The following is a 57671-nucleotide window of genomic DNA, read 5'->3' on the forward strand; positions in this document are numbered from 1 at the left end:
ATATATTTTACATTGCTTTCAATTTTTGTGCGTATTCTTTCTAAAGTCCACATCATAATAATAGCAATAATAAATGTCCACAACACATTTTGCTTAGAAATTTCAAGTACAGTTCCTGTATTCGCAAGGTCATACGGGATTTCAGATATAATTGCAAATAGAAATAATCTACATAGATATTTCCTCAAATTATGTGTATGGAGAAATCCTTCTACAATCATAAATGAAAAAATCGGAAAAGCCAGTCGCCCAATAATGCGGCAGACCATATAAATTAGATATATTATTCTTGCCTTATTCGGGACTAACTCACCCATCATTTCAACGCCATTCACTATACATGCGTTTACATACATTGGATAAATTATAAATGCACCTATATGATCCAATAACATTGACAGTAATGCAATTATTTTTATTTTATCTCTACTTAGTAATTGCCCATTAAAATTTGATTGTATTTGTTCCATTTTTCTCCCTCGAAAATTCTTATTTGTTAAAATGATTTTATCATATCATCAATCCAAACTCAACGGTCAAGCCGGAACTTGAACAGGCTTTCAATCAGCTTTGTTCTGATGTAGTCCTCCATATCAGAGTTATAATAGCCGTTCATTTTGGAGAAGTAGCGGATATATCCAGCGTAACGGTCAAGGACAGCTTGTATCGCTATGGGGTCGCCCTCATGTGCCTTTACAATCGTGTCATAGGGGAGAAGTCGGTTACTCATGGGACAACACCTCCATTTCCTCTTTCAGTTGCTTCAAGGCAAGCTGGATATGCCGTCCGATTGTACTGCGTGCCCTGCCGCTTTGCTCCCCGATTTTTTTCTGCGTCATGTGCTGGAAATAATACAAAAAGATTTCCTCCTGCGTCTGTTTCGGCAATCGGGCAAAAGCCGTAGCAAGGGTGCAGTTATCCAGTAATACCGTCTGCCCCCGGACAGAAAACAAGTAGGGTTCTCCATAATCCGGCACTGAAAAATATTCGTCTGTGGTACTGAACGGGACAAATTTTTCTTCGGTCAAGTATTCAAAGGAGAGTTCCCGCTTCCACCTCGTCGCCAGCATACGGGCAGCACTAAAGGACGCATGGCGAATGACAATCCGGCAATACGCATTATGGGCGTGGCGGATATGTTCTTGATAGGTTTCATATTCAGTCATGGAAAATCCCCCTTTCTTCGATTATGGGAAAGGGCGGCAGCACTTTTTGCTGTCGCCCCTTGATTACCCACCAGCAAGGACAGACGGGGCTGTCAACGGTGGGCGAAGCCCATTTACTTGCCGTTGACTGGCTCGGCTGGTTTTGCTATATAGTATTCTTATATGTTACTTTACCGTACATGAGCATTACCTTGCTATTTGATATAAATTTTAGAAATTGTATCCTCAACCCCCTCAATCAGTAAACGAACATGAATTTTACCATTTTCAAATTCATCTAACGAATACTCTAATGTTTCGGAAAGATTTGTAACATCAACGGATTTTACTATATCACCCTGCACCAAATATAATGTGATACTTGCATTACTCGGAACAGTACCGCAGGAAATGTCTGCATATAAAATATCCGTTTCAGCATTGTTGATAATCATGTCCTCTTGCGCAATAAATCCGTCACTGGCACTCTTAAAATCTAATGTCCATACACCGTCTTTCACGACTTCATAATTCATACTGATACCCCCGATATTCCATACTTTGTCATTAGAAGTAATATCAGAATTGATTCCTTTTCCGGAAGCAGCACTAACGATAAAACCGGTAAGACAGGTAATCATAAGTATCATGCTGACTGTTCCCATAATGATGTAACCTATATGATGTGTTCGCTTCATTTCCATATCGTTTATTTCCTCCTTATGTTCTATCTTTGAACCACATTCTTCACAATATTTCGCTTTCAAAGAAACTAAATGTCCACAAGCAACGCAACTTTGCTTTACTTCTGAACGCCGCAAAAAATAAACAAGCAACCCAATAAACGGAGTAGTGAAAAAAGTAATGATTGCCCAAAGAATACCGTCATCATTTCTTTTCCTGCAATCCTGATATACCCATGCTGCAAAGAAACCGGACATAAACAAGGCAAATATAAAAACACCCATAATTAGTAACGGAAACATCAAAGACATTCCATTAAAACCATCACTTTTGAAATAGTACAACACAAAGCGTAAGGCAATCATCAACAGCACAATAGGAATCCCTATATAAACAAGTATTTTTCCAATGTTTTTATTCATACTAAAGCACCTCTTTTCTGAATATGAACAGTAATATTCTCTTTCAAATTCGCTCTTTTTACCCCCAACAATGTTATCAGAATACCTACTGTACCCATATACAAACAAATACCTGCAATCAGTTTGGCGATATATGGGCTTGAGATAACTAAAAGGGCAAATATCGCAAATAATGTAAATGATATGAAATTCAAAATCATAGGAACAAACCAAAGGGAAATGGAATGAGTTTGCTTTCTCGCCATAACGGCTTCTTTTTGATAAATCTCAGCTTTTAAGCGGGAATTTAATTCAAAAGAAGGCTTATCCTCTATTTCCATTGATGTACGGATTAGTTCATTCAAATCATTTTCAAAATTTTTATTTTCCATATCCTAATTCCTCCAATCTTTTTTTAATCAAGCTTCTTCCCTTAAATAATCTGCTTTTTACTGTGCCCGGTGGTTTTTTTATCTCTTTGGCTATTTCGCCAATCGGCTGCTCAAATAAGTAATAGAGTATTAAGGGGACTCGGAATTTTTCGGGTAAGTTTTCAATTATTTTGTTTATTTCAACAATCAATTCCTGCCTGAATATGTTTTCTTCGATATTTTCCTCTGAATGCAATTCGTTTTCATTTGCTTCATCAAAGTTGGCACAAGGGACAAGAGTAGAGCGACGGGCATTTTTTCGCTGCTCACTTTTCCAGAGATTATAGGCAAACGAGAAAAATAATGCTTTTGGGTTTTGCTCCCAGTCAAGTTCCATATCGCTTTCCAATGCTTTCAGAAACGTCTGCTGGTACAAATCTTCCGCATTTTCCTTGTCCATACATAGCTTCATGCAAAAACGATAAATTTCTGTGCCAAATTCATCTATACACTTTTCCAATTCCCACGCTTTCAAGTTCTCACCTCCTGTATCTTTTCACTCTATATCCGTCATGGTATTTCCTACGGTTCATTTTTTTCAAAAATTATATCATATTTTTCTTGATAATCTCTTACGGAATAGCAAGGTGCTATCTGTTATGTTTAGTGTTACTTTACCGCACATGAGCATTTGCACCCGGGTTATCATTACCATAACCTTCAAGCAGATTTACAACGCCAAGAACTGCAAGACCACCGCCTACTGCAATGATAACGACCTTGAGTGCTGATACACCGCTTGTAAGGAACGATGTATAGTCAAGCAGGATAAGCAGGTTTGCAAGCAGCTTGTGTGAAGCAAAAAATGACGCAACACTTGAAAGTAAGTTAGAGCCTGACATGGCAGTCATGGCATAATTCATAAGTAAATTCATAATAAATAATCTCCTTTTAATCTCTTATTTTTCGACCCTCCGTGATATAATAAGAGCGGTCTATTGTGGTGATAGATCAGGAGCAGCGGCAAATACACACATGAAGGATTCTCCCCTCATTTATTCTTTTTACTGTAAAGCCGCTGCTTCGTTTTGCTCTGCTTTCTTCATCATCCCGGCTTCCTCTATGGCAAAGTTCACCAGATCATCCGGATACTTCACTCCGGTAAGGTCAAGTTCTATGAACTTATCCTTCTTGGAAAACTTCGGTCTGCCATATTCGGAAACATATTTCTCAATATCAAATTGATTTTTCTTGTCAAAATCCGAAAGCTCTTTGTACATCTCGTGTGCGGTTATATCAACCTTATCTGAAAAGAACGGTCTTACTCCACGCACCTGCAATATACATTTGCCGCCATCCATAAGAGCCAGGCGGTCTTGGCTCATAAGCTCTCGTCCAAGTTTCTGATAGTTCAGACCATAGGACTGAGATGTTCCTCTGGTATCAGATGTGTTGTATGTGTCAATAGTTTCCTTACCCAGCACTTCCGACAGATCTTTTAATGTTGACTTTTCCTTGCCACCTAAAAACAGAAATGTATCGCAGTTACCCTCGATCGTCTCTGCGTTATCCTTATAAATTGACTTTAACTGTGCCTTAGACTGTAGGATAATGGAAGCCGATATCTCTCTGCTTCGTATGGTTGCAATCAGCTTGTCAAACTTCGGAATCTGTCCGATGTTTGTGAACTCGTCTAAGATACACCTAACATGTACCGGGAGCTTTCCATGGTATTCATCGTCTGCAATCGTACAGAGCAGATTGAAAAGCTGTGTGTACATGATTGATACCAAAAAATTAAGGGAATCATCTGTATCCGAAATAATGACAAACAATGCTGTCTTTCTTCTACCGATGTCCCCTAAGTCGAGTTCATCATATGCTGTTATCTCCCTGACTTCCTTGATGTCAAATGGTGCAAGTCTCGCACCACAGGAAACCAGAATACTCTTGGCTGTCTTACCTGAAACAAAATGTCAAAGACTTTTTAGTACCCATACATTTCATTGCATGAAAAAAGCCACTGTAGATTTCTCCACAATGGCTATAAAGTCATTTTTATTCACTTTTGATTTTCGGCAACCTCATGCCCAAACTGGAATAGGTTTGACACTTTATTCGGGACTGAACTCCTTATCGGTAATGACATAATGAAATTCATCTGCACCAAAGGTATCTTTGTCCAGATCTGTAATAGTAAATGTAGTTCCATCAAATTTCATATAGCCGCTGGTGCCGTCAACAACAACGCCATCTTTTACAATGTCCAGATAAACAATTCTATCGATGCTATTCAACTCATAGGCCTGCCAACCGTCCACACCCTGAAAATAGGCTGTAACATTGGCAAACGGTTCATCGTTTTCCTTCTTGCAGACAAGATAACTGGCACTGTCCTCCGATACCCAGGTGGCAGTCATTCCCCAAGGACCTTCCGTTGATACATATCTCCCAAATTTATGGTCGTTGGTACGGTTAATTATGAGTCCTACAAAAGAACCAACAACGAGTACAAGAATAAGCACAACGACACCAACAATGATTTTTACATTCTTCCTCATGATAAATTCCCCCTTCCATAAATTCATCTGTTAAGAATATTCTTATTTTTCGCTCTTATTGAACATACTAATTATACCACAATATATGCAAGTTTTCCATATGCTTTTCTACCTATGCCGTATGCTGATTTGCCCTAACATCATTCTCAATCAGCCTCTTTATCTTGTCCTTCATGCTTTCTTCGGCATCCTCATTGAAATGCACTCTCACAACATACATTGTGCCACCTATCTGCTTTCTGAGTGCTACCGGTGTGTGTGATTTTCTATTCTCCATTTGTGTTCTCCTTTATGTCTGCCTGGTAAGGAAGAGCCTCTTTCAGCTGACAACCGGAAGCTGACAACCGACCTCTAAAAACTCTCAATTCCTTTTATTTATAGTTACTTTTCCTAAATTTACTTTTTCTCAAATATTCCGTTGCTTTCGTTGTCAGAACTATATATATCCCTTAAAAACATAGTAAATATAAGGTTTTATAGAACATAGAACCGACAACGGGGTTGGCAACGGGATAGACAACCAGCCGACAACCTATCAGGCATTTATCTCTCCATCCACTCCGGTGGCAATGATAACTGCTCCATCTGCTCCTTGGTTATCGGTTGAAAATCCTGACCTCTGTTGTCAGGCTTCTCCCATCCTTTCTGCCTGCGGTATGGTTCAGGAAAATGTCTTGGATTACTAAAGGCAATCCAATCACTGCAGTTATTCATAATGTCATTAATCTCACGAATTTCCCATTGTGCCGGATTTCCGTCATTTCCCAATGCCTCAGAATATAACTGCCTTGAACATACCATGCTTCCCTCGTAATGCTCCAAATAGTCAAGAATCAGCTCTTTCTTGGTATCTTCCTGCATAAACTGCTTCTGATACTCACAAAGCTCTTTTTCCATCTCTTTCGGAAGCCTCAGCTGGCATTTGCCACTCCTGTAGATTTCCATAGCCTCTGCCCACATCTGGTCGATATATTCCCTTGATGTCTTTTCATCATCGAGTATATGAGTTTCCGCCTCTTCCATATTGCAAAGAATAGGCAGAAATCTTCGGTTTCCCGACCTGTCCATAGGCAGGAAATCCAGCGAATTTGATGAACCGGCAAACACGCACTGCCTCTTGTGGTCTTTGGGATGCCTGTCGTATGGGGTCTTGTAAGTGTCTTTCTGTCTGCTCATAAAGGACTTGGTATCTTCCACATTCTTGGCATTGAGAATTGCCACCATTTCAGGGAACTCTATAATCAGATGCCCCTGTATTTTTCGGTATACATTATCATCATCCATTTTCTTCAAGTCATCCGTAAACCAGTCATCTTCCATGGCAAGGAAACGCAGAAAAGTGGATTTACCGGCTCCCTGACCACCTACCAGGCAGAGCATTACTTCAAACTTGATGCCCGGGCATGAAATTCTTGCTATCGTCCCTATCATAAAAAGCTTCATTACCTCATAGGTGTACTCACTGACCTCTGCCCCTAAGAAATGATGCAGTGCATAGCGTATCCTCTCCCTGCCATCCCATGTTATGGAATTGATGCGGTCAAGAACCGGATGGTATCTGTTTTCATTTGCCACGACCTTTATCACATCCTCAATCCGCTTTTCGTTGGATAATCCATAATGCTTTTCAAGGTAGACAACAAGGAATTTCAAATCAACATCCGTCAGGCTGTCGCTTTCACGATACCATCCCAAATCCCTTGTAATGTCGATTTTATCCGTAAACATGTTCAGACGGAATGCACCCTGCAGATTAGGGTCATTCATCAAAATCAGACGATAGTTACCGACTGTTTTCCTGACTTCTCCCTTTTCTGTGCTCTCCAGCATCGCCCTGACTTCTCCGATACTCTTCAATTCTTCCTGCAATCGACTTCACCCCCTTTCCAATGTCAGAAACAACAGAAGCTCTGTCAGGGATATCCTTTTCAAGGAGAGTATCAAGCTGATATTCCACTTTACTGATATTCTGCAGAGCTTCTACAAAGCAGGGATGCCATTCCTCATCCATGCTCTTCAGTGCATATTCTGTTTTCCATTTCCTTAACAGATGATAATAGTCTGACAGAACACAAAAACACTGCTTCTGCTCTTCATCCAGTATCTGCTCCGGTGTTTTCTTTGGTGCCATCTTTTTCGGTGGTGCCCGGTTGGTTGCGTCATAATTCAGTCCAAAGTCAGATGCAATCTTCATTGCAGCTTCCTTTGGTGCAAGCCCGAAATATTTTGCCACAAAATCTATCGCATCTCCGGTATCTCCACAGCCGAAACAATAGTATCTCTTATCAATCTTCATGCTGGGAGTCTTGTCTTTATGAAACGGACAACAAGCCAGCCCACTCCGGTTGATTTTGATGCCATACTGCATAGCCACCTGCCTTGCAGTGACATTTTCTTTCACTACTGCAAATACATTCATGCTTATCCCAATTCCTCTCCCCTTGCTTTTTTGTGCTTTCTGTCATGTGTGGGTGGTCTTACCCACGGAATACCATTTTTGCTATACATCAGGTGTCCTCCTTCATTTTTATTTGAACTTCTGGACAACTTGTCCAAAAGCTGCTTTCCTGTTCTTTATCCATAAATGCACAAAAAAGAGCATTCATGCTTTTTACACATAAATGCTCTGACGCTGTTTTATTATAAAATTGTCTTATCTGTTGTTCCCTACAAACTGGAATTTGACTAATTATTGTGTTTTAATGATTCTATAAACTACCCCCAATTGAGCAGGGTATGTTTCTTGAATCATTCCATTAAACCATATTGTAACGATATCTCCCACCTGAACATCTTCCGCTAAATTTTCTGCCGATACATAATACTCTCCATCATTCATCTGACAAAAGCCTTCAGCTGTACTCACATGCGTTACAAGAAGTTCTCCATCATCGGTAATTTTTTTTACTTTTGCATTAAAATTGATAACCTCTATTGGAATAGACGTATCATCTTTTTCAATATCTCTAAATATGATTCGTTCGTCATCAATGACTACTATGAGCTGACCTTCAGAACTCCTTTGATAATGATATCCGCTTCCGAAATTTGATTGATTATTTTCAGATGGTAACTCTGTCCCTGCCACTGTTGACACAATTTCTCCATCCATTGTTCCACAACCAGGCATTGACGCTACATATCCTGTGTCTTTATATATAACACCATCAACCATAACACATGGAGGATATGAGCCAGTATCTGCTATTTGCTCATTTTGTACTACATCATCATTTTCTTTATTTTCTGTTTCTACGGACACATTTCCAGACACAGGTTCTTTATTTTCTTGATTCGTTCCACATCCAGCCATTCCCAGCACCATACATAATACAAGCAGATAGATTACTTTTTTCATAATACATGCCTCCTTAACTTATATTTTTTAACTCTATAAACTGGAATTGTATATTAATTTTTCTTATTTAGTCTAATATGGAAATCGTTGGCTTTAGAACATTCTTCATATGTAAGATTAGTTTCATTCATTAAAAAACCAACGGCTTCCTCCTTTGTATTGTAATTAGATTTTTCTTTCATATATCTTAACAAATTGGTCATATATATTTTTCCGTACTTCTTCTGACAAACCGGCGTATTTTGTATCCAACACCTTTTTTACGGCTTCGTACTTCCTATTTTTATCTTCTATATCCGGACCACGGTCATAATTAAACCTCACATCATAAAAAATGTGTTTCATATCGTTACTTAAAGCTTGTAACACTCGAAATCCTTTCATAGAAAACTTTCCTTCTTTTATACCATTCTCCACACAGGGCTGTATCGCCCAATCCATCATAAACCAATTCTCCATTGGCATATTTACACCATATCCGGAATCTGACAAAAAGTCATTTATCTCATTCCAATTTATCTGTAACGGCAAATCGTTTTCTTTCGCAAATAAATAGTCATCACGCTGTAATTCCTGTTTTTTTCGCTTTCTTGTATTTCTTTCATAAACAATCCAGTATATTACCATTGCTGCTATAATACACACGCTAAATATCTTTGTAATCATGGTATTTCCTTTATAAATAATCAAGTATACTACGGTTACTACCGCAATACTTATGCTGAGTACCTTTATAATCAAACCATTCATTGTGTATCTCCCTATCACTAAAAATTGGAAATTAACAAGTCGACAAATTCAAATAAACGCGTGCTTTTATAGCTCGCCTCTCAAACGTGCTTCTATATCAGATGCCGTGTATAACACATCCGTTACAATTACCCTTTCGTCACGGATTGTGTAAAATACTGAATAATTATCGACGAGCATTCTACGCAACTCCATTCTCTTTTCCGGCTCAGAATCCATAATCCTAAATCGTTCCGGGAAAGTGTCTAATGTAAGTATTTCATCAGCAATGCGATTATATTGTCCCATTGCATTATCCGGAGCAAGCAAATCTATAGCAATATAATTGTATATATCTTCCATATCCTGCAAAGCTTCTTTTGTAATCTCTACCTTATAGTGCTTCATTAATGCCTCTCTCTAAATGCCACAAACGCACTAGTTGCATCCTCAACATTTCCTTTCTCTATATCGGCATATCCTTTTTCTAACTTTTGATGAATCTGTGTAACAGACATCATATCTGCATTCACTGAATTAGCCGCTTTTGGTAATACAACAGAAAAAGGAATTCCTCCTACTAATGATATTTGTTTTAAATACATATCTATAGCAGTAGCCATTGGTATCCCTAATTGTGCCAATACACTTTCTGCATTTTCTTTTACATCTGGATTTACTCTTATATTTAATGTTGCTGTTTTTCCCATAGAATACACCTCCATCTTTCTTTTATTGTAACGTCTTTTGCGTTACAAATCAATCTATGAAATATATTTTCGATGCGATAGCTTCACATTGTTTTGATTAACCATTGCATATCTGAGCGTTGTATCTATTTGCTCATGTCCCAGAATTTTCTGTACCTGTTCAATCGGCATACCTTTCTCAATTGCTCTGGTGGCCATAGTCCTTCTGAACTTATGTGGGTGTACCTTTTCTACACCTAACTTCTTCCCCATTTCTCGTAATCGTAACTCCACACCGCTTTCAGTAAGTCTACTGTATGGTTTGTTTAACGACACAAATAACGCTATATTATTATCTGTCCTTGATTCAATATAATTCAACAAATGAATTTTGGTCTTAGCATCAAAATATGCTTTCCTCTCTTTGTCTCCTTTGCCATCTGCGATGCATTTAATACTTCCGCCATGTCATTGATGATGTCATAAATTTCTCTACCCATAAGAGCACACTCCTTTTTGAAGGAGTATATCGTAGAAAAATCAGCGTATCAACAGAGCGTATTACTGGAATTTACCTTCCGCTCATATAAAATATATCAATAGCTTTACTTGCAAACTCTGCTGTGCCAACTCCTCCAACATCATCAATATTTTCCGTAAGTTCTCCTCCACCGGCATACATTCTTCCAAGACCGCATAAAATCTTATCAGAACATGTATAAAAATGATCTGTAATGTAATCCTGAAGTTTCCTTACCTGCAACTGCACCTGTTCATCTTCTGGGTCCATTTCTTTCATTTGTCCGAATTCAACAAATAATTGCATAAACTCATTTGCAACAGTAGCTTCATCATCTTTCGTCCAGTTCTTTGTTTTCTCTTCAAACTCCTTATACTCAGAGGTTTGTCCCCATTGTTCTTTTGCTCGTTTAGAATACTCATCAATCTTTGTTGTATCAAATACTTTAAAATCCATATATTTCACTCCTATTCCTTTTATTCCTCGAGCGAAACTAATAAGATTTTCAAGATGCTCTTTTTTCATAGTAAGCAATTCAATCTGCTGCTCTAATGCTTTATTCCTGTCAAAGTTAGGGGCATCAATTATCTTTTTAATCTCCTTAAGCGGAAATTCCAATTCTTTAAACAGTAAAATTTGTTGCAGCCTTTCCAAGGATGTATCGTCATACAGCCTATAACCTGACTCTGTATATTCAATAGGTTTTAAGAGACCAATGGTATCATAATACTGCAGAGTGCGTATACTCATTCCTGTTAATTTACTTACCTCATTCACTGTCATCATTGTCATTTCCTCCTCTCGATAAACATATCGTAAACTATTACGTTGCGTAGGAGTCAATAGATTTTCAAAGAAATTTTCAAAATTAACAGCTTGATAAATTCCGATTTTCTTGATTCTACAAACTGAAATTTGTTAGTGCGATTGAATATCCATTTAATACTCAATCCCTCTTCTTCTTTACACAAATAATGACCGCCATAACAATCATCGGAATCATACTGATAATACCGATATATGCCGGTCCCAGTATTGCCATATTGGAATAATCAGGTTTTACCAGATATGCAAAAATAGTAAATGCATTGGTAGCACCATGCATAAGAGATGGCAACCAGATGGTCTCTGTCTTTTCATATACATAATCAAATAATATCCCCATCATAATAGTAGCGACACAGAACACAATCGGACCAAGTACCGGTGCGCCAATATATTCTTTACCATACTCATATCCAGCCAAAATCATAATCGGCCAATGCCAAGCCCCCCAAATAGTACCACCTACAATTCGACCCTTAGTAACACCCAGCTTCTTCTTCAAATATGGATACAGCGCACCTCTCCAACCAACCTCTTCGCCTAATGCGACAAACATATTCAGAAATGGTGCAATTGTCACAGCTTGAACAGACGTAATCAGCAGATACATTGGTATCGTGATACCCTGTGCCTCGAACTGTTCCAACGCTCCCGCTTCCTCTAAAAGACCTCTTAACGTCATAAATTCAGAGTCAAATGTATCCGGGAAAATCACAAAAAACAAGACCCCTCCAAGGATACTTAATAACGCCGGCATCCAAAGGGCAAAGAATACATAACGAAGTTTCCCTTTTAAATGTGGTACCCATCCCATACCTTTTAGCGGGATTCTGGCTACCAGTACACCAAGGAACGGCATAAACATGGTAATCATCACTATAACAGTAAACACTATCTGATTTCCATTATTACTAAAAACACTTGCTATCATTTCTAAAATCCAAGCTAGTCCAAATGCGACTGCCATGTATATCACAAATTGTTTCTTACTCAAATTAATTGTTTCCATTATGCATCCACCTCTTTTCTATATACTTCCAAACTCCAGATTCTCCTCCTGCAGGTAGGGCAAGTTAGCTTTCGTGTCTTTGGCGTATGATTTCCAAAGAATGCTTCTAATTTCTTTGGCTGAAATCTGGTATGGCATTCCGGACAGAGATACTCTACCCGCTTGTACCAATAGCCAAACATAATTGCTACACAAATAGGAATCACTGCCATGGCCACAAAAAATGGCAACCAGATTCCTTTTAATATACCAATCACAAAAGTAACAATTTCGACAATTTCTAACGGAATTGCTATGATCAGCATTTTTTTGTACATTTTCTTTCGCTTTTCTTTTTCCTCCATAATCGATGATATGTCATGAATTGTTTTTTGCGACCCATCCTTGAAAGAAGCCAAAGAACTTCTTATGCCTTTAATATTTTCTAATTGTTTCGTTTTTTTCTTGACATCCGCCTGAATATTTTTTTCTTGCTCATCAAGCAAAAGTTCGATTACCTTTTTTGACTCTTCGGATTCCAATATTTCAGCAATATCTTTTATAGAGATATCCAAATCTCTTAAAAAGCAAATCGTTTCCAATGTGGCAACATCCTCTTCGGAGAACAGTCTTCGTCCCCCTTCCGTCAAATCTGTTGGCACCAAAATACCTCTTTCATCATAGTATTGAATCGTTCTTACTGAAACGTTGCACTTCTTTGCAAGCTCTCCTGTTGTGTATAATGACATATCCTGCCTCCTTTCAAGGTCCATATTAGTACATAACGTAGCGTGACAAGCAATATATCACGCTACGTTATTTTTTGATTTTTTCAAATAATCAAATTTTTATATCAAACCAGACAGCGAGAGAAATTCAAATTTGCTTATTTTAACCAAATCGGACCGACAATAAATATTCCCCAAAAGAGAACTGTAATAATGACTAAGGCTTCAGATACAGACCAGTAAATGATTTTATATTTTTTTACCGTAAGAGGATATATAAAATATATCAGTACAACTAATAGCTGTAAAATGATAAATAGTATTGTTTCCTCAACCGTTGCAGATATGAAAAAGTCAGCAGCGCCCTTTGCTACACCCTTACCTATAAGCCAGATATTGACTGCCAAAAAAGAAACGATTGAAAGAATTAGCTTTACACCAAATCTATTCATGTTATTCCCCTCCAAATTCCGATTTGTAAAACTGTAGCATTGATTATATCAAAGAATCATACTTGCAGCAATCCCCTTAAAACGAGAGGCAGGTGTGCCCTCCTGCCCCTCAAAAGGAAGGGAAGGTGAAAAATATATAGTCAACTGCTGTTTCCAGCAGCTATGAATCGTTACTTACCATAGAAGTCATGGTTTACTTCTGCTTTATAGTAATTACTACATGTTACAGGAGCATTATACAGTGTCGTGAGCATATAGCTTCGTATGTTGCGTACCTTTGTAGTATTATTCCGCAGGCATTCCAGCACATACTCCATCGTATGAAAATCTATCTTCTCCAATCTGCTCCGAACAACATCATATGGGAAATCATATTTATTGATACGGATTACTGGCTGTTTAACCGCTATGGTCTCAACCATCAGCTCCACCAATTCGTTTATGTCCATCTTCTCTGTAGGATGGCATTGAAGCAATCCGTCATAATCAATATTATCTTTGATAAATGAGCGCACTTCATCCATCCTATCCATCGTATCAGTTTTCACGCCTGTGCCTGATGGAATGATAGGATAGGTAATCTCCTCCGTATTCTCTGTAGTATTCTCTGTATTTGTCTTACAAAACTTTGTATGAGGTGGTACATCGTTTTGTGGTAGGGTGTTACAAAATTTTGCAGGAGGGTCATACGAAATTTTGTAGAGGGTGGTACAAAATTTTGTAGGAGGGTCATACAAAGTTTTGTATGAGGAGGTACAAAATTTTGTAACAGACTTATTTGCTTGGTTTTCAGCCTGTTTTTGTATTTCTTCCCCTGTGTTTTCTACATCTTCGTCATCTCCTGGTATGTTCAGATATGTACATGTGTAAAGTCTATCAACGCATAGATCAATATACATGACATTATTTAAAACCATTCCGCTATTTGTTTCTATGTTACGGAATTCACGACGGATCACACCGATTTCCTCTAGTCTGTCAAACGCTGCCTTCACACTTCTCCGTGATTCTCCAAACTGCTCGGCAAAATCATTGTAGGTTTTCTGTAGCAAATCCTCTCGAAACTTTTTTCTGTAACCAATTGTCATGCCGCTATGCTCGTCCCGTACTTCCACAGGACGATACCAATACACGATTTCCGACAACACACAGATAGCGAGAAGGTATGGCTTGCCATTTTCACGCAAAATTGTTTTATACCAATTTACCGGTGTAACATTGCCACTAATGCTCATCTCTGCCAGCGCATCCACCGACGCATTACCGGTATTTACAATATTAGTCATGCCCTCTCACCTCTTTTCTTCCATTCATCTAAGAGGTTTATTATAACCTCTGTAATCTTTTCTTCCGTATATCCTTCATCAAAGTAGTCATCCAATCTGTCTGCCTTGAACGTTACCTTTCTCGGCTTTGCTAACACCTGTTCCGGAAGCATGATGTTCCTCACTTCTTCCTGTGTAAGCATATTTTCCCGGCAGGATGCCTTTAGTCTTGCCGACTGCTCTATATTAGGGAATATATTCCTGTCGAGTATTATATCGAGTACCCACTGCTGCTGCTCCTCGTTCAGATACGAAAGATCAACACCCTGAATAAAACCAATCTTTTTCCTGTCAACAAAGTCAAGCAGTTCATCAGAGAGCTTTGCAAGTCTGATATATCGCTGAATCTTCTTTGCGTTCTCGCCGGTTTCCTCACTCATGATATCAAGGCTACTACCCTTATCTCCCTTAATGCCCTGATGTTTCATGGCATAGTAACGCATACTATACGCCCTTGCCTTTTCGCTTGGAAAGATATCTTCTCTCTGAATGTTACTGTCCACCATGACAATGGTAGCTTCTTCATCATTCAGATTGCGAATGAACATCGGCATGGTATCAAGACCGGCAAGTTCACAGGCAGCTTTTCTTGTGTGTCCGGCAATGATTTCATAACCACCCTGCGGTCGCATTCTCGCAATCCCTGGAACAAGCACGCCATACTGTCTGACACTCTCTACTATTTCCTCCAGCTTATCTTCATGAATCTGAAACGGATGATTTCTGAATGTATGCAGACTTGCTAAAGGTATTTCTCGAATTTCACCACCATTTGCATTTGCCTGTTCCAGATTTTCGTTTGTACCAAACAGATCGTCAAATGATTTCATCTTTATCTTGGAAGCACTATTGGATTTATTCATCTGCAAGCACCTCCTTTGCGAGCTTCTTATACGCCGCCGCAACTTTTCCTCTTGGGTCATGCTTGAATATACTCACACCCTCTGCGGAAGTCTCTGCCGCTCTCACAGAATGTGGGATAACCGCACCAAACACACGGACATTTTTGCCATAAATTTCTTCCACCATGGACTTGATTTCCTTTGCGTAATTGGTACGTCCAACCATCTTTGTAAAAACGATTCCCTCTATTCCAAGGTTAGGGTTCAAATATTTCTTAGTCCTGCCAAGAGTGGTAATAAGCTGCTGTAAACCCTTTACGGAAAGGTACGCTGCTTCTATCGGTATGATGACTGAATCAGCCGCAGTAAGGGCATTCATTGTCACCATGCCAAGACTGGAATTGCAGTCAATCAATATATAATCATAAAGATTTCTTACACTTGTTATGTACTCTTTCAATATGTACTCTCTCCGCATGGTATTTACCAATGTGACTTCCAGTCCGGAAAGTTCGATATTGCATGGAAGAAAAGATACTCCCTCCTCATGTACAATAACCCCTTCCCGCTTTCCATAATCTTCATCATTGATCACTTTACCCATGATTGTCGAGAGTGTCACGTCAAGCTCATCCGGCTCTGCCACGCCGAGGCTTGATGAAAGGGATCCCTGACTATCCGCATCTATAAGCAGTACTTTCTTACCTTCTCTTACCAAACCTATACCTAAGTTTACTGTTGTCGTAGTCTTTGCCACGCCACCTTTTTGATTCACGATTGCTATCACCTTACACATACCGTTGTACCTCCATTTCTATCGAATCACCATGCCACTTCCTACATAGTGGCATTGTTCATTCAACTGTTTTGCATTGATGGATTTCTTATCAGAATCCGTTTTCTTTCTCGACACTTCTGCATATACACGCTTGTATTTATCTGTCCCCACATTGTCAAAAAAAGTCGAGACATTATTCAATTCAAATCTTTTATCTCTCTGAAGCAGACGGACAAACCAGCGTATATCATTCTTTGTTCCCTGAAGTCTAATCTTTAACATCTGATCACTCCTCTTAGTTTTATCTCATGACACAAAAAGGACACCTTCCAAAAATTTCTTAATGGAAAGTGTCCTTAAAATTTTGCAAATATTTAATTTCTATGCACTAAGCGGAATATTATTGTATTTTGTTTTTGAATTTTGTCGTACTAAGTGTCGTACCATCTCCTGTAATATCTCTGCAAACCCGCATAAATCCTAGTTCTCGCTATTCAACGACTTCATTGTTGGGACCCTTTTTGTGGTTCTTTCATACTCGACCAAGCTGGTGTTAATACTATTAAATTCTCCATATTCCAATTATCCCCCCTACTTCATATTTTTGCTCTACTTTGAGTCACTTTGCGGGCAAATGATGTAAAATATGATGTAAATGATGTAGGGCGATAGTAGTATATGCAAGAGCATATTCATATACAAGAAATTATAACTTCTCTTATTTACAATGTCAATCCACATCAAAGTAACGTTGCCTTATCTTTTCCTGCTTCAGAACAAGAAAAAAGAACACACAACACTCTGTATGTTCTCTTTCTGTATGTGAAGTCCAATATTATACTTTGAAATAGCTATCCAATCCTTTGAACTCTGCCGCTTTCATTTCTTTTGTAACATCAGCATAGATGTTCAGTGTAGTTGAAATATCTGAATGTCCAAGTGCATCTTGAATGACCTTTATATTTACTCCAGCTTCACACATTCTTGTTGTAAATGTATGTCTAAGCGAGTGACAGCTAAAATGAGGAAGTAACACATCAGGTTCATCACTGTGCAAAAACTGCTCATCATTGCAATCACGGATAATTCTTCGGATTGCTTTGTTGAGTGTGGCTTGGTGCTGTACCTGACCAAAACGATTGATGAAAATAAAATCTGTATATCCGTCAATCGTGACCTCGCAATGAAGTCCTAAATCTTCCTGCTTCTGTTTCTCATGTTCAAATGCTTCTTTCACAAAACCGAGCATTGGAACCTGCCTCATACTCGCCGGAGTCTTCGTTGTATTTACATTGAAATAACAGCCACTTTTACTTTCAATGTATAAGCCTGTGCAATGCTGTTTGCTGCTGCTTCATTCTGTGACCTCCAAGATGTCGAGATTGTCCCACGGTAGCCATACTGTAAAATACGACCAACGAAAAGACGGATTTCATCTCCGGAAATAACCCCGTTGGATGCAAGGTTATTAAAATAATTTTCGTCATACTTATTCATTGTCTGACCGACCTTGAGCGAAATTCCCGGCTCAATACAATAAGCAACATTGCCTGAGTATGAGCCAATAGCCTTAAGATTGGTAAAATTAGAACGTCCGGTATGCCAACCATTTTTCAAGGTCAAATTACTGTGTCCCCATACCCCATCGTAATTAGCATCGCCATCACGAGGGAAATCGACCATATAAACATCGGCTTTTTCTCCCGAAGCAGCATATGCTGTTGTCGAGCCAATGCCTGCAAAAGTGGTCACACACATAAGGGTCGCCAAGAAAAGCGACGTGACTCTTTTGAATTTTGACTTTATCATTGCGTTTCCTCCTGTAAAAATTGAAAAACACACCGTATCTCTACGATGTGCCTTTGTGGATTTTCTCTTACGACAAGATTTACCTGCCGAAAAACAAATGCGAATTTTTCGTTAATTTTTCATTTTACCATACACCTCCTGTCCGTTCATACTGTGCGATTGCCCCTTAGAGATAGACATATACTTTGAGATAGTTATATTCAAGTGAGATAGTATATATCATTTTCGGTAGGTAAAAGTATAACTAAGGGGTTAGAGTGTGAGAAAGGGGAACTGTAAAACAGGCTATCTGCTGTCACGCTCTGCACGATTACGCAAGAACTTGTTGTAATGCTCCAATGCCTTGCAGACAAAATCCTCCGTCTGACTGACGGGAATATTTTTCGGGATAAGCTGTCTTACTCTGTCGCCCCTCAACACGATTTTTTCCTTTTGGTTCGGCTTTTCCTCAGACATAACAGCGTGGATTGCTTCTGTTGTAAGGTTGCCCTCGTTGAATAACTTTCGCATACGGATTGTCTGGTCGTGTGACGGGGTAGCGTCATTCAGGTCGATTTCATCAACCACATCACGCTGGCAATCTTCATCAAGATAGGAAAGTTCTACGGCAGGACGCATTTTAATACGCCCCTCGTCAACAAATTCAAGCAGTTCGGGGACAAGATTTGTCAGACGAATATAACGCTGTATTTGCGTCTTGCTGTCATTTGAATTATCAGCGATTTTCTCAACAGAGAACTTCTGCCCCACTGGGTCAGAAGTCAAATCAGAACGAAACCCCTGCCTTTTCATTGCTTCCAAACGCATTTTATAGGCAAATGCTTTTTCACTCGGCAATATCTCTGACCTCTGGAAATTACTTTCAACCATTAAAATGGTCGCTTCATCTCTGTTCAGGTCTACAATCTCACTTCTCAAGGTTTCAAATCCTGCCAGTTCACACGCTCGCTTTCGTCTGTGTCCTGAAACAAGTTCGTATCTGCCGTCCACTTTCTGCCTTACCGTTGCCGGAGTAATCACTCCTCTTTCCTTGACACTCTCCACAAGCTGCATCATATCTTCATCGTCCCTGACCTTAAACGGGTGGTCGGGAAAATCATCAATCAGCTCCAATGGAATATCTCGGATTTTTGAAAGCTGTTCTTCATCTCTCTGTGCCTGCGTGGTAAATAAATCATCGAGCTTCGTGAGAGTGAAGTCGCTCTTTCTTCCTGCCATCGGCTAACACCTCCTTTGTAAATTCAGCGTATGCCTTAGACACTGTGCTGTTTGGCTCATAAGCATAAATACTTTTGCCTTTGGAAGAAGTTTCAGCAGCTTTCACGGCAATCGGGATTTGTGTTCGATACATTCTTATCTGATTACCGAAGTTTGCCCTGAGTGCTTCCACCGTACTCTTTGCAAGGTTTGTTCGGCTATCCACCAAAGTAAGTAGCATACCATCTATCTTAATATCTGGATTGATATACTTCTTTACTTTAGAAATGGTCTGCACAAGCTGTGTCATCCCCTTTGCAGGCAAATACTGAGCCTGAACCGGAATGATAACACTGTCTGCCGCCGATAAAGCATTGAGAGTAACCATACCAAGTGAAGGCATACAGTCTATAATTACATAATCATATCTGTTCTTCACTTGACTCAGATAATTCTTGAGTGTAGTTTCTCTGCTCATTGCGTTTACAAGGTTAAATTCCATTGCTGAAAGCTCAAGGTTTGCCGGAACAAGGTCAACACCTTCTTCGTGGTGCAGGATACCAACCATAGGGTCTGTCATCGTTTCATTGATTACATCTGTGAGTTTCGTTGCAAGCGTGATACCCAAGCCGTCTGTATCCTGCCAACCAAGACAAGTCGTTAAATCGCCCTGCGGGTCTGCGTCTATGAGCAATACTTTCTTGCCCTGCATTGCAAGCCCGACTCCAAGATTAACTGTTGTGGTGGTCTTTCCGACTCCGCCTTTCTGATTACATACGGAAATCGTTTTGCAGTTTGACACTTCTTTTTGCCCTCCTTTCTGAAAATTCATAGCCACCGCATTATGGCTATGTACCTGACCGACTCATTTCCTAATCGGTCATAGCAATACTTGTTCTCAACACCCCTTGCCAAGCAAAATGCTTATGGGAAGTCACTAAGGAACAGACTGCTTATCTGTATCATAGGATTCTAACCTCTGCCGGGTACTCCGCCAGCTCCGTAGAGAAGTATCATTATCATTCTGACTGTCATCGCCATATCAGGAGCAACCTGATACTCATAACCGGAGTTCTCGCTATTCTGAAATACAGAAATCACGGCGTACCTGCTAAAGTGGCTATCATCAGAAATAAAGTCTTAGTGAATGACTTATTCAATTTTCAAGCGAAAAGGCTTCCGTTTTTGCTATCCGGAATGAACCCCTTCACTCATTTGGACAAAGGGGTATGAAATGCACACCCAAAATCTCCGCTTTTCCAAAAATATTTCAAAAAAATTTTTGAAATAAAAAAGCCGCCTGCTCCGGTTAGGAAACAGACGGCAAATCAACGTTCTAAATGTATTCAATTTTCAATTTCTTTTTCTTTGCTCCAAGCACTTTGCAGAGGACATCATCTACTGCGTCTGTGTATCGTCCCTGGGCTGCTAAATTGTTCTTCAGTTCAATGAGCGATTGTATCACTCGGCTTCGTTCTTCTTCATTTAAGTATAGATGATAGGTTTTCTCTCTCATTGGCTGTCCCTCCATCTTTCAAATGTATTTTTGATTATCTCTACATCTTCCTCGGTATCGGAAGAAATAAATATATGTACGTTCTGAAAAGCTCTTTTTAAGCTGTCGGCATAATCCAGTTCAGTGCCTTTCATCGGCAGTTTAATCAGTCTTATTCCTCGTTGCTCACACATATATGCTTTCATTATTTCTATATTCTCGTCAGCACTTCCTGACTCAATAGCCAACTTTTCTGAAGGTATGTATGTTTCAAGCGGAACTCCAAGCAATCGGTCAGAACCAAGTTCTGCTTTCAAGCCTTTCTTATTAGAATAATAGCTGACAGCCAAAGCAGGAAATAGAGATAAATATTCTTGCTCACAAATTCGGCAGCCTTTATTCAATATCGTCCTTTCATTTATCTTCATACTCCATGAATGACCGTGCCTGCATTTCCACCACGCTCTCTTTGCTGAAGTTCGTGATACCTCTGTCGGCTTCAATTTATTCTGTTCATAATCCCATTCACTGAGAAGCTGACTGTCCGTTGTCGCCAAATCATTATATCCGGCAAGGACTTCTCTCTCTGCACAAACGGGGCATACCGTGCCTTTCACACGGGCATTGACAACGGATTTCCACTCATTACCGCATTTTCTGCACTTCCACCAGACGTTTTTCCTCGACTTTGCATTTACTTCATCAGGTTTCAAAGGCAAGTTCTTCTCCGACCACTCCGAAGCAATTTCAGGGTGTGTTGTCTGCAAATCGTTAAACCCTTTCGAGAATATGTACCCACTGCAATACGGGCATTTACTCCCACCGGAACGGGTAGAAATAAGGGTGTTCCACTCTCTGCCGCAATCCTTACACTTCCACCACGCCTTACGATTGGCAAAGACCGTAACCTGAGTTGGAAGTAACGGATAATTTCTGTCCGACCACTCGGCAGCTATATCCGGCAGAAGCGTTGCAAGGTCATTAAATCCTGCCAACACTTTATTATGAGAGCAATACGGGCAACCCGTTTTATTTATTGTCCTGCTCTTAACGACAGCTTCCCACTCGTGACCTTTTTTACATCTCCATATCACTTTCTTATGAGAACCAATAGAAACCTCTATCGGTTTTATCTTATTCTTTTTCGACCACTGCTTTACCAATAGTGGCTCTAATGTCGCCAAATCGTTAATACCTGCAATCACTCTCGCACCGGAACATATCGGACATTTCTCTCCATTAGAACGAGCCTTAACGCTTGTCTGCCATACATGACCGCAAGCACCTCTCCACCATACTTTTCTATTTGAACCGAAAGTAATGTCATCAGGCGTAAGCGTTAAATTCTTTTCCGACCACTCCGAAACAAGCTCTGGGTGTACTTCTGCTAAACTGTTATTCATAGCCAAACCTCAACCTCCTTGTGCTTAGAGTATATGAAGTTTTGGCTTTATCTTGTAGTTTGCGAATATCCGTATAAATAGAAAAAGCCCTTTGAGAAAGGGATTTCTCCTCTCTCAAAGGGCAAGTTGGCAAACTTGAATTTCTATTTGTGTTGCCATGTCATTACATAATCTTTTTCTCCGGTAGCCTCATCTAAGCCACTATGCTGAATCTCAAATCCTTCTCTCTTATAAAAAGATATTGCCCGTGCGTTCTTTTGGTATACGTTCAAGTGCAACTTATTCCTTTTATCCTTTGCATAATTCAGCAGAATTTTACCTATACCCTGCGATTGCATTTCACCAGAAACAAAAATGCCCTCAACATATTCATCATTTAACCCTATAAAACCCTGTATTTCTGTATCATACTCATACACATAAACCTCTGCTAGTAACAACGCTTCTTTTACTGATTTGAAATTGCTTTTCCAGTATTCGGCGGGGATAAAATTATGTGCCTTTATATTTGTATCCAACCATATATCTGCAACTTTATTTATATCATCCATTTGAAATTCTCTAATCATAACGGTGACTCTCCATAAACTTGAATTTAAATTATAACGGTCTTTGCAAATACACCATATCTACCAACTGTATTCCACTCTCATAGATTGGGTGGTCATAATTATCTATAAAGAAATTTGATATGATATGCGAACGGACAAAACCACACTTTTCATAAAATGGTATTGTCAGTGGGCTATCGCCTGTTCCCACTTGTAGAATGGCATATTGCTCTCTGTAATTATTAACAATAAACTCAATTAAGGCTCTTGCATAACCTTTCCCTTGATATTCTGGAACTGTCGCAATGTTCTTGATTTCAAGTATGTCATTTTCTTTATCGGTTATGACACACTCACACTTGACCCCATTATCATCAAGTACATACATCTTGCCGTTATCAAGATAACGGTCAACCATATCTTCCTGCTCATCTGCTAATAGGAGCAAATCAAGATATTGTTTTTTATTTTCTTTAACTTCAATAATTTTCATCAATCGCACCTACAAGTTCCGATTTCTCAGTTTCAAAAATTAGAATTTGTATGGCTCAACTCCTTATCGACCGTCCATAGCTCGTTTATAAAGTAGACCTTCTTTTATAAGTAACAACAGAAAAGCCACTGTTACTGCATATGGTTCTCTCGCAATCGCCAGATACAAAACAGTAATAATACTAAGCCCTACAGACAAAAAAGTAATCACCTTTTTTCCCTTTTCAAATTTGAAATTGACCATTAAAATATTCACAATTCCAATAATCGTTAATGCGATAAAAAGACCCCAGTATGTCATACGAATCCAAATTTCATTATCTACATACTCAATAAGACTTACTGAATAGATATATCCATCAACCGGTTTGGAATACAATGGAAGAAAAATAAGCATCAAAGAGAGCAAATCGGTAAATCCAAATAACAAGTCACATAGACCATTGAGATTTGACTTGTTTTCTTTTTCAGCAATCAAAACCAACTGATCTCCGGATAACAGCTCATCAATGGACACAGAGAAATATCTGGATATTTCCTTTAATGAATCTATGCTCGGATATCCTCTTCCGGATTCCCATTTTGAAATTGCAGTTCTTGAAACAAATAATGCCTCGGCTAGTTCTTCTTGTGTCAAACCTCGGCTCTTTCTTAATTCCTGAAGCTTTTCATGGAATTCCACCTCCTTCACCTCCTTTTTTATTTCACTTTTTTATTGTTAGCATAACTACTGCCTTATAAACAGTAAATAATCCGGCACTTAACAATACACCACCCACAATATCCGTAAACCAATGTACTCCGGAAATCAATCTGCCGATAACCATGAATACAGAAAAAGCGATTGCTAGAATCGTTATGATTCTTTTCAATGTAGAACATGACATTCTTCGCTGGATCTGTTCAACCAAAGTCGGCATCACGCACAATACCAGTAGAGTCGTTGAAGAAGGATAAGAAGCCTCCATAATTCCATTGATTAAAATTGGTCTGTAATTGATTGGGATGATCTCAAAAATGAAGTATGCCAGTATCACTATAACATAATAAACTCCCAGGATAATGATATCGGGATCCACTTTGAAGAGACTTCTTCTCTTTATTAACTGAACCAGTCCAATACCTGCAAAAATCAGGCATACAACTAAAGGAATCAGACCCATCCAATCGGTAATCGTATAAATTGTCATATTAACATTTGTTAAACGATGAAACCAGCAATTGAATGTTGCAAATCCAATATTCGTTGCATTCTGCCCCAGTGGCTGCACGTCTACCATCTGAATCAAAGCTGTCCATATTGCAAACGCTATAATAAATATACCTCCTAAAAATAAAACTTGTTTTCCATTCTTTTTCATCATTATACGTCCTTTCTATATTGGTTTGTCTTTTCGACGATTTCACCTTATCAAAAAGCGTAAAATGACGCAAGAATCGCTCTTTCACATGTATGACACGATTCGTATCATCCCCACAAATGCGTGATTTTCTGTATATTTTCCTGAATACCTATTCCTACAAATTTCGATTTGTATTTCTGTTTGTTTTAAAAATGGGCAACTCCGATTGGAATTGCCCACTCATTGCACTAATTATGCGATTTTTTCTTGCTTGCACCGATTTCTGCATCAAATGATGTAAGTTTGATGTAAATCGCTGTTTTTTCAGTTTTTTATCAAATGAAGTACGTCCCGTCTATTTGGTAAAACGGTACATCTTTACATCATCTTAATAGAGCTTTGCACCTGCCGGAATGTGGTCATCAACCATCAGAAGATGAAGCTTTTCTTCGCCTTCTTCTTCATGAATAGCACTGAGGAGCATACCGCAAGAGTCAATGCCCATCATAGCTCTCGGTGGAAGATTTGTGATAGCAATAAGAGTCTTTCCAACCAGTTCTTCCGGCTCATAAAAGCTATGAATACCGCTTAAAATGGTTCTGTCTGTGCCTGTTCCGTCATCAAGAGTAAACTGTAACAGTTTCTTTGACTTCGGTACTGCAACACACTCTTTAACCTTTACTGCACGGAAATCTGACTTGCTGAATGTATCAAAATCAACAAATTCCTCAAATAAAGGCTCTACCTTTACCTTAGAAAAATCAATCTTTTCAGACTCAGTTTTTACATTTTTTTCAGGTGCTTCAGAAGCTGTATTATTTACATCATTTTTCTTATTTACACCATCTAAGGACTTCATTGTTGGGAAGAGGAGCACATCACGGATTGCCTGCGAATCAGTTAACAGCATAACCAGACGGTCGATACCATAACCGATACCACCTGTAGGAGGCATACCAATCTCCAATGCATTTAAGAAATCCTCGTCTGTGTGTTCTGCTTCATCATCACCGGCTGCTGCATTTGCATCCTGTGCTGCAAAACGTTCACGCTGATCGATCGGATCGTTCAGCTCGGAATATGCATTACACATCTCCCATGTGTTAATGAACAGCTCGAAACGCTCAACCTTACTTGGATCAGAAGGTTTCTTCTTGGTCAGTGGTGAGATCTCGATTGGATGATCCATGATAAATGTAGGCTGAATCAGCTTTTCTTCACAAAACTCCTCAAAGAACAGGTTAATGATATCACCCTTCTTATGACGTTCTTCATATGCAATATTGTGTTCATCAGCCAGCTTCTTAGCTGCTGCATCATCTTCTACCTGATCGAAGTCGATTCCGGTATATTTCTTGATTGCATCATTCATGGTCAGGCGCTCAAATGGCTTACCAAAATCAATCTCGATTCCATTATAGGAAATCTTTGTGCCTCCACAAACTTTCTCAGCAAGATAACGGAACATGGACTCTGTCAGTTCCATCATACCCTCATAGTCTGTGTATGCCTGATATAATTCCATCAGCGTAAATTCCGGATTGTGTCTTGTATCAACACCCTCGTTACGGAATACTCGTCCAATCTCGTAAACTCTTTCCAGTCCACCTACAATCAGACGCTTCAGATATAATTCCAGAGAGATACGAAGCTTTACATCCTCATTTAATGCATTGTAATGTGTCTCAAATGGTCTTGCTGCCGCACCGCCTGCATTTGCAACAAGCATAGGAGTCTCAACCTCCATGAAATCACGACCTGCAAGGAAGTTACGAATCTCCTTTAATATCTGTGAACGCTTGATAAATACTGCCTTGCTCTCCTGATTCATGATAAGGTCTACATATCTCTGACGATATCTGACATCTGTATCTGTTAAGCCATGGAACTTCTCCGGAAGGATCTGTAATGACTTGCTTAAAAGTGTCATTTCTTCTGCATGGATAGAAAGCTCTCCTGTCTTTGTACGGAAGGCCCATCCCTTTACACCATAGATATCACCGATATCGGATTTCTTGAAATCTGCATAAGCTTCTTCACCGATCTGATCTCTTGCAACATACACCTGAATGTTACCCTTCAGATCCTGAATATTACAGAAGGATGCCTTACCCATAACACGCTTGAACATCATACGTCCTGCAATGCTAACATGGATCGGTGATGCATCCATGATTGCTCTTCTCTCGTTATAATCGTTGTTCAGCACTTCCTTCTTCTGTGCATCATCCAGCCCTTCTACATCCGGTTCCTGTCTGCCTGCGAGAAGCTCTGCTTCATGTGCTGTATATGCTTCCTTTACATCTGTGCTGTGATAAGTCACATCATACTTTGTAATCTCAAATGGATCCTTGCCAGCCGCCTGTAAATCTGCCAGCTTCTCACGACGAACCTGTAACAGCTTATTTACATCCTGTGGCTTAGCCTGATTGTTCTGCTTATTCTCTGCCATCTTTGTTTAATCTCTTTCTATACTATACTATATTGATCATTCTGTTTATTAGATTGCTCTCTTGATATCTAATATTCTGTATTTGAATTCTCCGTCCGGTGCTTCTACCGTTACTTCTTCGCCAACGCGCGCACCCTTTAATGCCATACCAACCGGTGATTCATCAGAGATCTTGTTCTTCATGATATCTGCTTCTGTTGAACCAACGATGTGGAACACAACTTCCTCGTCAAATTCATAATCATATACTGTTACGGTACGACCGATACCGACAACCTCTGTATCAACCTCGTCCTCGTCAACGACTTCTACATTTTTCAGGATAGCCTCTAACTGTTCGATTCTTGCCTCGATATCACGCTGCTCGTCCTTTGCTGCATCATACTCAGCATTCTCAGATAAGTCTCCCTGCTCTCTTGCTTCCTTGATCTTGGCAGCAATCTCTCTACGTTTATTTACCTTCAGATCCTGAAGTTCTTCTTCAATTTTTTTAAGTCCTGTATAGGTAACTACCTGTTTCTTTTCAGCCATCGCCGACTACCTCCTAAACAATATCTGTGTTTTCCGTTAAGTTCTCACAAGTATCCTACATTATATTCCAGTTTCCCTGTAATGTCAAACCTGTATATAGAAAAAAGAAGCCTTAAAACTAAGACTTCTTTTCCTTAATATCAATGCAGTTGATGGGACTTGAACCCACACCCACGTAAGTGGACATGAACCTGAATCATGCGCGTATGCCAATTCCGCCACAACTGCATGAAAACGTGCTTTATCTCACGCACTCGTTTAATATAGCACGTCATCTGCTTCTTGTCAAAACAAATTTTGTAAAAACGTCAATTTTTTTATTCTGCCTCTGAAGCTGCCTCTGTTGTTGACTCTGTGCTCTCTGCTTCAGTGGAACCATCTTCCGATGCATCTTCTGAACTTGCTTCTGTTGAATCTACCTGAACAGCTGTACCCATCAGATAATCAAGAACCTTTTCCTCTGTTGCATAGAATTTCAGATCGCTCGCTGAATATTTGGAGTTGATCGTATCCTCGTCTACTTCATTATCATCCATCAGCTTCTGCTTATATGCATCAGTCTCTTTATCATTTGCGACCAGATTTTTTTCTAACGCGATCGAGCTTACAACGATCTTCTCCTGCATTACAGATTCAACTGTGCTCTGAAGATAGGAAACAAATGCAGATTCATCTGTATATCCATAGAAATACTGTAAGAATGTTGGTACGCCGATTCCATACTGGGAGGCACTGGACTCGATATTATCCATAACACTCTTGACATAGGAATCAATTTCGCCTTCCGGATACTGATTAAATGTTGTTTTCTCTTTGATTGCCTTTAATACATTTGCACGATCAGTACTGTCTGCAGTTTTGTCTGTATCCTTCTGAAGCTCATCTGTCAGATACTTGGTATAATCCTCCGTCGTTGTATATTTACCATCTGTAGCCGACTTCACAAGGTCATCTGTATATTCCGGTGTCGTCGTTATCTTGATATAATTGATCTTTATATCAAATACAGCTTCCATTCCTGCTACTGTTGTATCAGAATAATCATCCGGATATGTGATCGTGATCTTCTTCTCTGTACCAGGCTTTAATCCGATCATCTGATCATCAAGTCCCGGTGCTAATGCATCCTTGCCTATAACAACACTGGTTCCGGCTTCATCATCATTCTTATTCTTTTCCTGACCATTGATCGTTTCTACATAATTGATGTTGACATCATCACCATCTTTAATGGCACTGTCATAATCCTTTGTCTCTATATTATTATCTGTACAGAATGAATCAATCTTCTCATCGATCTTATCCTGTGTTACCTCTCTGGATGCCGGAACATATTCAACGCCATCATAATCACTTACCTCTGCACATTTTGCATACTGCTTGAATTCACTCTTTGTGCTTCCACATCCGCTAAGCACTCCCATGCCGACAACGGTTGCCAGGCAAAGGGTCATTACCTTCTTCATTTTCATAATATAATCTTTCTCCTCAAGGCTTCATCTTATTATTTTATCATCCTCATTTTAAGGATCCTGTTTCAACATCCGCTTTAGTTTGTCTCTGTTGTTACTTCTGTGGTTTCTTCAGAAGCCGTTGTTGCTTCTGTTGCAGCTTCTGTACTCTCTACCTTCTTGCCATTATCAAGCAGGAAAGTCATAACCTTATCTGCAAGTGTATAATACATCAGATCTTCAGAAGAATACTGCTCTCTGATCTGATCCTCTGTTGTAGAATTATTGTCTGCCAGCTTCTTAATATATGCTGTTTCTTCATCTGCATCGATCGTAATATTCTCTGCTTTTGCAATCGCACAGACAGCCTTCTTTTCCTTTACGGACTCTTCACAGATCTGCTTTACATATTCTGCAAATGACTCCTCATCACTGTATCCATAGTAGTAATTGATAAATGTTGCATAATCGAAATTATAGGAGCTTGCCTGAGCTTTCAGGTTGTCAATAATTTCGCTTGCAAGACTTTCAACTTCATCTTCCGGTACATTCTCGATCTGTGCTTTATTAATAACACTTGTCATAACCACATTCTGTGCAGAAGTAAGTGCTGCAGTCTCATTGCTTGCTTCCAGTTCTGCTTTGATTGATGCTTCATATTCATCTACTGTTTTATAGGAAGTATTATTGGCAACAAGTTCATCGTTGTACTCTGGTTCAACCGGAATCTTAATGTAGTTTACAGTCGTCTTAAATACTGCATCCTTTCCATTCAGTTCTGTGTTTGTTGTACTGTAATCCTCCGGGAATGTTACATTTACATCAAATGTATCTCCGGCTTTATGACCTACGATCTGATCTTCAAAATCATCAATAAAAGATTTGCTTCCCAATGTCAGATCATAACCATTTCCATCAGAATTACCACCTTCAAATTCCTTACCATCTACAGTTCCGACAAAGTCGATATTTACAATATCACCCATCTTTGCTGCACTTGTCTTATCTTCATTATAAGTAGTGCAGGATGAAATAAAAGAATCTACCTTGCTCTGAATATCATCTGCAGTTACCGCTTCCGGTGCATATTCATATTCAATTCCTTTGTACTCTCCAAGCGTAACGCCATCTGCATATTTCTCGATATACTCATCGATCGTCAAATCTTCTGCTGCCTCTGTGCTGCTGTCTGATGAAGTCGCATCCGTTTGCGTTGCATTGTCAAGCTTACCGGTTGTATTCTTTTTATCGCCGCATCCCACAGCCATAGATAATGTCATTGCCATTGCAAGAGCAACCGCAAGTCCCTTTTTCAATTTCCTCATTGTACTTACCTCTATATATTATAAAATTAGGTATCACCTATCATAGCTTTATATCACATTTCCAATTAAAAATAAAGCTATTTTAAGTAATTCATAGAAATGTCACAAACTATGCAACGTTATTGTTAAATGCCTGATTGTTTGCAATACTTCGACAGTATCCATACTTTCAGATACAATTTCCGACAATTTCACATAATGTCAATCGCCACTCGAACAGTAAATCACATTTTCCCATGCAACACAATATCTAGTATTATTTCTTTGATTTTTTCTCAATATTTTGTACTGATTGATATAGACAAACCAAAATGGTGATGCTATAATGTGTAACTGTCGGGGACATAGAGTTACAAAATATTCCAAACGATTTTTTAGTCTCACAGATTTTAAATCGTTCATTTTTTTGTCTTTTTTTCACACGCGACGCAATATGTTGGGGTTTGAGAAAACATTGCACTCAATATCTAGATAATCAATTTTGAAGGAGAATGTAAAAATGCAGGTAATCAAAAGAGACGGTCGAGCCGTATCCTATGATCGCAGCAAGATTATCGTTGCCATCCAGAAGGCAAATGCCGAAGTCGAAGACTGCGAAAAAATTTCTGAAGAAAAAATCGAAGAGATCATAGACGGTATCGAAGCAAAAAACAGAAAAAGAATGCTGGTCGAGGACATTCAGGATATCATCGAGCAGAAGATTATGGCAGAAGGGAAATTCGTTCTTGCCAAAACTTACATTATATATAGATACAGCCGTGAACTGATCCGTAAAGCAAATACAACTGACGATTCCATTCTCAGCCTGATCCAGAACAGAAACAAAGATGTTATGGAAGAGAATTCAAATAAAAACGCAACTGTTGCTTCCACTCAGCGAGATCTGATCGCCGGTGAGGTTTCAAAGGATCTTACCAAACGACTTCTGTTGCCTGAAAAGATTTCAAAAGCACATGAAGAAGGTGCGATCCATTTCCACGATGCTGATTATTTCTTACAGCCAATCTTCAACTGTTGTCTGATCAACATCGGAGATATGCTTGACAATGGCACTGTCATGAACGGCAAACTGATCGAGAGCCCTAAGAGTTTTCAGGTTGCATGTACGATCGTTACACAGATCATTGCTGCCGTTGCCTCCAGCCAGTATGGTGGTCAGTCCGTTGATATCCGTCACCTTGGAAAATATCTGCGTAAGAGTTACAATAAATACAAAGCATTATATCAGGAAGAATTTGGCGAGAGATTAGATGCCGATACATTAGAGGAGCTGGTAAAAGAAAGACTGAACGACGAGCTCCGTTCCGGTGTTCAGACGATCCAGTACCAGATCAACACTCTGATGACTACAAATGGTCAGTCTCCATTTGTTACCTTATTCCTGAATCTCGATCCAACTGATGAATACATTGAAGAGAATGCCATGATCGTAGAAGAAATCCTCCGTCAGCGTTTAGAGGGTATTAAAAACGAAGTTGGTGTCTATGTAACACCTGCATTTCCAAAGCTGATCTACGTTCTGGATGAGCACAACTGCTTAAAGGGCGGCAAATATGATTACATCACCCGTCTTGCGATCAAGTGCTCCGCTAAGAGAATGTATCCGGATTACATCTCCGCTAAGAAGATGCGTGAGAACTATGAAGGTAATGTCTTCTCCTGTATGGGATGCCGTTCTTTCCTCTCTCCTTGGAAGGATGAAAATGGCAACTATAAGTGGGAAGGTCGTTTCAACCAGGGTGTTGTCAGCCTGAATCTTCCTCAGATCGGTATTCTGGCAAAGGGTGATGAAAATAAATTCTGGTCACTCCTAGATGAACGGCTTCAGTTATGTTACGATGCGCTGATGTGCCGTCACAGAGCACTGGAAGGCGTAACTTCAGATGTCAGCCCAATTCACTGGCAGTATGGTGCGATTGCACGATTAAAGAAGGGTGAGGTTATCGATCCACTGCTTCACAACGGCTACTCCACACTGTCACTTGGATACATCGGTCTGTATGAGACTTCTATCCTGATGAAGGGTGTCAGCCATACGGATCCGGTTGGTGAAGAATTTGCATTAAAGGTTATGAATAGAATGCGTGCAGCCTGTGATAAATGGAAGGCTGATACCGGACTTGGCTTCGGCTTATATGGAACACCAGCCGAAAGCTTATGTTATAGATTTGCACGCATTGATAAAGAACGTTTCGGTACGATCAAGGATGTTACTGATAAGGGCTACTACACAAACTCCTACCATGTTGATGTCCGTGAGAAGATCGATGCATTCAGCAAGTTTAGATTTGAGAGTCAGTTCCAGACGATCTCATCCGGTGGTGCGATCTCCTATGTCGAGATACCAAATATGCGTAACAATCTGGATGCTCTCGCAGAAGTGGTCCGCTACATTTATGAGAATATCCAGTACGCTGAGTTCAATACAAAATCAGACTACTGTCATGTATGTGGATATGACGGTGAGATCATCATCAATGCAGATGGCGAATGGGAATGTCCTCAGTGTGGCAACAAAGACCACGCAAAGATGAACGTTACAAGAAGAACCTGTGGTTATCTCGGTGAAAACTTCTGGAACGTAGGCAAGACCAAAGAAATGGCTTCCAGAGTATTACACCTGTAGGATTCAGGTCTGAAGCATGTGGTTCATCCATACCACAAACAGAATAATGTATACCACATACGATCAGAATATACCGGAATTTTTATAAAAACACTTGCTATATTGAAAAAATTGGTTTATATTAAAGCTATGCATAAAGTATTTACTTGTATGAACAGTTTACATCCGATTTTTAACTAAGTGCATTAATAATTTCAATTTGTATGGTCTGCATGTCGTAGAGGGCAATGCGGGCCATACTTTTTGTATGGGAGAAATAATAATTATGAATTATATGGATATCAAACGGTGTGATATCGCAAACGGAACCGGAGTCCGAACCTCTCTGTTCGTATCCGGCTGCACACACCACTGTAAGGGTTGTTTTAATCAGGATACCTGGGATTTCAACGCAGGTAAGCCTTTTACTCAAAAAGAAATTGATACGATCATTGAACTCTGTAAGCCGGATCATATTGTAGGGCTTACCCTGCTTGGCGGCGAACCATTGGAATTCGTCAATCAGCAGGGACTGCTTCCACTTCTGGAACAGTTCAAAGCTGCTTATCCGGATAAAACGATCTGGTGCTATACCGGCTATGATTTTGAAAAAGACGTTCTGGACAAAATGTATTTCCAGTGGGATTTCACTCACAAATTCCTGTCCTATCTGGATGTTTTAGTCGACGGAGAATTTGTTGAAGAAAAGAAAGTTCTGGATCTGCGATTCAGAGGTTCTACAAATCAGAGAATATTGGATGTTCCAAAATCATTAGCTGCCAAGAAAGCAGTCTTATGGGACGAGAAAGGAAGGTACTTCTAATGACCACATTTGATATTAACATTAAGAAACTGAATGAAAATGCGACAATTCCTTCTTATGGTTCTGAATTTGCTGCCGGAGCAGATCTGTATGCCTGCATGGAGGAACCGGTAACGATCGTTGCCGGAGAAACCCAGTTCATCCACACCGGACTGGCTATCGAGATTCCGGCCGGCTATGCCGGACTGGTCTATGCAAGAAGCGGTCTTGCCTGTAAGCGTGGTCTTGCCCCTGCCAACAAAGTAGGCGTTATCGATGCAGATTACCGTGGAGAGATCATGGTAGCACTCCATAACCACTCTAATGTCGATCAGACGATTGAAAGCGGCGAACGTATTGCGCAGCTTGTTATCACCCCATACATTACCGGATGTTTCCATACTGTAGATGAATTATCCGATACCGTACGCGGTGAAGGTGGCTTCGGCTCTACTGGAAGAAAATAAACAGGCAAAAAAGGTCCATGGCACGAAATGTACCATGGACCTTTTTATTCTATCCCATTAATTAAACGTAATCATACTATACACGTCAGTATTTACGCTCTTGGAATAAGTGTAATCTTTGTCAATCTTTGATACCCAGTTCGTTAAAAGGTTATTAAAATAGGCATCATTCGCTTCTTTTGTCAGCTCCGCTTTATTCGTAGCGGTTGCCTTCTCATCCGTCAGATATGTCATCTGGAAGATATGATAGCCATTCTCAGTCTCGATAACCTGTGAGATATCTCCATCCTGCATATCATATAAGGTATCCAGAACCTCCTGCCCATAGCTTTCCAGAATCTGATCCTTGCTCATGGTATGGCTTCCTGCATATTGCAGGTTATTTGTATGGCCAAGGAAAGTGATATTCAGGTTCGGATTGTCCGATAACTGCTGTTTGATCGAAGTATAAGCCTCGTCCGCTTTTTGTTTCTGTTCTGCGATCTTATCCTTACTGTACACTACAATATTTCCAAAATCATCCTCATAATAACATTCAAAGAACATATCATAAAATGTCGTCATTCTTGCCTGCTCATCGGACACCTCAGCAGAGGAATCGCTCATGACATGATCGTAGATCTTCTTTGCGAGTGCATTCTCCTGAAGGACACGGGATGGTGTATCTGCCTCCATGCCGGTTTCTTTCAACTGCTCATCGGTCAGACTGTTATAGAAATCTTCCGCTTCCTGTTCTGCCTGTGCCTGTTCTTCCGCCGTCAGACTGATCTTATATTCATCCGCCTGTGCGATCAGCGCCTTGGTCTGAACAATATTGGAGATCACTTCACGTCTTGCCATTTCCTCGACGTTCATCTCGATGCCACCATCCGTCTCGATCGTTTTTCCCCAGATATCGTTGCCGTATTCCTTTTCGTACTCATCAATGGTTGTCTGTGCATAGATATACACCTCGTCCAGATAAATGTTGTCATTTCCGAATTTGAATACAATATATTTTCCTGTATTATCCTGACTTTCTTCTCCGCACGCTGCAAGTGTAAGTAACATCACACATGTACAGATCAAAGAAATAGCCTTTAGAATTCTACGTTTCATCCACCAAACCTCCTGTTCTTCCAGCTCACCGATTCCGGCATCTGCATCATCCTGCAAACATTACAGATTTCGGTATGCTGATCATCCTTTATTCTTCTGCAAGCTCCGCAATATCAGCTACAACTGCTCTCGCCTGCTTCCAGATTTCTTTCTCTGTGATCGTCTTCATCTTAAGCACAAAAGATGGACTGTTGCCGATCACAAATTTCATGCTTCCTCTATATTTATCTAATAACGAATCAATCTTTGCTGTGTCGATCTTCGCCTGTTTAAACATCGAAAACCGTAGCTCCGCCCCCGCCAGCATAATGCTGGTTATATAGGCACGATTTGCCTTTGCCTTTAATAACGATACATCAAGCAGGTTCAGAACCTCTGTCGGCATCTCTCCAAATCTGTCGTTTAATTCGTCAATGATATCGTCGTAATCATCATCCGATGCGATATGAGATATCCTCTTATACAGATCCAGCTTAATGAATTCATTCTTGACATATTCAGCCGGTATATAAGCATCCACCGGAAGCTGTACGGTTGTCTCAAACCGTTCTTCAACCTTCTCGCCCATCTCCTGACGGATCGCATCATTTAACATCTTACAGTACAGATCATAACCAACTGCTTCCATATGACCGGACTGATCCTCGCCTAAGATATTTCCCGCGCCGCGGATCTCCAGATCCTTCATGGACACCTTGATTCCGGAACCAAGATCGGTAAATTCCCGGATCGCTTTCAGTCTCTTTTCCGCAGTTTCCTTAATAAGTTTATCCCGACGGTACATCAGAAATGCATATGCATTCCGATCTGAACGGCCGACACGGCCGCGGAGCTGATACAACTGGGATAAGCCAAATGTATCCGCATCATGAATGATCATGGTATTTGCATTCGGAATATCCAATCCTGTCTCGATGATCGTCGTAGTAACCAACACATCAATCTCATGATTGATAAACCGGTACATGATGTCCTCTAGTTGCCGTTCATGCATCTGGCCATGCGCATACTCAACGACTGCATCCGGTACAAGGGATGCGATCTCCGATGTGATCATCTCTATATTATTTACCCGGTTATATACATAATATACCTGACCATCCCGCGCCAGCTCACGCTTGATCGCTTCTTTGACAAGTTCGGGATCAAGCTCCATAACATAGGTCTGGATCGACCGTCTGTCAACCGGCGCTTCTTCCAGAACACTCATATCCCGGATACCGATCAGGCTCATATGAAGTGTACGAGGAATAGGAGTCGCTGTCAAGGTCAGAACATCTACATTTGTCTTCATCTGCTTGATCTTTTCCTTATGTGTGACGCCAAACCGCTGTTCCTCATCTATGATCAGCAGACCGAGCTGCTTAAATGCCACATCCTTGGACAACAACCGATGTGTTCCGATCACGATATCCACCTTGCCGGCTTTCAAATCAGCAATCGTCTCCCGAACCTCCTTCGGTGTACAGAAACGGCACAACAGCCGAATCTCGACCGGAAATTCCTTCATACGTTCTTTAAATGTATTATAATGCTGCTGTGCAAGGATCGTAGTCGGCACAAGATAAGCAACCTGTCTGCCATCGTATACTGCCTTAAATGCCGCACGGATCGCGACCTCGGTCTTACCAAAGCCCACATCACCACAGATCAGACGGTCCATAATCTTGCTGCTCTCCATGTCTGCCTTTGTCTCTGCGATCGCTTTCTTCTGGTCATCCGTTTCCTCATACGGGAACATTTCCTCAAATTCCTGCTGCCAGATCGTATCCTTCGAATAGCAGAAGCCCTGTGATGCCTGTCGTTTCGCATACAGGTTCACCAGCTCTTTCGCGATCGTTGCAACATGACCTTTCACCCGGCTTCTGGTCTTCTCCCAGTCCTTACTGCCCAGCTTGTTGATCTTCGGTCGTCTGCCCTCTTTATCACTGTATTTCTGGATACAGTCTACCTCAGAAGCCAGCACATAGAGCTTTCCGCCCTCTGCATAATTGATCGTTACATAATCCTTTAAGACACCGTCCACTTCAACCTTCTCGATACCGCCATAGATACCAACACCATAGCGTTCATGAATCACACAGTCACCCACGCTGATATCAGAGAAATCCTTGATCACTTCACCGGAATACCGAGGCTTCTGGTTCTTCTTTTTCTTCATACTGCTCCGTGCAGTAAAGACGTCGCCTTCATTTATCACAACCAGTTTCAGCTCCGGGAACTCAAATCCTGCCCGAAGTCTTCCTGTCGTAACCATTACCTCTTTCTCAGAAAGAACACGGTCGGTATCCTCTGAATAGAAGCACGCCACATCATGGCCGGCCAGATTCTCAACCATCCGTTTGGCTCTGGTCGTCGATGGTGAGATAAATATGATCCGATAATTCTTTTCTCTCCATTTTCCGATATCCGCAATTAACGCTTCAAAATTATTCCTGTAAGAATTAACTACACGGCTGTCATATGTTACATCATGCCGGATCGTAAAATACCGATCTTCATGATACAGAATAGAAAATGCGAGCGTCTGAAATGCCTGCATTTTCTGCACGATTGCCGGATAAGTAAATAAAATATTCATCATACCCGGAAGGATATAGCCCCCCTCCAGACGGCTCTCCATACTCTCAAGGAAAGTCGCCATATAGTTATCCGCATAATCTGATATCCTCGAAGTCTCATCCAATAAAATAACTGTATTCTTTGTACGGAAGCAGTCTAACAGTGATACAGTCTTACTGTAGAAATACTCTACATAACTGTCGACTCCTGCCATTCCATGGAACTCCGTCAACTGCTCTTTGATCTCCCCGATCTGCTTCTTCAGGCGGGCAGCTTCCTCTGTCTTGAATTCTTTCCGCAGCTTCTCATAATATGGTTTGAATTCCTGCTCCAGCTTACGGATCCCCTGCGCCGTCCTGCGATCAGACAACACCATCTCGCTTGCCGGATAGATCTGGATCTCCTGTACCTGCTCGATCGACCGCTGGCTTTCCACATCAAAGCTTCGGATCGTGTCAACCTCCGTATCCCACATATCGATACGATATGGGCATTCCTCTGTCAGAGGAAAAATATCAATGATACCACCACGCACCGCAAACTGTCCGACACCGTCTACGCTGTCCGCCTTTTCATACCCCAGTTCCACCAGACGCTTCTTAAGTGCCTCGACGTCCAGTTCTTCTGCCTCACGGATCGTCACCACATTTTTCTTAATATAGGACAGATCTGGCATCCTATCAAATAACGCATCTACCGTCAGAATGATCGTACAGGCTTCTCCCTCGATCAGTCGTCTGAAAATATCCATCCGCCGCCTGGTGATAGAATTTCCATGGATATCTGAGCTGTAAAATAAAATATCCTTCGATGGATACATATACACCGCTTTATCATAGAAACGGAAGTCCTCGTATAGCTGTTCCATTCTCTGTTCACTGTAAGTTACGACCAGCCTTACATGTGCATCGGATGAAAACGCATGCATCAGATACACCCGGTCTGTTCCGTCATTTCCGGATATATTGACGATGCCATCCTGCTCTTTTAACCAGTCCTTTATCTGTATATAATTTTCGGTATGTTTTACAGGCTCATTGATTGCCTTCATATCGACGCCAAATGCCAGGCTGATACAGCCTGGCTCCCTTTCTTTTTTATTTTCTGATTATTTATACCTGTCTGATCGTATCCACAGCTTTACCCTGTATACGACCTGTTCCGATCAACACATTTTATCTTTCAGTTAATTATATTTATTCATTGCTGCTGCCGCGCTGTCTTTTAAGATCAATGCAATCGCATCACCGGCATTATCACAGCCTGCCTTGATCTCCGGAAGTTCATCTTTTCCGAATCTGGATAACACATAATCTGCAAGATCCATACGATCCGGCTTCTTTCCGATTCCGACACGGACCCGGACAAATTCCTGTGTTCCCAGATGTGAAATAATATTCTTCATTCCATTATGTCCGCCGGCACTCCCCTTTTCACGGATTCGAAGCTTGCCGACTGCCAGATCGATATCATCATAAGCAACGATCACATCGGATGGATCGCATTTGTAATAATCGACCAGCTCCCGGACACTTTCTCCGCTCAGATTCATAAATGTCTGTGGCATTGCAAGGATCACTTTCTCTCCTTCTATCATGCCCCTGCCATAGATCGCTTTATGCTTCTTTTCACTCAATTCTATATTATATTTATCTGCAAGCCCTACGATCACGGAAAATCCTACATTATGTCTGGTTCCCGCATATTTGGTTCCCGGATTTCCAAGTCCTACTATCAGTTTCATCTTATCTTGACCTCATTATCTCTTCTGCTTCTGCAAGCTGTTCCAGTGTATTGACACCTTTAATCTGGTCGGCATCCTCCATGGCCGCCGCATCAACCGGAAGTCCCATTTTCTTGATGATCTCAATGGTATCCGGCAGATAATATTCACCCTGTGCATTATCATTTGTAATCTGTGAAAGTGCTGCCAGTAATGCATCACATTTGAAAATATACATACCGGAATTTACTTCTTTAACTGCCTGCTCTTCCTCGGTTGCATCCTTCTGTTCTACGATCTTTGATAAGCCTTTCTCATCACGGATAATTCTTCCATATCCAAATGGATCTGAAAGCATCGCCGAGATAACTGTAACACCATTTCCTGCTGCAACATGCTTCTTGATCGCCTGCTCTAATGTCTTACCGGTTACAAGTGGTGTATCTCCGCAAAGGACAACAACATCTCCCTCTGTGCCGATAAAATCAGAAGCACACCTGACCGCATGACCAGTTCCAAGCTGTTCGGTCTGTAGTGCGTAACTTACTACATCCTGCATTTCTTCTGTCTTACCAAGCTTCGCATAAGTATCTTTAATACTCTTTTCTACTTCTTCTGCCTTGTATCCAACGATCACGCAGACTTTATCACATCCGGCAGCTCTTGCCGCTTCTATCGAATAGTATACCATCGGCTTACCAAGCACCTCGTGCACAACCTTTGGCTTTTCAGATTTCATTCTTGTTCCCTTGCCTGCTGCAAGGATGATTGCTTTCAGCATAATTACCTCCAAATAAAATATGAGATTACCACAGCTAATTTTACTTTATCCCTATTTCATTTTCAACCATATGGTGGAAATATTTCGTACATTCATCAAATTCTTCCTTACCACATGATAAGCATTTCATAAATATAATCTCCTCTCAAATTAAATGAACAACTTATTTATTGAATTTCGTCTCACAACCACTTTATTAATCGACACTTTAATCACAATTCATTTTCTGAAAAGGAACAGATATCCCCATCATCACACCAGCTAAAATCATTATGCTGGCATAAATCTCATTCAAATTAAAACATACCATAATCATAGCCAAAATAACAAAAATGGAGCAAATCCCCAGTTGAAGATTCTTTATTTTTCCTTTTTTATCCTTTTTTAACTTAACTGTTAAAAATCCTAGATCCAACAACATATAGAGAATAAAGTCTACAATGAATAAAGCAATGTTTAAATCTTTTTCAAAGCAAATCGCTAAAATAATATTATACAATCCCAAAGCCACAGAACATACTTTGGTTAATTTAGCGTTCCAAATCACATTTGGAATCTTCCATTTGAAAGTAGACCAAACAATCAAAAAGCAACCCGAAAACAATATCATTACTCTATTTATTACCATAAACCTTCTCTCCTCTTGTTATAGATCTTTATCATATATAAATACCAATATTAACACAAAAGCCAGCCACTGCATCTACAGTGGCTGGCTCCGTTTCACGTCTTAAGCTTCCAGTGATTCCTGATATTTCTCAAGTATCATCCGCTGCAGACGTTCTCTTGTCTCAGTATTGATTGGATGTGCGATATCTCTGTACTCACCATCTGCTGCTTTCCGGCTAGGCATCGCAATAAACAATCCCTTATCACCCTGGATCACTTTGATATCATGAACTACAAATTCATTATCAATCGTGATCGAAACGACGGCTTTCATCTTACCTTCTTTTTCAACACCCCTGACTCTGATATCGGTCACCTGCATCGTGTGTACCCCCTTGTCTTTCTTATCTGCTACAATGCGTATCTGAAATTCTTCTCCACGATAACCTTGATGTCATCCGGGCTACCCTGATGAACTGTATTTGCACGGATCGTATCTCTACTTTCTACAATACAGTTTTCAATTACACAATTATCCCCAATGTGTACATCGTTCAGAATGATAGAATTTCTGATCACACAGTTGTTGCCAATGTATACCTTCTTAAATAATACCGAATTTTCTACAGTACCATTTATGATACATCCACTTGCTACCAGGCTGTTATTCACAACCGCTTCCCCATTATACTTTGCTGGTGGAAGATCCTCCACCTTGGAGTAGATGTCAGGATGCTGCTTGAAGAAATAGTTTCTTACATCTCTGTTCAGGAAATCCATGTTTGTCTTATAGTAAGACTCCTTGGTTCCGATGTTTCTCCAATAAGTATCCATCTTATATCCATAAATCTTCTTTACATTCTTATATCTTACAAGAATATCTCTTACAAAATCAGTTCTGCCTTCATTTGCACAGGTTTCCAGTAATTCGATGAGCTGTCTTCTTCTGATCACATAGATACCGGTTGAGATCGTATTATTGCCTGCAACCAATGGCTTCTCCTCGAAATCTACGATACGATTGTCCGCATCCATCTGTACTACACCGAAACGGTTCACATCATCTTCTCCAGGTTCGAGATCCTTACATACAACTGTAATATCTGCGCCTTTGCTGATGTGCTCTTCCAGAACCTTACCATAATCCAGCTTGTAGATACCATCACCGGATGCAATAACTACATATGGCTCATGACTTTCCTTCAGGAAATTAATGTTCTGATAAAGGGCATCTGCTGTACCCTTATACCAATAGCTGTTCTCTGATGTAATGGTTGGTGTGAATATATAGAGACCACCCTGTTTTCTTCCGAAATCCCACCATTTGCTGGAATTCAGATGTTCATTCAGAGATCTGGTATTGTACTGTGTAAATACCGCTACCTTCTGGATATGGGAATTTGTCATATTCGAAAGGGCAAAATCAATAGCTCTGTAACCGCCAGTAATAGGCATAGCTGCAACAGCTCTCTTTGCTGATAATTCGCCCATCTTGTTGCTATTACCACCTGCTAAAATTATACCTAATGCTCTCATCTCTATTCACCTGCCTTTATAATACTTCCGCCACTCTTTAAGTTACCATCCGGATAATCTTCCGGAGTAGTCACACCAGATATAGCAGTATTCTTACCGATTGTTACACCATCAGGAATAACTGAGTTTTCTCCGATCGTAACAAGTCCAAATGAATAAATCTGTGGCTTGAATTCATTGACAGCTTCTTCTCCGATTCCAAGCTTAGCATCCTTACCAATCTTAACATTCTCTGCGATGATAGCCTTGTCCATATATGCATTCTCACCGATCGTTGCGTTATTCATAATGATCGAATTACGGATGACTGCACCCTTTTCGATCGTAACACCGGAACCGATAACGGAATTCTCAACATCGCCGTATACCTCTGTTCCTTCACCGATGATACATCTGCTTACTCTGCCGCTTGCATCTATGTACTGTGGTGGGATCGCATCTGTCTTGGTGTAGATCTTCCAGAACTCCTCATACAGATTGAATTCAGGAACAATATCTACTAACTCCATATTTGCTTCCCAGTAAGAACCAAGTGTTCCTACATCCTTCCAGTAACCCTTGAAGTCGTATGCACAGATCTTCTTGCCATTTGAATGGCAGTATGGAATGATGTGCTTACCAAAGTCACATTCCGGCTGATCCTTCATCTTTACAAGTGCCTCACGAAGCACCTTCCAACTGAATATATATATACCCATAGATGCTTTGTTACTTCTAGGATTTGCAGGTTTCTCCTCAAATTCTGAAATAACATTGTTCTCATCTGTAATTACAACGCCAAATCTGCTAGCCTCTTCCCATGGTACCTGATATGTAGCAAGTGTAATATCAGCATCACAGGATTTGTGATATTCCAGCATGTTTTCATAGTCCATCTTGTAGATATGATCACCGGATAATATCAGAACATATTCAGGATTATAATAATCTATAAACTCCAGGTTCTGATAAATAGCATTTGCAGTACCTGTATACCATTCGCTGTTATCACTTTTCTCGTATGGCGGAAGAACTGTCACGCCTCCTATGTTACGATCCAGATCCCAAGGGATACCGATTCCAATATGCTGGTTAAGCCTCAGTGGTCTGTACTGTGTAAGAACACCTACTGTATCAACACCTGAATTAATACAGTTGCTTAATGGGAAATCGATAATCTTGTATTTGCCGCCAAAAGCTACAGCCGGCTTAGCCAGATTAGAGGTCAGAACACCTAAACGGCTTCCCTGTCCTCCTGCAAGAAGCATGGCTATCATTTCTTTTTTAATCATAATGTCACCCCTTCGTGCGTATTAATATAAATGCATTATACCACTGTTTTTGTAATAAGCAAAGTTTTTTATTGCATTTTCACAATAAAAGTTGAAAGAATATAGAAATTTTAAACATTTTTACAAAACAAACACATATTTTGCATGAATTTTTCATGTATCTTTTAACAATTTTTACTGGTTATTTTTGATTAAAAAAATTTCTTTCCTATATTCTCCGGGTAGAAATGGTTTTCTACTTGTGATAAACTCTACTTAATTATTTTACCGATATACTTTCAGGCTGTTACACAGATTTTGACCTGTCATAATCCCACAAATGCCTGAGTATACGAAGATGAAAGGAAGAAGAACTTATGGCTGAAATTTTAGTAAAAGAATACCGTGGCGATGTTGTTGAAAATGTACATTATGGATCTATTGCTATTGTTTCATCAACCGGCGAAACAATTGCTTATACCGGTGATATTGAGCGCCAGACTTATATGCGTTCCGCAAGCAAACCGATCCAGGTGCTTCCTACCCTGCTTGCAGGTCTTCATAAAAAATATAACCTGAGCGAGGAAGAAGTAACGATCTGTAATTCCTCTCACTGGGGCAGTAATCATCACATCTATGTACTTCAGAGCATCATGGAAAAAACGGGCTTAAAAGAAGAAGATATGATCATGAATCCAACGATCTCCACATCTGCAACACCGCTTGCGGACAAGCTTGCACTTGGTTCCAAGCTGAATCCTGTAGAGGGCAAGAGCCGTTTGCAGCACTGCTGCTCCGGCAAGCACTTAAGCCTTATGATGCTGCAGCGTGAACTGACAGGAAAAGTCACCGGCTACCAGCTTCCGGACTCTCCTGTCCAGAAGCAGATCATTTCATTCTTATCCATGCTAAGCCAGACTCCGACTTACCGGATCAGTCTGGGAATCGACGGCTGTGGTGTTCCGGTATTTGCACTTCCAATGCGTAATATCGCACTTGCTTATGCAAAACTTGCAGATCCGTTCAACCTGCCGGATGATATACGGGAAGCAATCACCTATAACTTCGACTGTATTAACAAGAATCCTGAAAAGATCAACGATTACTTTACACCATCTTACTATGTAAATAAGAACCCGGATCTTCTTATGAAGGACGGTTCCAGAGGTGTGATCTGTATGGCGATCCGAAGCCGGAAGCTCGGTATCGTGATCAAGCTCGAAGATGGCTGGAGCGACGAATATCAGGGAATCATTGTTGCCCGTATTTTGGAGCAGCTTCAGTATGATGATAAAGAACTGATCGAACAGCTTAAGAAAACGTATAACACAAAGATTTATAACGACTGCAAGGATGAGGTCGGACATGCCGAAGCAGATTTTGATATCCATATCGAACAGTCCTATTTCGATGAATTATTCGGAAATGCAGAACCGGAAGAAGACGATTCGGATGAATCTGATGCAGACACTGCAGACGAAAGCGCTGATTCCGAAGATTCCGATATTGATTCTTCAATCGAATACGAAGACATGGAAGAACTTGAAGATGATGAAGATACCAACGAAACCGATAAATCGTCCGGTCAAAAAAACAGCTTTGAAAGCTCCGACTTTATAAGCACTCTTTTGAATATGCGCGGCAAAAAAGCCCGGTCAAATTCCGAGCATAAGCCTGTCACAGATCATAATGACATGGATGAACCGGAAGACATCGACGAGGGTCCCGAAGCAGATGAGGATATGGAAGATGAGGAACAGCTCCCTGCAGAAGAACGTGCCAGACGCCGTGCGATCCGTGACCGCAGATCCATTCTTGGTCAGAATGTTGTCCTGCCATCATCAAACCAGACTTTCATCCAGAATCCAATGACCGATCCGATGCGTCCTGTAAAATCTGCCAAGGTGATTTCCACCATCCAGAATAATGACGCTGAATTCGAAGTCTTTGACAAGAAAGACAATGAAGATAACAAAGAGCAGGAATAACACCATGCTTTATAACACTATCAGTATTTATATAAGATTGCATAAAATATAGCATACACATACAGCAACACCCATATGGTTGTTGCTGTATGTGTATGCTATATTGAAATCTTATATAAAACCTGAACAACCCATCAAAGCATGGTGTTATTCCCGCTCGTTCTGACATTCAGGGCAGATGCCGACATATTCAAGATTGTGGGATGAAATGATAAAGCCCTCATCCACCAGTCTGCCTCGATCATCGATCTCAGGATCATATGGCACATGGCTGTCGAAGATTCTTCCGCATTTAGTACAGATAATATGATAATGCGGAACCGGATTGCCGTCAAAATGTTCATTCTTATCAAATGAGAATACATTCATGATAATGCCGTCATCAACCGCATCCGCCAATACTCTGTATACAGTCGATGCACCTATATTATATCCCCTCTCCACAAGAATCTGATGAAGCTGCTGGGCAGTCGGATGACATTTTAATTCTTTTATAACCGAATATATAACCTGTTTTTGTTTTGTATTTCTTTTCTCTGCCATACCTGCTCACTCCAATGATTTATTCCGATCTTACTTTTGATAAGTCTATACTAACACATATTTTGTCAAGTTTGAATACCTTTTTAAGAATTATTCTCATTAATTTCAATCTTTATCCGGCAATTCACCTGTAAATGGAAGTTTTTGCCGGCAAATTAATATTTATAAATTTATTTTTTATGCTTGACATCCCAAGTGTATTGGTGTACTATCTAACTAGCACAGTAGTTAGGAGGGAAGCATTTGGAATTTAAATCAAACCTGCCGATCTACCTTCAGGTCATCGATGATATAAAAAAGAAGATTATTACAGGTACCCTGCCACTTGGTACCAAGCTCCCATCATCCAGAGAGCTTGCCATCCAATATGACATCAACCCAAACACCGCGGCCCGGGTTTATAACGAGATGGAATCTCTCGGACTGTCATATACGAAACGTGGAATTGGTACATTTGTAACAGAAGATCCTCAGGTAATTGATCGGCTGAAACAGGAACAGTTAAAGCAGATCCTTACAGTTCTGGATGAACAGCTCACCGGCATGGGATATACGCCGGAAGAGATCATCCGATTATTGCAGGACTACTATTCCCTGTAAAAACAAGTATTGAAAGGAATGAATACTATGATTAAATGTGAACACTTAGTAAAAAAGTATATGAGTACGACCGCTGTTTCGGACCTGTCACTGGATATCATATCCGGTAACATTTATGCTCTACTCGGTCCAAACGGAAGCGGTAAATCCACCCTTATGAAAATGATCGCCGGGCTTTCAAAACCGTCCTCCGGTACGATCACGATGGATAACCGGCCATTAGATTACAAAGCCAAAGCGCATATCGCATATATGCCTACAGAAGCCTATTTCTTCGGTTATATGAACTGCATCGATGTCGGAAAATATTACCGTGATTTCTTCGCTGATTTTGATTATGACAAATACATGCGACTGTTACAGGAAATGGATCTGTCGCCAAAGCAAAAAGTGCGTGAGATGTCATCCGGTATGATGGCAAAGCTGAAGATCGTTGCAACACTTTCAAGGAATTCGGAAGTTATTATGTTAGACGAACCGTTAAACGGCATCGATATCATTGCCCGCGAGAAGATCATTCATACAATCGTGTCTAATATCTCAGACGACACTGCCGTTATCATGTCAAGCCATCTGGTGGATGAACTGGAAAAGATCATTGATCATGCCATCTTCATCAAAAACGGAACCTGTGTATTACAGGGTAATGCAGAAGAACTTCGTATCGCACAGGGCAAATCCATTGTTGATATGTATAAAGAAATCTACGCATAAACTGGGAGGTATTCAATTATGTTAAAAATGTTAAAATATGAATTTCGCCGTGGAATCTTTCCACTTCTGATCGTAGGGATCGTCATAGCTGCCATTGAGCTTTACTTTCTCATTGGTACGTTAACCGAACATGCAGATCACTCTGTTATTGCTGTTTCCCTGCTTATTCTCGCGGCTTTCTGCTGTTACCTGTTTGTATTGATCTACGGCATAATCAGTTACAGCCAGGATCTGAAAAACAAATCAGGATATCTGGTCTTTATGGCTCCTATATCCAGCTATAAAGTAATCGGCGCCAAACTGTTATCCATCCTGCTGACAGGTGCAATAATCGTTGCTGTTATATTCGGATTACTGACCTTAGATCTCAGCCTGGCATACTCCACATATGACTCCATTGATACTTTTTATGATTTTCTAAGTAATATTCTTGAAATGGGGGGATATTCCCTGGGCGGCGTTATCTTAAGATTACTGGCATTTATCCTTGTATTTTTGATCCAGTTCTTTATGACGATCACACTTGCCTACCTTGCGGTATCGGTATGCTCCACCATTCTTCAGACAAAGAAGATTAAAGGTTTTATCAGTTTCGTACTGTTCATCGTCTTCTATGTGATCCTGTCTGTAATTGCTTCTAAGATTCCCCATCTGTCCAATCCCGGACCGGATGCAACATTTATGGAAGCCATGTATGCCATGATCCCACAGATCGCACTCTACTTCGTAGTAATGGTGGCAAGCTATATCGGAAGCTCCGTGCTCCTCGAAAAGAAGATCAGCTTGTAAATATACTCAGCACGAACGAACAGGCAGCAACCCTCAACCGGGGCATTCTCAAACACGCATGACTACCTTCATTTCAACTTCGATTCGATCTGCATGCTGCGCCGGACACGATACATTCGTTGTGTCCTTTGCAGCAGCATCGAATCGTTGAAACTCAGTCGTTCATGCTATGGTTTGAAAATGCCCCGGTTGAGGGTTACCGCCTGTTCTGTTTTTACATAGTATAAAGATATACAATCCAAATTATATTAAATTTTTTCAATATATTTTCTACATTAATTTATGAAATCCATATACTTCATACCCATATTTGTGTAGTCATGCGTATTTTACAGATATGCCCTTGTTTATAATCAAATGTGTTTCCATCCCTACACCCCTATGGTGTGCAGGTCGATCCAGTTATAGATATCGTAATATGCCTGAATGTTGTTGATCTCGTTTATGACTTCGTGACGCGCATCCTTGTACAGGATGCATTTGACATCATCTGTGATATATCGGCTGTATTTGTTGTATAAGAGTTTCACATCCAGACCATAGTGACCGACCGGATCTTTGCTTCCTGATATGAATAATACCGGCATATTCTTTGGCACATTTGCCAGATTATCCTCATCCTGAATAAATTCCAGTGTTTTGAATAAAGTCTTATAACCTTTCACCGTAAAGGTATAGTCATACATCGGGTCTGCCATATATTTGTCAACCTGAACATAGTCTCTGCTCAGCCAGTCTTTCACGGTACGCTTCCGCTTCTCACCGTTCATGATCGTCATTCTGGGAATACCGAAAAGGTAAGTACCAAATGCAAGCACCTGCAACAATTTGCTTCTATGCTTCTCGCCACGGAGCATACTCTCCACTCCGGCTACCGCCTCTCCGATCTTCAGCATACACTTCGGATGTCCGCCCGTTCCCATACAGATAAAACCATCTATGCTAGCATTTTTCTGCAGCTTTGCAGGGTACTTTGGATCTTTTGCATATTCGCACATATATCTTCTTGCAATAAATGATCCCATGCTGTGTCCCATAAGAAAATACGGAAGATTCGGATATGCCCGTTTTACGCATCTGGTCACACGATGAACATCTGCTGCCATCGTCTTACTTGCATCATAAGCATACATATAACCCATCTCGGATTTATTTCTGGCTGTTAGGCCATGCCCCAGATGATCATTTCCACATACCAGAATTCCTCTGGCAGCCATAAATCTTGCAAAATGATCATAACGCTCCATGTCCTCTATCATACCATGAGAGATCTGAAGCACCGCCTTGATCTCACCCTGTGGAATCCAGACGATGACATGTAATTTATCTCTTCCGTTGGATGATGGAATATATGTCTCTTTTTTCTTTACGTTTTGTTTCATAAGCAACCTCCCATTGTTAGTATCCGCTTTCGAAAAAAAATTTATGCATTCGGCTCCTGATTTTCTTCCTTCCAGTAGATATTTCTGTGTTCTACAGAGGTCGAGAATGCGATCAAAGTCTTTGTTTTTCCAAATCTCTGCAATTCACCGATAAACAGATCCAGTGCCATCGTTGTCTCAAAGATAACCTCGATCAGCATGGAATAGTCACCGGTCACACAATTGCATTCCACAACATTTTTGCAGTTCTTGATAAATGGATAAAAATCCTGTTTGTCGTTTGGCTCTACCTCTAAATTAATAAATGCTTTTGTATAATATCCCAGTGCGATCGGATTGATCTGTACCTGAAAGCCCTCGATCACCCCTGCTTCCTTTAACCGCTCTATTCTTGTAGATACTGCTGTTGATGACAGAAAAACACATTCCGCAATATCCTTTAAAGACATACGAGCATCCTTCTCTAACAGTTCCAGAATCTTCTGATCTACCTCATCCAGACAGTAAGCTGTCTCTTTTACTTCATGCATAGTTTTACTCTCCATTTTCTTATACATCTCATCTGCCAAATACCTTTATTTATATAGAAACTTTGGTATAGAAAAAGGACATCCTTCATCTGAGAAGGACATCCCTTTCATATTTCTGATATCAATGTACTTCTATCTATCCTGTCTGTATTTTACTACTAATAACAGGATAAATCCAGCACTAAAAATACCATGTAGTATTGCATCTGTATATTTTACGGGAATATACCCTTGATCTCTTCCGTATGGATCAATCGTTTTAAAGCAATGATATAGGCTGCCATCCGCAAAGTACAATGACTCTTTTTGCTCTCCTCCACGATTTCTCCAAATGCTTTCGTCATGATCGTTTCAAGCATCTCATTTACCTGCGGTTTTTCCCATGTCATTTCCTGAATGTTCTGTACCCATTCAAAATAAGAAACAATAACACCGCCGCTGTTTGCAAAGATATCCGGCACAAGCTTGATTCCTCTTTCTGCAAGGATCGGATCTGCATCTGCTGCCGTCGGTCCATTTGCACCCTCAACAATATAAGAACATTTTAATTTCTCCGCAACCTCTTTTGTGATCTGATTTTCAAGCGCTGCGGGAACCAGCACATCACAATCACAGGTAAGAATATCTGTATTCGAAATATGGGTAACACCATCTTCCTGATAGTCTGCAAGCAGACCACCGGCTTCTACATAAGCTGTTACCTTATCTGCATCCAATCCGGTCTCCTTATAGATTCCACCCGACACATCACTGATCGCTACAACAACCACACCTCTATGTCCAAATATTCTGGCTGTATTGCCGCCAACATTACCGCATCCCTGAATTGCAACTTTAGCCCCCTCTAACGCCTTGCCATCTTCTGCAAGAAGGAGCTTGGTGCTGATCACAACTCCACGTCCAGTTGCCGATGGTCTTCCCTTGGAACCGCCAAGCTCCAGCGGTTTTCCTGTCACAACTCCGGGACAAGGTTTTCCCTTTAACTGGCTGTATGTATCTAACACCCATGTCATAATCTGTGCATTTGTATTTACATCAGGAGCAGGTATATCGGTATCTGCTCCGATGATCGGCTCGATCGCATAGGTATATCTTCTCGTCAATGCACACAATTCCCGTCTGGAAAGTGCAGCCGGATCTACTTTGATACCACCCTTCGCTCCTCCAAATGGTATATTTGCCACTGCACATTTTAATGACATCCATGTTGCAAGTGCTTTGACTTCATTCAGTGATACGTTCTTGTGATAACGTATACCTCCTTTGAACGGTCCTCTGATATTTGAATGCTGGACTCTGTATCCTTCAAATACCTTAACACTTCCGTCATCCATCTCCACAGGAAGGTAAACCTTAGTCTCACGCTGTGGATTTTTGATGATCTCAAACATCCTCTTGTCAATTCCACCAATGTTCATGGCTTCTTCCATCACTGCTACCACATTCTCATACGGGTCGTACTGTCTGCTCATCTTCGTATCTCCTCGTTTAACAAATATTTTATTGTCACGAGTTATCCGGTGTTACCTGTAAGGGATAAACCTTTTGACAAGAGGCATTCTAGTTCTCCTGCATTTATACGTCAATATCTCAAGTCAAAGACCATCCAAAATGATATTTTCAAGTATTTTATCTTAATAATGTATATTTATAGCAGTTCAAACTTGAAATAATCAAGTTTAATTTGCAACATTGATCACATATAACTGGTGCAGTGCTCTTGTACAGGAAATGTAAAATGCGTGCCGGCTGATCCGGTTTTCCATCACATCCTGTTCATTGATAACAAATACTGCATCGAATTCCATACCCTTTGCAAGAAACTTCGGAAGAACAACCACACCGCCATTATAGACGGTCGACTGGTTCGTAAGATATGTCACCTGCTCATATTCTTCCAGTTCTTTATACATGGCAAATGCACGTTCTTCATCATCGCAGAGAATTGCCACATTATCAAAATCATCCAGTTCTCCATAATCAAGCTTCTCTGCGATAAATCCGGCAGCATCTTCTATACTCTCCGCCTGCTCTGTTACCGGCTCCATGCCATGGCGGTTGAGTGGATGGGCTTCCTCCTCGTCTGACGCCCGATCTGCTTCCAGAATCCTGTTACAGAATTCTGTGATCTCACAGGTTGAACGGTAGGCAGTATCCAGAGTCTTGATCTGACAGCCGCCTGTTCCTCCATGCGGCACAAATACCGTCTGCAGTACATCCAGCACCGTTTCCTCCGGATTATAATAAAGCACCTGCAGGCTGTCTCCCAGTATCGTCTTTTTACATTTAAAGATACGATCCAGTACTGCATACTGGAATATGTTGTAATCCTGCATCTCATCGATCACGAGATGCTTGATATTGTCATAGGACTTGCATCCATAGAAATAAATCTGCAGATAAAATACCGCCAGAATATCTTCATAGCATACCTTTCCATATTCATTCCGGTATTGTTCGATGCCCGGATGCTGTTCAGCCTGACTGTTAAGAAAGTCCTGATATAATTCGATCAGGTTGCGCTCCGCATACTGATAGATCATCTCTTTTGTGATCTGGTTCTCCATCTTCTGATGCTTCTCATCCGTAAATGCCTGATCCTGTTCATCCTCTACCCGGTCTGCTATAAAATATGCGATCTTCTCAAAACGTTCATAGACCGGATATCTGGCAAAACGATTATAGAACATCTTCTCGATCTGGTCCTTTGTAAATACTGTTTTCTCAAAATGGAAATCTTTAAACTTAATATTTGCCGTATACTCTTCCAGATATTTGTTAAATGCCTGATAGAACGCTATCGATGATTTCCATGCAATATTCTTCATCTCCGGACTTTCCATATCGGGATGTGTCGTGATCCGGTCTGCCTGTTCCAGCTTTGTCTCATAATCACAGTCCACAAACAGGATTTCCTCCATCAGAGAATCAAATTCCTTCTCCGGTACATTATCCTCGCCGACCTCCGGCAGCACACCGGCAATATAATCGCCAAAGATTCCATTTGGCGACAGGATCATAACATTGTCTGCCGACATCGTCTTACGATTGTTGAATAACAGCCATGCCAGTCTGTGCATCGCAACTACTGTCTTACCACTTCCTGCCCGTCCATCCACAATAAGATTATAAGCTGTCTTATTACGGATCAATGCATTCTGTTCTTTCTGGATCGTCGCAACTACGGATTTCATCTTCGTGCCGCTGTTCTTTCCCAGTGCATCAAGCAGGATCATATCATTGATCTTCTCATCGGTATCGACTGCATTATGCAGTCTTCCATTACTGATATCAAATTGCTTCTTCTCTACGATCTTTCCAAAATATTCTTTATCGGGTGCCTGATAGGATGCCTCGCCCTTCTCATAATCATAATACATCGATGCGATCGGGGCACGCCAGTCATAGACCTTCTGATCCTGTTCATCCATCGACCAGTAGCCGTTTGTTCCGATATAGACCGGAAGAACCTGTCCATCCTCCTGATACTCAAATGCGATTTTTCCAAAATACGGACTCTCGATCTGGTGCGCCAGTACATCTACCTGCTTTGCCGCATGTTCGATAAAAAATGTATCGTTATTTACATTGTTCATGTTCTGCAGGAATTCCTCGTCGTCCATATCTCCATGGCTGTCACGCATATATTTCTTCTGCGCTTTGATCGCCTGATTCCGATAGTCGATGCTCTCCTGTGTGGTCTGAAGATCACACTGCAGCTCATTTTCTACTTCTTCAAAATATTCCTGTTCTTCTTCCAGCGTTGTCTCTCTATATGTTTCCTGAACCTGTTTCTTGTCCATTTTCTTTCCTTTCAAAACAGACATCATCTAAAATCAAATCCACCTGACTTCAAATGATGCCTGTACATTTTACTTCTTTATAATTGTGACTCTTTTTGCTGCACAGCTCTGCGCACTGCCGCTTACTGCCTTTACCGTATATACATAGCGATAACCGGATCTTGCCGTCTTATCTTTCCAGTAAGGATCCGTTGTTGTTCCAATCTGTTTCATGGAGCCTTTTTCTTCCTGTCTGTATATCTTATACTTCTTTGCTCCTTTGATTGATTTCCATTTTACTGCAACACCGTAGCTGCGTTCTTTTACCGATATTGCCGGTCTGGTCAGTCTCCGGGTTACTACCGCATCGCTGTAAGCACCAAAAGATGTGCCCTTTCTAGCCCGGATTCTATATGCATACCATGTGCCTGATTTTGCAGATGTGTCTACATAAGTCAATGTGTCTCCGGAATTGACATCTCCGATTCTCTGCCATTTTCCTTTATATGTTCTGCGATAGATCCGATAGCCCTCTGCTCCCGGTACGCTGTCCCAGGTCAAAGACAAGCCACTCTTCTGGTTTGCTACCGTTTTCAGTTCTGCTGCTGCAAGCCGGATCGTATATGGACATTCGATCTTTCCGGTATAATTTCCGATTCCGGTCACAACACAGGTTGCACGTCCAACCTTTTTGGCATTTCTGTATGTTACCGTATAATCTTCTTTATTCAATCCGGCAACCGTCACGGACGGCTTACAGCTCTTACCCGCATACTGATATACTTTCTTTGACAGTGTTGCTGTAAGACCGGATATATCCTTCGGCGTTACAGTCAGCGTATAACTTGCCAATGTCGTTTTATATGCTGCATCTGCTCCGACCGTTGCAGTGATCGTGCAGCTTCCTACACCCTTTATCGAAATATAGCCTTTTTCATCTGCTTCCGCAATTCTGGTATTAGATGACTGATATGTCACTTTTCCCTCTGAATTGGTCGTAACTTTATACCGATATGCCTTGCTTCCATATTCTCTGGTAACTGTCTGCTTGGAAAATGCAGTCTGCGATTCCGGCTTTTCATTTCCATTTTCATCATAATCTGTATACTGGACCTTCAGACCCGACTGATCAAAATAATCATGAAGATTAACATAGCCCCAGCCATATTGTGGATCCCAGCCATAGGTTCCCTTATCAACGGCATATTTCTTAAGTACCTTCTTCACACCCTTGTAGTTCAGTGATGGCTGGATCATCTTCACATATGCCACCGCCGCTGTTATATGTGGCGTTGCCATAGAGGTACCGGACATTTTCTGATACTTACCCTTCAGATATGTTGATACAACACTGGTTCCCGGTGCGCAGAAATCAACAGTATCTCCATAGTTGGAATAGCTGGCTGCAAAATTCTCATTGCTGTTCATCGCAGTTACAGTTATTACATTTCCTCTGTTTGCAGGGTAAGTTGTGCTGACATCCGTTGCATAATTACCGGCTGCACAGCAGACAACCGTTCCAGATGTCTCTGCCTTCTTTAATACATCCTTTAATAACGTAGAATATTTCCAGAATAATCCTGTCCATCCAAGGCTCATATTTACTACATCTGCCTTTTGGGATACCGCATATTGTAACGCGCTCCGAATTGCAAGATTTGACGATTTACCTGCATCATCAAAGGTTTTAAGGATCATCAGTTTTACATTTTCCGGTGTATTATCTGCAATGATACCGGCTACATGGGTTCCGTGTCCATTTCCATCCGTATATGCCTTGTTTTTGCTTACTTTATCTTTTCCCTGAAAACAATAACTATGCTTGGTATCTATTCTGCCCTTAAAAATCTTATTCGTTGCATCCAAACCTGTATCAATAATGGCAACTGTCACTTCCTGATCGATCACATAATAATCATATTCTGCTTTCAGATAGCCAAATCCCATCACGCTGCCGCCCCAGGACAGGGAATTATGGTCTTCAATGTCCGGAACATCTGCAAGAATATCACTGTCTACCACCTGATCGATAAAACAATGATCCGTACCATAAGCATCCGCTAACTCATAATAAGCATATTCCGTATCCGCAGTTGTATCAAACTGCAGCACATATTCATTATAATCTCCATAATGAAGGATCTCGGATGCACCATAGCTGTCTGTAAGCTGCGCTCCATCCGTCAATACCATCAGACGCTTTAACTGATATTTGTCATTGGAGTCTGTACTTCCATCGGATCCTGGTTCTGTTGTTTCTGTATCCGGTACTGTGTAGTCCTGATCCCAGTTATCATTGATCAGTTCTACCACATCAGAAGCATCTTTCGCTTCTTTCACCGGAACCCCGGCAATATATTCTACCGGATCCCGATTCTCCGCACTCTCATCCTGTATATCCTGATCACAGATCTCCATCGCTTCGTCCGTCTGCTCTGTCGTATCACTCAGCCCGGCAACCGTATAATCTTTCCCATTGATCTGTACTGTATGATCCTGCTGTTCTTTCGAAGCAAGCTCACTCATATCATATGTATGAATCGTTGTATCTGTCTGTCCTGTACTGGTTCTATTGGCATCGTGCAGGCTGTCCCAGGAAAAAACCGTGCTCGCTAATACAGCCGCCATCCCTATGCAGATACCGGCTTTTTTATAATTCTTCTTTTTCCTATAAAACAGCTTTTCTCGTTTCTGTCTATTGTTCATTTCTTTTCTCTTTTCATCATATCACTTATGTTTAAATCCAATTTCCCTTTTTATTTTAAACCATCTTGCTGATAACTTCTATAGTTAATTTTCAGGTTCTGCTAATATATTTACCGCAAATATATTTATGTGTCTTTTTTTGTACATCGTTTTTTGTATTCTCTATATAACAAAAACCTGTATACATTAACCACAATTCCGTTTTTCTTATTTTTCTCTATAGACAAACGGTAGGTTGACCACATTTTCGATCGGAGGGATTCATATGTCACATTCAAATTCTAATTCGGGAGGATGCCTCCCAGGCATCATTATTTTTCTTATTATCTGTTACATCATCGGTGCTGTCAGTGACAACGGAAAGCATACCTGCTATTATATCGGATGCGACCGGGAAGTGGATAAAAACGAAACCTACTGCTGGTACCACAAAGATTACGGTCACCGTAAATCCTATAATGTTACAACGCAGGCAACGACTGAATCCAATTATCATAAACAGTCCTCTTCTTCATCCCGTTATTCTACGGCAACTGAAGCTGCTCATTCTCAGGATGTTTACGACTCCTACGATGATGGATATGATGACGTATATGACAATATGGGAGATTACGATGAAGATCGATATGATGAAGATGACGATTATCGGGACGGTGTAGACGATGCCATTGATGAATTTGGTTACTACTAAGATCTTCAGGATATCGTTTTCATGAACATTTTATAGTCATTCCTCTGATTTCATGTTAGAATAAGACA

60 protein-coding genes, 1 tRNA gene and 2 pseudogenes (1 of these 63 only partly in view) are annotated in these 57671 nt (G+C 40.6%); 8 read left to right on the forward strand and 55 right to left on the reverse strand.

Features of this window, described 5'->3' with window-relative positions; all coding sequences use genetic code 11:
* The 41 genes and pseudogenes from DWW85_RS10770 to tig form a co-directional block, all read right to left on the reverse strand.
* Positions 1 to 470, reverse strand: the 5' portion of a protein-coding gene (locus DWW85_RS10770) for a TraX family protein (protein WP_117808624.1). It extends 319 nt beyond the left edge of the window; the window shows 470 of its 789 coding nt (coding positions 1-470); the start codon lies at positions 468 to 470; the stop codon falls past the left edge of the window.
* 59 nt (positions 471 to 529) lie between these two features.
* Positions 530 to 730 (reverse strand): helix-turn-helix domain-containing protein, encoded by a 201-nt coding sequence (locus DWW85_RS10775; protein ID WP_117808625.1) that lies wholly within the window; start codon positions 728 to 730, stop codon positions 530 to 532.
* The gene (locus DWW85_RS10780; RefSeq protein WP_117808626.1) at positions 723 to 1166 is read right to left on the reverse strand and encodes a sigma factor-like helix-turn-helix DNA-binding protein; all 444 of its coding nucleotides are present in this window, start codon (positions 1164 to 1166) and stop codon (positions 723 to 725) included. The genes DWW85_RS10775 and DWW85_RS10780 overlap by 8 nt, the downstream gene beginning before the upstream one ends.
* A 194-nt stretch (positions 1167 to 1360) precedes the next feature.
* The gene (locus tag DWW85_RS10785) at positions 1361 to 2251 is read right to left on the reverse strand and encodes a zinc ribbon domain-containing protein (RefSeq protein WP_117808627.1); all 891 of its coding nucleotides are present in this window, start codon (positions 2249 to 2251) and stop codon (positions 1361 to 1363) included.
* Positions 2248 to 2622, reverse strand: a complete 375-nt coding sequence (locus DWW85_RS10790; RefSeq protein ID WP_117808628.1) for a hypothetical protein — start codon at positions 2620 to 2622, stop codon at positions 2248 to 2250. Before DWW85_RS10790 ends, DWW85_RS10785 begins: the two co-directional genes overlap by 4 nt.
* Positions 2612 to 3136: an RNA polymerase sigma factor gene (locus DWW85_RS10795; RefSeq protein WP_117808629.1), complete on the reverse strand. Its 525-nt coding sequence runs from the start codon at positions 3134 to 3136 to the stop codon at positions 2612 to 2614. Before DWW85_RS10795 ends, DWW85_RS10790 begins: the two co-directional genes overlap by 11 nt.
* 139 nt (positions 3137 to 3275) lie before the next feature.
* The gene (locus tag DWW85_RS10800; protein WP_008402226.1) at positions 3276 to 3536 is read right to left on the reverse strand and encodes a Maff2 family mobile element protein; all 261 of its coding nucleotides are present in this window, start codon (positions 3534 to 3536) and stop codon (positions 3276 to 3278) included.
* Positions 3537 to 3665: 129 nt separating this feature from the next.
* A pseudogene (locus DWW85_RS10805) lies at positions 3666 to 4568 on the reverse strand (TraM recognition domain-containing protein); the annotation flags it as partial.
* 147 nt (positions 4569 to 4715) lie between these two features.
* Complete coding sequence (locus DWW85_RS10810; RefSeq protein ID WP_226801020.1) at positions 4716 to 5162, reverse strand: hypothetical protein; 447 nt, start codon at positions 5160 to 5162, stop codon at positions 4716 to 4718.
* A gap of 112 nt (positions 5163 to 5274) precedes the next feature.
* Positions 5275 to 5439 (reverse strand): transposon-encoded TnpW family protein, encoded by a 165-nt coding sequence (locus tag DWW85_RS10815; RefSeq protein ID WP_004853612.1) that lies wholly within the window; start codon positions 5437 to 5439, stop codon positions 5275 to 5277.
* A 266-nt stretch (positions 5440 to 5705) separates the two neighbouring features.
* Positions 5706 to 6929, reverse strand: a complete 1224-nt coding sequence (locus tag DWW85_RS10820) for a virulence-associated E family protein (protein ID WP_008402223.1) — start codon at positions 6927 to 6929, stop codon at positions 5706 to 5708.
* A 16-nt stretch (positions 6930 to 6945) separates the two neighbouring features.
* The gene (locus DWW85_RS10825; protein ID WP_008402222.1) at positions 6946 to 7581 is read right to left on the reverse strand and encodes a CHC2 zinc finger domain-containing protein; all 636 of its coding nucleotides are present in this window, start codon (positions 7579 to 7581) and stop codon (positions 6946 to 6948) included.
* 270 nt (positions 7582 to 7851) lie between these two features.
* Positions 7852 to 8520 carry a hypothetical protein gene (locus DWW85_RS10835; RefSeq protein WP_117808631.1) on the reverse strand — a complete coding sequence of 223 codons (669 nt, stop codon included), beginning with the start codon at positions 8518 to 8520 and terminating at the stop codon, positions 7852 to 7854.
* A 165-nt stretch (positions 8521 to 8685) separates the two neighbouring features.
* A complete protein-coding gene (locus tag DWW85_RS10840; RefSeq protein ID WP_008402217.1) occupies positions 8686 to 9270 on the reverse strand; it encodes a hypothetical protein in 585 nt (194 codons plus the stop codon).
* Between the two features lie 66 nt (positions 9271 to 9336).
* Positions 9337 to 9657, reverse strand: a complete 321-nt coding sequence (locus DWW85_RS10845; protein WP_008402216.1) for a type II toxin-antitoxin system RelE/ParE family toxin — start codon at positions 9655 to 9657, stop codon at positions 9337 to 9339.
* Positions 9657 to 9959 carry a type II toxin-antitoxin system RelB/DinJ family antitoxin gene (locus DWW85_RS10850; RefSeq protein ID WP_173784188.1) on the reverse strand — a complete coding sequence of 101 codons (303 nt, stop codon included), beginning with the start codon at positions 9957 to 9959 and terminating at the stop codon, positions 9657 to 9659. Before DWW85_RS10850 ends, DWW85_RS10845 begins: the two co-directional genes overlap by 1 nt.
* 54 nt (positions 9960 to 10013) lie before the next feature.
* Positions 10014 to 10391: pseudogene (locus DWW85_RS10855) on the reverse strand (site-specific integrase); the annotation flags it as partial.
* 118 nt (positions 10392 to 10509) lie between these two features.
* A complete protein-coding gene (locus DWW85_RS10860; protein WP_008402212.1) occupies positions 10510 to 11244 on the reverse strand; it encodes a MerR family transcriptional regulator in 735 nt (244 codons plus the stop codon).
* Positions 11245 to 11404: 160 nt separating this feature from the next.
* Positions 11405 to 12292 (reverse strand): CPBP family intramembrane glutamic endopeptidase, encoded by an 888-nt coding sequence (locus tag DWW85_RS10865; RefSeq protein WP_117808633.1) that lies wholly within the window; start codon positions 12290 to 12292, stop codon positions 11405 to 11407.
* Positions 12292 to 13020 carry a MerR family transcriptional regulator gene (locus DWW85_RS10870; protein ID WP_055223570.1) on the reverse strand — a complete coding sequence of 243 codons (729 nt, stop codon included), beginning with the start codon at positions 13018 to 13020 and terminating at the stop codon, positions 12292 to 12294. The genes DWW85_RS10865 and DWW85_RS10870 overlap by 1 nt, the downstream gene beginning before the upstream one ends.
* Positions 13021 to 13157: 137 nt before the next feature.
* Entirely contained in the window at positions 13158 to 13451 is a 294-nt protein-coding gene (locus DWW85_RS10875; protein ID WP_004853536.1) for a hypothetical protein, read from the reverse strand.
* A 170-nt stretch (positions 13452 to 13621) separates the two neighbouring features.
* Entirely contained in the window at positions 13622 to 14737 is a 1116-nt protein-coding gene (locus DWW85_RS10880; protein WP_117551426.1) for a DUF6017 domain-containing protein, read from the reverse strand.
* Positions 14734 to 15639, reverse strand: coding sequence for a ParB/RepB/Spo0J family partition protein (locus tag DWW85_RS10885; RefSeq protein WP_117551424.1), 906 nt, complete (start codon positions 15637 to 15639; stop codon positions 14734 to 14736). Before DWW85_RS10885 ends, DWW85_RS10880 begins: the two co-directional genes overlap by 4 nt.
* The gene (locus tag DWW85_RS10890; RefSeq protein WP_008400179.1) at positions 15632 to 16414 is read right to left on the reverse strand and encodes an AAA family ATPase; all 783 of its coding nucleotides are present in this window, start codon (positions 16412 to 16414) and stop codon (positions 15632 to 15634) included. The genes DWW85_RS10885 and DWW85_RS10890 overlap by 8 nt, the downstream gene beginning before the upstream one ends.
* An 18-nt stretch (positions 16415 to 16432) precedes the next feature.
* Entirely contained in the window at positions 16433 to 16678 is a 246-nt protein-coding gene (locus DWW85_RS10895) for a hypothetical protein (protein ID WP_008400180.1), read from the reverse strand.
* 553 nt (positions 16679 to 17231) lie between these two features.
* Positions 17232 to 17633 carry a tyrosine-type recombinase/integrase gene (locus tag DWW85_RS10900; protein ID WP_347470683.1) on the reverse strand — a complete coding sequence of 134 codons (402 nt, stop codon included), beginning with the start codon at positions 17631 to 17633 and terminating at the stop codon, positions 17232 to 17234.
* A 50-nt stretch (positions 17634 to 17683) separates the two neighbouring features.
* Positions 17684 to 18205: a hypothetical protein gene (locus tag DWW85_RS10905; RefSeq protein ID WP_242996175.1), complete on the reverse strand. Its 522-nt coding sequence runs from the start codon at positions 18203 to 18205 to the stop codon at positions 17684 to 17686.
* Between the two features lie 285 nt (positions 18206 to 18490).
* Complete coding sequence (locus tag DWW85_RS10910; RefSeq protein WP_117808635.1) at positions 18491 to 19423, reverse strand: ParB/RepB/Spo0J family partition protein; 933 nt, start codon at positions 19421 to 19423, stop codon at positions 18491 to 18493.
* Complete coding sequence (locus DWW85_RS10915; RefSeq protein ID WP_054754259.1) at positions 19380 to 20204, reverse strand: ParA family protein; 825 nt, start codon at positions 20202 to 20204, stop codon at positions 19380 to 19382. Before DWW85_RS10915 ends, DWW85_RS10910 begins: the two co-directional genes overlap by 44 nt.
* 170 nt (positions 20205 to 20374) lie before the next feature.
* The gene (locus DWW85_RS13065) at positions 20375 to 20503 is read right to left on the reverse strand and encodes a hypothetical protein (protein ID WP_255601781.1); all 129 of its coding nucleotides are present in this window, start codon (positions 20501 to 20503) and stop codon (positions 20375 to 20377) included.
* A gap of 235 nt (positions 20504 to 20738) precedes the next feature.
* Positions 20739 to 20918 (reverse strand): hypothetical protein, encoded by a 180-nt coding sequence (locus DWW85_RS10920; protein WP_055182540.1) that lies wholly within the window; start codon positions 20916 to 20918, stop codon positions 20739 to 20741.
* Positions 20915 to 22300, reverse strand: coding sequence for a zinc-ribbon domain-containing protein (locus DWW85_RS10925; protein WP_117808636.1), 1386 nt, complete (start codon positions 22298 to 22300; stop codon positions 20915 to 20917). The genes DWW85_RS10920 and DWW85_RS10925 overlap by 4 nt, the downstream gene beginning before the upstream one ends.
* 143 nt (positions 22301 to 22443) lie before the next feature.
* Positions 22444 to 22869 carry an N-acetyltransferase gene (locus tag DWW85_RS10930; RefSeq protein WP_117808637.1) on the reverse strand — a complete coding sequence of 142 codons (426 nt, stop codon included), beginning with the start codon at positions 22867 to 22869 and terminating at the stop codon, positions 22444 to 22446.
* Positions 22870 to 22900: 31 nt separating this feature from the next.
* Positions 22901 to 23344 carry a GNAT family N-acetyltransferase gene (locus DWW85_RS10935; RefSeq protein ID WP_034880612.1) on the reverse strand — a complete coding sequence of 148 codons (444 nt, stop codon included), beginning with the start codon at positions 23342 to 23344 and terminating at the stop codon, positions 22901 to 22903.
* A 63-nt stretch (positions 23345 to 23407) separates the two neighbouring features.
* Entirely contained in the window at positions 23408 to 24025 is a 618-nt protein-coding gene (locus DWW85_RS10940; protein ID WP_072522499.1) for a helix-turn-helix transcriptional regulator, read from the reverse strand.
* A gap of 22 nt (positions 24026 to 24047) precedes the next feature.
* Complete coding sequence (locus DWW85_RS10945) at positions 24048 to 24707, reverse strand: phosphatase PAP2 family protein (RefSeq protein ID WP_013976757.1); 660 nt, start codon at positions 24705 to 24707, stop codon at positions 24048 to 24050.
* 367 nt (positions 24708 to 25074) lie between these two features.
* Positions 25075 to 27138, reverse strand: a complete 2064-nt coding sequence (lysS, locus tag DWW85_RS10955; RefSeq protein WP_117808638.1) for a lysine--tRNA ligase — start codon at positions 27136 to 27138, stop codon at positions 25075 to 25077.
* Between the two features lie 48 nt (positions 27139 to 27186).
* Entirely contained in the window at positions 27187 to 27669 is a 483-nt protein-coding gene (gene greA / locus DWW85_RS10960; RefSeq protein WP_117808639.1) for a transcription elongation factor GreA, read from the reverse strand.
* 144 nt (positions 27670 to 27813) lie between these two features.
* A tRNA-Leu gene (locus tag DWW85_RS10965) sits at positions 27814 to 27897 on the reverse strand.
* A gap of 89 nt (positions 27898 to 27986) precedes the next feature.
* Entirely contained in the window at positions 27987 to 29141 is a 1155-nt protein-coding gene (locus DWW85_RS10970) for an FKBP-type peptidyl-prolyl cis-trans isomerase (RefSeq protein ID WP_117808640.1), read from the reverse strand.
* 77 nt (positions 29142 to 29218) lie between these two features.
* Positions 29219 to 30445 (reverse strand): trigger factor, encoded by a 1227-nt coding sequence (tig, locus tag DWW85_RS10975; RefSeq protein WP_021943175.1) that lies wholly within the window; start codon positions 30443 to 30445, stop codon positions 29219 to 29221.
* A gap of 499 nt (positions 30446 to 30944) precedes the next feature.
* Between tig and nrdD the strand changes: the two genes are divergently transcribed.
* The 3 genes from nrdD (at position 30945) to dut (ending at position 34319) form a co-directional block, all read left to right on the forward strand.
* Positions 30945 to 33071: an anaerobic ribonucleoside-triphosphate reductase gene (nrdD, locus tag DWW85_RS10980; RefSeq protein ID WP_021943174.1), complete on the forward strand. Its 2127-nt coding sequence runs from the start codon at positions 30945 to 30947 to the stop codon at positions 33069 to 33071.
* Between the two features lie 265 nt (positions 33072 to 33336).
* Positions 33337 to 33873 (forward strand): anaerobic ribonucleoside-triphosphate reductase activating protein, encoded by a 537-nt coding sequence (gene nrdG / locus DWW85_RS10985; protein ID WP_021943173.1) that lies wholly within the window; start codon positions 33337 to 33339, stop codon positions 33871 to 33873.
* Positions 33873 to 34319 carry a dUTP diphosphatase gene (gene dut, locus DWW85_RS10990; RefSeq protein WP_021943172.1) on the forward strand — a complete coding sequence of 149 codons (447 nt, stop codon included), beginning with the start codon at positions 33873 to 33875 and terminating at the stop codon, positions 34317 to 34319. Before nrdG ends, dut begins: the two co-directional genes overlap by 1 nt.
* A gap of 57 nt (positions 34320 to 34376) precedes the next feature.
* Here the strand turns inward: dut and DWW85_RS10995 are convergent, their stop codons facing one another.
* The 8 genes from DWW85_RS10995 to DWW85_RS11030 form a co-directional block, all read right to left on the reverse strand.
* Positions 34377 to 35417, reverse strand: coding sequence for a peptidylprolyl isomerase (locus DWW85_RS10995; protein ID WP_021943171.1), 1041 nt, complete (start codon positions 35415 to 35417; stop codon positions 34377 to 34379).
* Between the two features lie 88 nt (positions 35418 to 35505).
* Complete coding sequence (gene mfd / locus DWW85_RS11000; RefSeq protein WP_117808641.1) at positions 35506 to 39030, reverse strand: transcription-repair coupling factor; 3525 nt, start codon at positions 39028 to 39030, stop codon at positions 35506 to 35508.
* Between the two features lie 135 nt (positions 39031 to 39165).
* The gene (gene pth, locus DWW85_RS11005) at positions 39166 to 39723 is read right to left on the reverse strand and encodes an aminoacyl-tRNA hydrolase (protein WP_008400195.1); all 558 of its coding nucleotides are present in this window, start codon (positions 39721 to 39723) and stop codon (positions 39166 to 39168) included.
* 1 nt (position 39724) lies between these two features.
* Positions 39725 to 40483: a sugar phosphate nucleotidyltransferase gene (locus DWW85_RS11010; RefSeq protein ID WP_117808642.1), complete on the reverse strand. Its 759-nt coding sequence runs from the start codon at positions 40481 to 40483 to the stop codon at positions 39725 to 39727.
* Between the two features lie 208 nt (positions 40484 to 40691).
* Positions 40692 to 41111 carry a hypothetical protein gene (locus DWW85_RS11015; protein WP_117785224.1) on the reverse strand — a complete coding sequence of 140 codons (420 nt, stop codon included), beginning with the start codon at positions 41109 to 41111 and terminating at the stop codon, positions 40692 to 40694.
* A gap of 102 nt (positions 41112 to 41213) precedes the next feature.
* Positions 41214 to 41474 carry a septation regulator SpoVG gene (gene spoVG / locus DWW85_RS11020; RefSeq protein WP_008400199.1) on the reverse strand — a complete coding sequence of 87 codons (261 nt, stop codon included), beginning with the start codon at positions 41472 to 41474 and terminating at the stop codon, positions 41214 to 41216.
* Between the two features lie 29 nt (positions 41475 to 41503).
* Positions 41504 to 42628 (reverse strand): glucose-1-phosphate adenylyltransferase subunit GlgD, encoded by a 1125-nt coding sequence (gene glgD / locus DWW85_RS11025; RefSeq protein ID WP_117808643.1) that lies wholly within the window; start codon positions 42626 to 42628, stop codon positions 41504 to 41506.
* Positions 42629 to 42630: 2 nt separating this feature from the next.
* The gene (locus DWW85_RS11030) at positions 42631 to 43899 is read right to left on the reverse strand and encodes a glucose-1-phosphate adenylyltransferase (protein ID WP_008400201.1); all 1269 of its coding nucleotides are present in this window, start codon (positions 43897 to 43899) and stop codon (positions 42631 to 42633) included.
* Between the two features lie 356 nt (positions 43900 to 44255).
* Here DWW85_RS11030 and DWW85_RS11035 point away from each other — a divergent pair, with 356 nt between their 5' ends.
* The gene (locus DWW85_RS11035; RefSeq protein ID WP_117808644.1) at positions 44256 to 45866 is read left to right on the forward strand and encodes an asparaginase; all 1611 of its coding nucleotides are present in this window, start codon (positions 44256 to 44258) and stop codon (positions 45864 to 45866) included.
* Between the two features lie 147 nt (positions 45867 to 46013).
* Here the strand turns inward: DWW85_RS11035 and DWW85_RS11040 are convergent, their stop codons facing one another.
* Positions 46014 to 46409, reverse strand: a complete 396-nt coding sequence (locus DWW85_RS11040) for a transcriptional repressor (RefSeq protein ID WP_117808645.1) — start codon at positions 46407 to 46409, stop codon at positions 46014 to 46016.
* Between the two features lie 243 nt (positions 46410 to 46652).
* On the opposite strand from DWW85_RS11040, the gene DWW85_RS11045 reads away from it, so the two are divergent.
* From DWW85_RS11045 to DWW85_RS11055, 3 genes are read left to right on the forward strand one after another with little or no spacing between them, the layout of a single operon-like run.
* A complete protein-coding gene (locus DWW85_RS11045) occupies positions 46653 to 47009 on the forward strand; it encodes a GntR family transcriptional regulator (protein WP_117808646.1) in 357 nt (118 codons plus the stop codon).
* A gap of 27 nt (positions 47010 to 47036) precedes the next feature.
* A complete protein-coding gene (locus DWW85_RS11050) occupies positions 47037 to 47723 on the forward strand; it encodes an ABC transporter ATP-binding protein (RefSeq protein WP_117808647.1) in 687 nt (228 codons plus the stop codon).
* Positions 47724 to 47741: 18 nt separating this feature from the next.
* Positions 47742 to 48512 carry an ABC transporter permease gene (locus DWW85_RS11055; protein WP_117808648.1) on the forward strand — a complete coding sequence of 257 codons (771 nt, stop codon included), beginning with the start codon at positions 47742 to 47744 and terminating at the stop codon, positions 48510 to 48512.
* A 371-nt stretch (positions 48513 to 48883) separates the two neighbouring features.
* On the opposite strand, the gene DWW85_RS11060 is transcribed toward DWW85_RS11055, so the two are convergent.
* From DWW85_RS11060 to DWW85_RS11080, 5 genes are all read right to left on the reverse strand, one after another.
* Positions 48884 to 49894: an alpha/beta fold hydrolase gene (locus DWW85_RS11060; protein ID WP_117808649.1), complete on the reverse strand. Its 1011-nt coding sequence runs from the start codon at positions 49892 to 49894 to the stop codon at positions 48884 to 48886.
* A gap of 41 nt (positions 49895 to 49935) precedes the next feature.
* Positions 49936 to 50394, reverse strand: coding sequence for an Lrp/AsnC family transcriptional regulator (locus DWW85_RS11065; RefSeq protein ID WP_044944768.1), 459 nt, complete (start codon positions 50392 to 50394; stop codon positions 49936 to 49938).
* A gap of 245 nt (positions 50395 to 50639) precedes the next feature.
* The gene (locus DWW85_RS11070) at positions 50640 to 51896 is read right to left on the reverse strand and encodes a Glu/Leu/Phe/Val dehydrogenase (RefSeq protein WP_117808650.1); all 1257 of its coding nucleotides are present in this window, start codon (positions 51894 to 51896) and stop codon (positions 50640 to 50642) included.
* A 207-nt stretch (positions 51897 to 52103) separates the two neighbouring features.
* The gene (locus DWW85_RS11075; protein WP_117808661.1) at positions 52104 to 54251 is read right to left on the reverse strand and encodes a superfamily I DNA and RNA helicase; all 2148 of its coding nucleotides are present in this window, start codon (positions 54249 to 54251) and stop codon (positions 52104 to 52106) included.
* A 45-nt stretch (positions 54252 to 54296) separates the two neighbouring features.
* Positions 54297 to 56912, reverse strand: a complete 2616-nt coding sequence (locus DWW85_RS11080) for a S8 family serine peptidase (protein ID WP_117808651.1) — start codon at positions 56910 to 56912, stop codon at positions 54297 to 54299.
* A gap of 265 nt (positions 56913 to 57177) precedes the next feature.
* Between DWW85_RS11080 and DWW85_RS12805 the strand changes: the two genes are divergently transcribed.
* Positions 57178 to 57603 carry a hypothetical protein gene (locus tag DWW85_RS12805; protein ID WP_207660247.1) on the forward strand — a complete coding sequence of 142 codons (426 nt, stop codon included), beginning with the start codon at positions 57178 to 57180 and terminating at the stop codon, positions 57601 to 57603.
* Positions 57604 to 57671 lie beyond the last annotated feature (68 nt).

This window comes from Clostridium sp. AF17-21AC, from assembly GCF_003461365.1.
In the GTDB taxonomy this organism is placed as follows: Bacteria; Bacillota; Clostridia; order Lachnospirales; family Lachnospiraceae; genus Coprococcus; species Coprococcus ammoniilyticus.

Excerpts from the sequence above, each read along its gene's own strand:
- glgD (WP_117808643.1), bottom strand. The coding sequence starts at position 42,628 with ATGAGAGCATTAGGTATAATTTTAGCAGGTGGTAATAGCAACAAGATG.
- DWW85_RS10845 (WP_008402216.1), bottom strand. The coding sequence starts at position 9,657 with ATGAAGCACTATAAGGTAGAGATTACAAAAGAAGCTTTGCAGGATATG.
- DWW85_RS10865 (WP_117808633.1), bottom strand. The coding sequence starts at position 12,292 with ATGGAAACAATTAATTTGAGTAAGAAACAATTTGTGATATACATGGCA.
- DWW85_RS10895 (WP_008400180.1), bottom strand. The coding sequence starts at position 16,678 with ATGTTAAAGATTAGACTTCAGGGAACAAAGAATGATATACGCTGGTTT.
- DWW85_RS11015 (WP_117785224.1), bottom strand. The coding sequence starts at position 41,111 with ATGGTAATAAATAGAGTAATGATATTGTTTTCGGGTTGCTTTTTGATT.
- DWW85_RS10905 (WP_242996175.1), bottom strand. The coding sequence starts at position 18,205 with ATGATAAAGTCAAAATTCAAAAGAGTCACGTCGCTTTTCTTGGCGACC.
- DWW85_RS11035 (WP_117808644.1), top strand. The coding sequence starts at position 44,256 with ATGGCTGAAATTTTAGTAAAAGAATACCGTGGCGATGTTGTTGAAAAT.
- DWW85_RS10945 (WP_013976757.1), bottom strand. The coding sequence starts at position 24,707 with ATGATGAAAAAGAATGGAAAACAAGTTTTATTTTTAGGAGGTATATTT.
- nrdD (WP_021943174.1), top strand. The coding sequence starts at position 30,945 with ATGCAGGTAATCAAAAGAGACGGTCGAGCCGTATCCTATGATCGCAGC.
- DWW85_RS10840 (WP_008402217.1), bottom strand. The coding sequence starts at position 9,270 with ATGAATGGTTTGATTATAAAGGTACTCAGCATAAGTATTGCGGTAGTA.
- DWW85_RS10875 (WP_004853536.1), bottom strand. The coding sequence starts at position 13,451 with ATGAATAGATTTGGTGTAAAGCTAATTCTTTCAATCGTTTCTTTTTTG.
- dut (WP_021943172.1), top strand. The coding sequence starts at position 33,873 with ATGACCACATTTGATATTAACATTAAGAAACTGAATGAAAATGCGACA.
- DWW85_RS10885 (WP_117551424.1), bottom strand. The coding sequence starts at position 15,639 with ATGAATAAATCCAATAGTGCTTCCAAGATAAAGATGAAATCATTTGAC.
- DWW85_RS10775 (WP_117808625.1), bottom strand. The coding sequence starts at position 730 with ATGAGTAACCGACTTCTCCCCTATGACACGATTGTAAAGGCACATGAG.
- pth (WP_008400195.1), bottom strand. The coding sequence starts at position 39,723 with ATGAAACTGATAGTAGGACTTGGAAATCCGGGAACCAAATATGCGGGA.
- DWW85_RS10970 (WP_117808640.1), bottom strand. The coding sequence starts at position 29,141 with ATGAAAATGAAGAAGGTAATGACCCTTTGCCTGGCAACCGTTGTCGGC.
- DWW85_RS11070 (WP_117808650.1), bottom strand. The coding sequence starts at position 51,896 with ATGAGCAGACAGTACGACCCGTATGAGAATGTGGTAGCAGTGATGGAA.
- DWW85_RS11010 (WP_117808642.1), bottom strand. The coding sequence starts at position 40,483 with ATGCTGAAAGCAATCATCCTTGCAGCAGGCAAGGGAACAAGAATGAAA.
- DWW85_RS10785 (WP_117808627.1), bottom strand. The coding sequence starts at position 2,251 with ATGAATAAAAACATTGGAAAAATACTTGTTTATATAGGGATTCCTATT.
- DWW85_RS10825 (WP_008402222.1), bottom strand. The coding sequence starts at position 7,581 with ATGAATGTATTTGCAGTAGTGAAAGAAAATGTCACTGCAAGGCAGGTG.
- DWW85_RS10800 (WP_008402226.1), bottom strand. The coding sequence starts at position 3,536 with ATGAATTTACTTATGAATTATGCCATGACTGCCATGTCAGGCTCTAAC.
- DWW85_RS11050 (WP_117808647.1), top strand. The coding sequence starts at position 47,037 with ATGATTAAATGTGAACACTTAGTAAAAAAGTATATGAGTACGACCGCT.
- mfd (WP_117808641.1), bottom strand. The coding sequence starts at position 39,030 with ATGAAGGCAATCAATGAGCCTGTAAAACATACCGAAAATTATATACAG.
- greA (WP_117808639.1), bottom strand. The coding sequence starts at position 27,669 with ATGGCTGAAAAGAAACAGGTAGTTACCTATACAGGACTTAAAAAAATT.
- DWW85_RS10820 (WP_008402223.1), bottom strand. The coding sequence starts at position 6,929 with ATGAATGACCCTAATCTGCAGGGTGCATTCCGTCTGAACATGTTTACG.
- DWW85_RS10995 (WP_021943171.1), bottom strand. The coding sequence starts at position 35,417 with ATGAAACGTAGAATTCTAAAGGCTATTTCTTTGATCTGTACATGTGTG.
- DWW85_RS10780 (WP_117808626.1), bottom strand. The coding sequence starts at position 1,166 with ATGACTGAATATGAAACCTATCAAGAACATATCCGCCACGCCCATAAT.
- DWW85_RS10810 (WP_226801020.1), bottom strand. The coding sequence starts at position 5,162 with ATGAGGAAGAATGTAAAAATCATTGTTGGTGTCGTTGTGCTTATTCTT.
- DWW85_RS11055 (WP_117808648.1), top strand. The coding sequence starts at position 47,742 with ATGTTAAAAATGTTAAAATATGAATTTCGCCGTGGAATCTTTCCACTT.
- DWW85_RS10925 (WP_117808636.1), bottom strand. The coding sequence starts at position 22,300 with ATGAATAACAGTTTAGCAGAAGTACACCCAGAGCTTGTTTCGGAGTGG.
- DWW85_RS11040 (WP_117808645.1), bottom strand. The coding sequence starts at position 46,409 with ATGGCAGAGAAAAGAAATACAAAACAAAAACAGGTTATATATTCGGTT.
- DWW85_RS10920 (WP_055182540.1), bottom strand. The coding sequence starts at position 20,918 with ATGAGAGAGAAAACCTATCATCTATACTTAAATGAAGAAGAACGAAGC.
- DWW85_RS10850 (WP_173784188.1), bottom strand. The coding sequence starts at position 9,959 with ATGGGAAAAACAGCAACATTAAATATAAGAGTAAATCCAGATGTAAAA.
- lysS (WP_117808638.1), bottom strand. The coding sequence starts at position 27,138 with ATGGCAGAGAATAAGCAGAACAATCAGGCTAAGCCACAGGATGTAAAT.
- DWW85_RS11080 (WP_117808651.1), bottom strand. The coding sequence starts at position 56,912 with ATGAACAATAGACAGAAACGAGAAAAGCTGTTTTATAGGAAAAAGAAG.
- DWW85_RS11060 (WP_117808649.1), bottom strand. The coding sequence starts at position 49,894 with ATGAAACAAAACGTAAAGAAAAAAGAGACATATATTCCATCATCCAAC.
- DWW85_RS11075 (WP_117808661.1), bottom strand. The coding sequence starts at position 54,251 with ATGTCTGTTTTGAAAGGAAAGAAAATGGACAAGAAACAGGTTCAGGAA.
- DWW85_RS10835 (WP_117808631.1), bottom strand. The coding sequence starts at position 8,520 with ATGAAAAAAGTAATCTATCTGCTTGTATTATGTATGGTGCTGGGAATG.
- DWW85_RS11030 (WP_008400201.1), bottom strand. The coding sequence starts at position 43,899 with ATGATTAAAAAAGAAATGATAGCCATGCTTCTTGCAGGAGGACAGGGA.
- DWW85_RS10790 (WP_117808628.1), bottom strand. The coding sequence starts at position 2,622 with ATGGAAAATAAAAATTTTGAAAATGATTTGAATGAACTAATCCGTACA.
- DWW85_RS10880 (WP_117551426.1), bottom strand. The coding sequence starts at position 14,737 with ATGACTAATATTGTAAATACCGGTAATGCGTCGGTGGATGCGCTGGCA.
- tig (WP_021943175.1), bottom strand. The coding sequence starts at position 30,445 with ATGAGGAAATTGAAAAAGGGACTTGCGGTTGCTCTTGCAATGGCAATG.
- DWW85_RS10815 (WP_004853612.1), bottom strand. The coding sequence starts at position 5,439 with ATGGAGAATAGAAAATCACACACACCGGTAGCACTCAGAAAGCAGATA.
- DWW85_RS10910 (WP_117808635.1), bottom strand. The coding sequence starts at position 19,423 with ATGGCAGGAAGAAAGAGCGACTTCACTCTCACGAAGCTCGATGATTTA.
- nrdG (WP_021943173.1), top strand. The coding sequence starts at position 33,337 with ATGAATTATATGGATATCAAACGGTGTGATATCGCAAACGGAACCGGA.
- DWW85_RS12805 (WP_207660247.1), top strand. The coding sequence starts at position 57,178 with ATGTCACATTCAAATTCTAATTCGGGAGGATGCCTCCCAGGCATCATT.
- DWW85_RS10935 (WP_034880612.1), bottom strand. The coding sequence starts at position 23,344 with ATGAAAATTATTGAAGTTAAAGAAAATAAAAAACAATATCTTGATTTG.
- DWW85_RS10860 (WP_008402212.1), bottom strand. The coding sequence starts at position 11,244 with ATGATGACAGTGAATGAGGTAAGTAAATTAACAGGAATGAGTATACGC.
- spoVG (WP_008400199.1), bottom strand. The coding sequence starts at position 41,474 with ATGCAGGTGACCGATATCAGAGTCAGGGGTGTTGAAAAAGAAGGTAAG.
- DWW85_RS10930 (WP_117808637.1), bottom strand. The coding sequence starts at position 22,869 with ATGATTAGAGAATTTCAAATGGATGATATAAATAAAGTTGCAGATATA.
- DWW85_RS10890 (WP_008400179.1), bottom strand. The coding sequence starts at position 16,414 with ATGTGTAAGGTGATAGCAATCGTGAATCAAAAAGGTGGCGTGGCAAAG.
- DWW85_RS10870 (WP_055223570.1), bottom strand. The coding sequence starts at position 13,020 with ATGTCATTATACACAACAGGAGAGCTTGCAAAGAAGTGCAACGTTTCA.